The 45,937-nt window shown below is 67.7% G+C and carries 38 protein-coding genes, 3 tRNA genes and 3 pseudogenes; 22 read left to right on the forward strand and 22 right to left on the reverse strand.

All coding sequences use genetic code 11. From position 1 onward, the window contains the following. Nucleotides 1–134, forward strand: a pseudogene (locus EV683_RS11650) (IS5/IS1182 family transposase); the annotation flags it as partial. Between the two features lie 6 nt (nt 135–140). On the opposite strand, the gene EV683_RS11655 reads toward EV683_RS11650, so the two are convergent. Both EV683_RS11655 and EV683_RS11660 read right to left on the reverse strand, forming a co-directional pair. After that, complete coding sequence (locus EV683_RS11655) at nt 141–923, reverse strand: dioxygenase family protein (RefSeq protein ID WP_066613077.1); 783 nt, start codon at nt 921–923, stop codon at nt 141–143. Nucleotides 924–1,034: 111 nt separating this feature from the next. Further along, nucleotides 1,035–1,937 carry a recombination-associated protein RdgC gene (locus EV683_RS11660; protein WP_066613084.1) on the reverse strand — a complete coding sequence of 301 codons (903 nt, stop codon included), beginning with the start codon at nt 1,935–1,937 and terminating at the stop codon, nt 1,035–1,037. A gap of 93 nt (nt 1,938–2,030) precedes the next feature. Here EV683_RS11660 and EV683_RS11665 point away from each other — a divergent pair. The 3 genes from EV683_RS11665 to EV683_RS11675 all read left to right on the forward strand — a co-directional run bounded on the left by EV683_RS11665 (nt 2,031) and on the right by EV683_RS11675 (nt 2,391). After that, nucleotides 2,031–2,107, forward strand: a tRNA-Pro gene (locus EV683_RS11665). A 73-nt stretch (nt 2,108–2,180) separates the two neighbouring features. Then, nucleotides 2,181–2,257: transfer RNA gene (locus EV683_RS11670), tRNA-Pro, on the forward strand. A 58-nt stretch (nt 2,258–2,315) separates the two neighbouring features. Further along, nucleotides 2,316–2,391: transfer RNA gene (locus tag EV683_RS11675), tRNA-Thr, on the forward strand. Nucleotides 2,392–2,614: 223 nt separating this feature from the next. Here the strand turns inward: EV683_RS11675 and EV683_RS11680 are convergent. The 12 genes from EV683_RS11680 to EV683_RS11735 form a co-directional block, all read right to left on the reverse strand. Continuing rightward, complete coding sequence (locus EV683_RS11680; protein WP_131862884.1) at nt 2,615–3,124, reverse strand: type II secretion system protein; 510 nt, start codon at nt 3,122–3,124, stop codon at nt 2,615–2,617. Nucleotide 3,125: 1 nt separating this feature from the next. Then, nucleotides 3,126–3,533: a type II secretion system protein gene (locus tag EV683_RS11685; RefSeq protein WP_243694755.1), complete on the reverse strand. Its 408-nt coding sequence runs from the start codon at nt 3,531–3,533 to the stop codon at nt 3,126–3,128. 2 nt (nt 3,534–3,535) lie between these two features. Continuing rightward, nucleotides 3,536–4,057 carry a type II secretion system protein gene (locus EV683_RS11690; RefSeq protein WP_131862885.1) on the reverse strand — a complete coding sequence of 174 codons (522 nt, stop codon included), beginning with the start codon at nt 4,055–4,057 and terminating at the stop codon, nt 3,536–3,538. Then, complete coding sequence (locus EV683_RS11695) at nt 4,032–6,314, reverse strand: cohesin domain-containing protein (RefSeq protein ID WP_207910453.1); 2,283 nt, start codon at nt 6,312–6,314, stop codon at nt 4,032–4,034. The genes EV683_RS11690 and EV683_RS11695 overlap by 26 nt, the downstream gene beginning before the upstream one ends. Before the next feature lie 41 nt (nt 6,315–6,355). Beyond that, nucleotides 6,356–6,877, reverse strand: coding sequence for a hypothetical protein (locus EV683_RS11700; RefSeq protein ID WP_131862886.1), 522 nt, complete (start codon nt 6,875–6,877; stop codon nt 6,356–6,358). After that, on the reverse strand, nt 6,874–7,485 hold the full coding sequence (locus EV683_RS11705; protein WP_131862887.1) for a hypothetical protein: 612 nt from the start codon (nt 7,483–7,485) through the stop codon (nt 6,874–6,876). The genes EV683_RS11700 and EV683_RS11705 overlap by 4 nt, the downstream gene beginning before the upstream one ends. Next, nucleotides 7,482–8,021, reverse strand: a complete 540-nt coding sequence (locus EV683_RS11710; protein WP_131862888.1) for a PilN domain-containing protein — start codon at nt 8,019–8,021, stop codon at nt 7,482–7,484. The genes EV683_RS11705 and EV683_RS11710 overlap by 4 nt, the downstream gene beginning before the upstream one ends. Next, nucleotides 8,018–8,833: a hypothetical protein gene (locus tag EV683_RS11715; RefSeq protein WP_131862889.1), complete on the reverse strand. Its 816-nt coding sequence runs from the start codon at nt 8,831–8,833 to the stop codon at nt 8,018–8,020. The genes EV683_RS11710 and EV683_RS11715 overlap by 4 nt, the downstream gene beginning before the upstream one ends. Further along, complete coding sequence (locus EV683_RS11720; protein ID WP_131862890.1) at nt 8,826–10,514, reverse strand: GspE/PulE family protein; 1,689 nt, start codon at nt 10,512–10,514, stop codon at nt 8,826–8,828. Before EV683_RS11720 ends, EV683_RS11715 begins: the two co-directional genes overlap by 8 nt. Then, a complete protein-coding gene (locus tag EV683_RS11725; RefSeq protein WP_131862891.1) occupies nt 10,511–11,713 on the reverse strand; it encodes a type II secretion system F family protein in 1,203 nt (400 codons plus the stop codon). The genes EV683_RS11720 and EV683_RS11725 overlap by 4 nt, the downstream gene beginning before the upstream one ends. Nucleotides 11,714–11,790: 77 nt before the next feature. Further along, nucleotides 11,791–12,246, reverse strand: a complete 456-nt coding sequence (gene gspG, locus EV683_RS11730; protein ID WP_082824198.1) for a type II secretion system major pseudopilin GspG — start codon at nt 12,244–12,246, stop codon at nt 11,791–11,793. A 15-nt stretch (nt 12,247–12,261) separates the two neighbouring features. Then, the gene (locus tag EV683_RS11735; protein WP_165916826.1) at nt 12,262–12,885 is read right to left on the reverse strand and encodes a lytic transglycosylase domain-containing protein; all 624 of its coding nucleotides are present in this window, start codon (nt 12,883–12,885) and stop codon (nt 12,262–12,264) included. Between the two features lie 554 nt (nt 12,886–13,439). Here EV683_RS11735 and EV683_RS11740 point away from each other — a divergent pair. Further along, nucleotides 13,440–15,437 carry a cytochrome-c peroxidase gene (locus tag EV683_RS11740; protein ID WP_165916827.1) on the forward strand — a complete coding sequence of 666 codons (1,998 nt, stop codon included), beginning with the start codon at nt 13,440–13,442 and terminating at the stop codon, nt 15,435–15,437. A gap of 88 nt (nt 15,438–15,525) precedes the next feature. Here EV683_RS11740 and EV683_RS14620 read toward each other — a convergent pair. Then, nucleotides 15,526–15,783 (reverse strand): annotated as a pseudogene (locus tag EV683_RS14620) (integrase core domain-containing protein); the annotation flags it as partial. Between the two features lie 78 nt (nt 15,784–15,861). Here EV683_RS14620 and EV683_RS11745 point away from each other — a divergent pair. Further along, nucleotides 15,862–16,676 (forward strand): annotated as a pseudogene (locus tag EV683_RS11745) (IS5 family transposase). On the opposite strand, the gene bcsG reads toward EV683_RS11745, so the two are convergent. From bcsG to bcsE, 3 genes are read right to left on the reverse strand one after another with little or no spacing between them, the layout of a single operon-like run. Then, entirely contained in the window at nt 16,673–18,286 is a 1,614-nt protein-coding gene (bcsG, locus tag EV683_RS11750) for a cellulose biosynthesis protein BcsG (protein ID WP_131862894.1), read from the reverse strand. The pseudogene EV683_RS11745 and the gene bcsG overlap by 4 nt on opposite strands. Next, nucleotides 18,283–18,504: a hypothetical protein gene (locus EV683_RS11755; protein WP_131862895.1), complete on the reverse strand. Its 222-nt coding sequence runs from the start codon at nt 18,502–18,504 to the stop codon at nt 18,283–18,285. Before EV683_RS11755 ends, bcsG begins: the two co-directional genes overlap by 4 nt. Then, nucleotides 18,498–20,261 (reverse strand): cellulose biosynthesis protein BcsE, encoded by a 1,764-nt coding sequence (bcsE, locus tag EV683_RS11760; RefSeq protein WP_165916828.1) that lies wholly within the window; start codon nt 20,259–20,261, stop codon nt 18,498–18,500. Before bcsE ends, EV683_RS11755 begins: the two co-directional genes overlap by 7 nt. Before the next feature lie 216 nt (nt 20,262–20,477). Here bcsE and bcsR point away from each other — a divergent pair, with 216 nt between their 5' ends. The 7 genes from bcsR to EV683_RS11800 are packed head-to-tail and all read left to right on the forward strand — an operon-like array spanning nt 20,478 to nt 31,652. Next, complete coding sequence (gene bcsR / locus EV683_RS11765; RefSeq protein ID WP_131862897.1) at nt 20,478–20,657, forward strand: BcsR/BcsP family cellulose biosynthesis protein; 180 nt, start codon at nt 20,478–20,480, stop codon at nt 20,655–20,657. Nucleotides 20,658–20,667: 10 nt separating this feature from the next. Then, the gene (gene bcsQ / locus EV683_RS11770) at nt 20,668–21,423 is read left to right on the forward strand and encodes a cellulose biosynthesis protein BcsQ (RefSeq protein ID WP_131862898.1); all 756 of its coding nucleotides are present in this window, start codon (nt 20,668–20,670) and stop codon (nt 21,421–21,423) included. Beyond that, on the forward strand, nt 21,420–23,990 hold the full coding sequence (bcsA, locus tag EV683_RS11775; protein ID WP_131862899.1) for a UDP-forming cellulose synthase catalytic subunit: 2,571 nt from the start codon (nt 21,420–21,422) through the stop codon (nt 23,988–23,990). The genes bcsQ and bcsA overlap by 4 nt, the downstream gene beginning before the upstream one ends. After that, nucleotides 23,987–26,254 carry a cellulose biosynthesis cyclic di-GMP-binding regulatory protein BcsB gene (bcsB, locus tag EV683_RS11780; RefSeq protein WP_131862900.1) on the forward strand — a complete coding sequence of 756 codons (2,268 nt, stop codon included), beginning with the start codon at nt 23,987–23,989 and terminating at the stop codon, nt 26,252–26,254. Before bcsA ends, bcsB begins: the two co-directional genes overlap by 4 nt. Nucleotides 26,255–26,257: 3 nt before the next feature. Continuing rightward, nucleotides 26,258–27,403, forward strand: coding sequence for a cellulose synthase complex periplasmic endoglucanase BcsZ (gene bcsZ, locus EV683_RS11785; RefSeq protein WP_131862901.1), 1,146 nt, complete (start codon nt 26,258–26,260; stop codon nt 27,401–27,403). Beyond that, the gene (locus EV683_RS11795; protein WP_165916829.1) at nt 27,379–31,266 is read left to right on the forward strand and encodes a cellulose synthase subunit BcsC-related outer membrane protein; all 3,888 of its coding nucleotides are present in this window, start codon (nt 27,379–27,381) and stop codon (nt 31,264–31,266) included. The genes bcsZ and EV683_RS11795 overlap by 25 nt, the downstream gene beginning before the upstream one ends. Before the next feature lie 11 nt (nt 31,267–31,277). Continuing rightward, on the forward strand, nt 31,278–31,652 hold the full coding sequence (locus tag EV683_RS11800; protein ID WP_131862904.1) for a hypothetical protein: 375 nt from the start codon (nt 31,278–31,280) through the stop codon (nt 31,650–31,652). 28 nt (nt 31,653–31,680) lie between these two features. Here the strand turns inward: EV683_RS11800 and hexR are convergent, their stop codons facing one another. The 4 genes from hexR to zwf are packed head-to-tail and all read right to left on the reverse strand — an operon-like array spanning nt 31,681 to nt 35,621. After that, a complete protein-coding gene (gene hexR / locus EV683_RS11805; protein WP_066613118.1) occupies nt 31,681–32,523 on the reverse strand; it encodes a transcriptional regulator HexR in 843 nt (280 codons plus the stop codon). 3 nt (nt 32,524–32,526) lie between these two features. Next, the gene (locus EV683_RS11810) at nt 32,527–33,504 is read right to left on the reverse strand and encodes a glucokinase (protein ID WP_131862905.1); all 978 of its coding nucleotides are present in this window, start codon (nt 33,502–33,504) and stop codon (nt 32,527–32,529) included. Next, complete coding sequence (pgl, locus tag EV683_RS11815) at nt 33,485–34,159, reverse strand: 6-phosphogluconolactonase (protein WP_131862906.1); 675 nt, start codon at nt 34,157–34,159, stop codon at nt 33,485–33,487. The genes EV683_RS11810 and pgl overlap by 20 nt, the downstream gene beginning before the upstream one ends. A 1-nt stretch (nt 34,160) precedes the next feature. Next, nucleotides 34,161–35,621: a glucose-6-phosphate dehydrogenase gene (gene zwf, locus EV683_RS11820; protein ID WP_131862907.1), complete on the reverse strand. Its 1,461-nt coding sequence runs from the start codon at nt 35,619–35,621 to the stop codon at nt 34,161–34,163. 269 nt (nt 35,622–35,890) lie between these two features. Here zwf and edd point away from each other — a divergent pair, with 269 nt between their 5' ends. From edd to EV683_RS11865, 9 genes are all read left to right on the forward strand, one after another. After that, complete coding sequence (gene edd, locus EV683_RS11825) at nt 35,891–37,732, forward strand: phosphogluconate dehydratase (protein ID WP_424948509.1); 1,842 nt, start codon at nt 35,891–35,893, stop codon at nt 37,730–37,732. A 7-nt stretch (nt 37,733–37,739) separates the two neighbouring features. Then, a complete protein-coding gene (locus tag EV683_RS11830) occupies nt 37,740–38,363 on the forward strand; it encodes a bifunctional 4-hydroxy-2-oxoglutarate aldolase/2-dehydro-3-deoxy-phosphogluconate aldolase (protein ID WP_131862909.1) in 624 nt (207 codons plus the stop codon). 38 nt (nt 38,364–38,401) lie between these two features. Then, on the forward strand, nt 38,402–38,752 hold the full coding sequence (locus EV683_RS11835; protein ID WP_131862910.1) for a pyruvate kinase: 351 nt from the start codon (nt 38,402–38,404) through the stop codon (nt 38,750–38,752). A gap of 52 nt (nt 38,753–38,804) precedes the next feature. Then, entirely contained in the window at nt 38,805–40,433 is a 1,629-nt protein-coding gene (locus EV683_RS11840) for an NADP-dependent glyceraldehyde-3-phosphate dehydrogenase (RefSeq protein ID WP_131862911.1), read from the forward strand. Between the two features lie 114 nt (nt 40,434–40,547). Next, nucleotides 40,548–41,294, forward strand: a complete 747-nt coding sequence (gpmA, locus tag EV683_RS11845; RefSeq protein ID WP_131862912.1) for a 2,3-diphosphoglycerate-dependent phosphoglycerate mutase — start codon at nt 40,548–40,550, stop codon at nt 41,292–41,294. Nucleotides 41,295–41,391: 97 nt separating this feature from the next. Then, entirely contained in the window at nt 41,392–42,702 is a 1,311-nt protein-coding gene (gene fucP, locus EV683_RS11850; RefSeq protein ID WP_131862913.1) for an L-fucose:H+ symporter permease, read from the forward strand. A 58-nt stretch (nt 42,703–42,760) separates the two neighbouring features. Beyond that, entirely contained in the window at nt 42,761–43,861 is a 1,101-nt protein-coding gene (locus tag EV683_RS11855) for an oxidoreductase (RefSeq protein ID WP_131862914.1), read from the forward strand. A gap of 239 nt (nt 43,862–44,100) precedes the next feature. After that, complete coding sequence (locus tag EV683_RS11860; protein ID WP_131862915.1) at nt 44,101–44,310, forward strand: hypothetical protein; 210 nt, start codon at nt 44,101–44,103, stop codon at nt 44,308–44,310. A gap of 269 nt (nt 44,311–44,579) precedes the next feature. After that, nucleotides 44,580–45,937, forward strand: a 1,358-nt coding sequence (locus EV683_RS11865) for a phosphoenolpyruvate carboxylase (RefSeq protein ID WP_243694756.1), incomplete at its 3' end; no start/stop codon positions are given.

Consider the following 45,937-nt stretch of genomic DNA (forward strand, 5'->3'; position numbering starts at 1 on the left):
AACGTACCCACGCCTGGTTTGCCGCGCTCGGCAAGCTGCGCATTCGCTTCGAGCGGCGGCTGGACACGCATTACGCCTTGCTCAAGCTGGCTTGTGCCTTGATCTGCTTACGCTTTGTCGAGCGGTTTTGTTAGCGGCTCTTAGTCGAACCGCCAGCATGCCATCGACAGCGATCCGTAGCGCCAGTTGTCGTACAGCTTCACCGGCGTGCTGCCCTTGCTCGCCGCACCGAGCGCGACGAACAACGGCAGAAAGTGTTCGGGCGTCGGATGATTCTGCTTGGCGTGCGGCGCGTTCTGCTGCCAGTCGGCGAGGACGTCGTCCTCGCGCGCATGCAGCCGCGCGTCGGCCCAGCGGGCGAAGGCGTCGGCCCACTCGGCCGGCTGGGCGCCATCGCTTTCCATTGCCCACAGATTATGGATATACCCTCCCGATCCGATGATCAGGACCCCTTGTTGTCGCAGGAAGGACAGCGCCGCGCCAAGCCGCAGCAAGCCCTTGGCGCCGAGCGACAGCGGTAGCGACAAGGCGACCAGCGGTACGTCGGCGTCCGGATACATCAGCGACAGCGGCACCCATGCGCCGTGGTCCAGCGGCCTGTCGTGGCTGACCTGGCATTCGAAGCCCGCCTCGGACAGCAGGGCAGGCAACCGGCTGGCAAGGGCGAGGTCGCTCCTGGCCGGATAGCGAATGTCGTAGAGCGCCGGGGGAAAGCCCGAGAAATCATGCCAGGTCGCCGGTTGCGGCGTCTGGTTGATCACCAGGCTGCGCGTCGCCCAGTGGGCGGACACGATCAGGATCGCGGTGGGTTTCGGCAGCGAGCACCCGAGGGTGCGCAGGTGTTCGGCGTCGGGGCCGGTTTCGAGCGCCAAGAGCGGGGCGCCGTGCGAGATGAACAGGGCGGGTTGGGTTTGCGTCTTCATCACACACCTCCTTTCTAGCACGCGGGGCCCGGCCACAGGTTGGCCGAGCCCCATATCGTGCTGATTTGATTGTAGAACTTATTAGGAGTCTGTGCGGCGCCGCGGCTTTGCTTATGTCTCGATCAGCCCGCCCAATTGCTCGACCAGCGCGTCGACCAGCTCGCCGAGCTCGGCGCTCATCAGCATGAAGGTCGCCTCGAGCAGCGTCGCCATGTCGTCGCCGGCCTGGCTGGCCTCCTCCTGCAGCACGTCGAGGAACTGGAGGCGCTTCAGTTGCAGCGTGTCGGTCAGCACGAAACTGATCTTGTCGTTCCAGGTCAGCCCCAGCCGCGTCACCTGCTTGCCGCTCTCGATGTGCTGGCGAATTTCGTCGCAGGTCAAGTCCATGCGCGTCACGCGCACCACCGCGCCGTTGTCGCCCGGCGCCTTCAGCTCGCACTCGCTGTCGAGCGTGAAACCGCTGCCGACCGCGCCGTCGGCCAGCCACGCGGTCATCGCGGTCGCCGGCGACAACTGCGTCTTGGGCAGGCGGGCCGGGAAACCGGCGATTCCCTCGCGGATTTCCGCGATCAGCGTCTCGGCGCGGCTGGCGGTGCCGGTGTCGACCATCAGCCAGCCGCGCGCGTGGTCGAAGTAGGCGGTGGTGCGGCCGGTCTTGGTGAAGGCGCGCGGCAGCAGCTCGTCGGTGACCTGTTCCTTGAGCGCCTGCTTTTCCTTGCGGCCGACCTTGCGCAGCTCCTTGTCTTCGATCTCGGCGACGCGGGCGTCGACGAAGTCGCGTACCACCGCGCCCGGCAGCACTTTCTCCTCGCGCTTGAGCGCGATCAGCCACGCGTCGCGCGCGGCGAACACCAGCTCCTCGCCGCTCTGCACCGGCGGAACCCAGCCGACGCTCGACCAGTCGAGCCCGCCGCAGCGGTGGAAGGGCCGTTTGGCGAGTGCCTCGGCCAAGGTTTGGGTGTCGGCGACGGCGCCGGGATCGATGCGATAAAAAGATAGTTGCTTAAACCACATATTTGGTAGATAATGCCCGTCCTCTGAAACGCAGATTGTACCGCATAAGCAGAGTACGGCACGACATGTCGTTTTGGTGAATTTTGAAAGAATCGGAGTGTAGCTTAGCCTGGTAGAGCGCTACGTTCGGGACGTAGAGGCCGGAGGTTCGAATCCTCTCACTCCGACCAGTCTTTCAAATTAAAGCTTGCAAAATGACAGAAAATAAATTAAATTTTCCGGAATTCGCAGCGAATAAAAATTCGGGGTGTAGCTTAGCCTGGTAGAGCGCTACGTTCGGGACGTAGAGGCCGGAGGTTCGAATCCTCTCACCCCGACCAGATTCAGAAAAGCCTTGATGAGGATGAATTCGTCAGGGCTTTTTTACCAAGTTGGACTGCCGTTGTAGCTCAGTTGGTAGAGCAACTGATTCGTAATCAGTAGGTCGAGTGTTCGATTCACTTCAACGGCACCAGTAATAAATGGAAAAAGGGGGTCAGCTTTAGCCGACCCCTTTTCCATTTTCGTTACCAGAGTATCTGTCCAGTCCCGGACGTTGGCCGAACGGCCGAATGCAGTACACGGGGCATTTTCGCGCACGGACGCGCTTTCCCCGCTTCCCTGTCCCCCCTTCTCCCCGGCCTTGATCCGCCACGAGCCTGCAGTACGCACTTGATCGGACTCGAGTCAGCGTTGGGCTATTCCTGTCTTGCGGCAAGAGGGCCGGCGGGCGTGAGTGCGTCTGCCGGTAGCGTGAATTTCCAGTCACGGTAAGAGGTCTTGCCGACGAGATCCAGATCGTGGGACTTGAAGTTTGCGGTCTTGATCGGTCGTCCTTCTGCGAGGCTGTAGACCCCGATAATGCCGTTCCCGCCCGGGGCTTCGACGACGCCCCATTCTTCCTTGCCGCTGACAGGGTCGACGTAGATTCTGCGTAGATGCCGTACCGGCCTGGGGAAGCGGGTGTCCTTGAGCAGTTCCTCCAGGCGTGCCGGGTAACGCGTCTGCCCGGCCGGCGTTGCGTTCGCATAGCTAAGAAAAGCCGCGCGGAATTCCTCGCCTATCGCCAGCAGTTCGGCCTCGGCATCGCGGCGTGCAACGACGGCGCCCAGTTGCAGGGTGGCGGTCGCCGTCATGCCGATCAGTGCGACCAGGATGAGCAGGCCGAGGTAGGTGAAGCCGCGCTGCGGGTATTGCGGTGTGGGCATATCAGCGTTCCGCGAACGGGATGCCGCTGCGGCCGTTGCCCGATGCGCCGCTGTGCAGGTCGTAGACGCGACCCTTGTCAACGTCATCGGGCGGGACAAGGGTCCAGGTGCGGGTGCTCTCGGTCACCGGGTCGTAGGGCAGGGTGCGCAGGTATCTGCGCTCGACCAGTTCTTCCAGCGAGTCCGGATAGCGTCCTGTGTCACCGTAGAACTTGTCTATCGAATCGCGGGTCGTGCGCAGGTTTTCGACGAGGACGTTTTCGCGCGCGACGTCCACGCTCTGGAAGTAGCGCGGGACCGCCAGCGTCAGCAGCAAGGCGACGATGGCGAGAACGACCAGCAGCTCGATCAGCGTGAAGCCACGGCGGGGGGGCGGGAGATGACTGGGCGGGGGGAAGGTTGCCATCATGGTCACCATTTGTTGTAGGGCACGCCGTTCAGGCCGACGCGGCTCGAGCGCGAGTACACGTCGAAGACATCGTCGCCTTCCATCGGTGCGGCGGCGTCGCTCGCGTAGCTGCGTTTGCCCCAGGTCGCCGCTTCGTCACGGTGTGTCGCGTCCGACATCGGGTCGCGGGGCAGGCGGCGCAGGAAGTAGAGCTTGGCGCGGCTGGGGCTGCGTTGGTCGGGTACGCCCTCGACCAGCAGTTCCAAGCTGCGCGGGTAGCCGGAGCTGCCGCCGTCCTTGGCGATGCGACCTTCGTCGCTGGCGAGCTTGTAGGCGTCGAGGGCGCTGCGGATTTCGCGCAGCGCACGTCTGAGCTCCTGTTCCTGCTGGCGCTGCACGGCGATCTGGGCAACGGGCAGGGCCAAGCTGGCGAGGACGCCGAGGATCGCGAGGGTCACCAGCAGCTCGATCAGGGTGAAGCCCCGATGCGCCCCGGTCGCGCGCGGCGATGTCCTGGCGTCATCGTTCGCTCGGCGCTTCTTCATCTTCGGCTCCGCTCTGGCCTTGGCTGTGCCCGATCCGCAGCTGATGCGGGCCAGGATTCTGTGGAGCGAGGCTGCGTCCGCCAACGCCCACCGGCGCGATGGTCAACAGCGAGACGGATGTCGACTCGGTCGGCGCCAGCGCGCGGAAGCTGACGCTGGCGATGTTGCCGCTGCCCGTTGCGCCGCCATCCCCTTGCCGTGTACCGGTAATCAGGATCTGTCCGCCCGGATCGACCTTGCTGGTGAAACGGGTCGCCGCGCCGCCTTTGGCGAGAAAGTCCCCCTCGGCGACGCCGCTGGCCTGCAGCACCTTGGGGTCGTAAGAGATCGCCAGCGGCAGACTGGTCACCGGCTGCGCCGATTCCATGCGCAATTGCAGCGTGAACCGCTCGCCGACCGCGAGCTTGTCCGCACCCTCCCAGCTAAGCCGGACGTCGCTTGCTTGTTCCGCAGCAGGCGCCGGGAGCGGGGTCGAGGGAGGGGGCGAGGCCGGCGTCTCGTCCGCAGTCATGGCACCGTCGGGGCGCAGCCGCAGGCTGCTTTCGGTACCGGACTGGAACTCGGACAGCGAGGACTCCGGACGTTCGATATTGCGGATCAGGTGCGGCGTGATCGACAGTACGATTTCGGTCTTCTGGCTGTCGTCGGCGGTACTGCCGAACAGTCGGCCGAGCAGTGGCAGTTCGCCGAGTCCCGGAATCTTGTTGGCGTTGCGCCGGTCCTCGTTGTTGATCAGGCCGGCGAGCACCTGGTTCTCGCCGTTCCGCATCCGCAGCACGGTGCTCGCGTTACGCGTGCCGATCTGGTACGCCACTGTGCCGGCCTTGGTCTGCAGTTGGCCGACGATGTTGCTGACTTCGAGCGCGATCTTGATTTCCACGTCGTCGTCGAGACGGACCATTGGTTCGACGTCGAGCTTCAGGCCGACGTCGATGTAGTTGATCGACTCGGACGCGAAGCCGGTGGCGGTCGAGGTCGTGGTGATGTTCGGCACGCGCTCGCCGATCAGGATCTTCGCTTTTTCCCGGTTGCGCGCGCGGATGCGCGGGTTGGCGAGGATCTTGGCGTCGGTGTCGAACTTGCGGGCGTTGACGGTGACGGGGCCGACACTGGCGCCGATGCCGCCGCTGTTGAGGTTGCGCAGGTCGCGCAGGGTCAGCGCGCCGCCGGCGCTGGATGCCAGGGGAGACAGGCTGATGCTGTCGGGCCAGTCTATGCCCAGCTCCAGCAGCCGGCTACGCTTGATCTCGAGGATTTCGACCTCCAGCATGACCTCCGGCTCCGGCGCGTCGTGCAGCGCGACCAGCTTGGACGCGAGCCTGATCGCGTCGGGGCTGTCGCGCATGATCAGCATGTTGAGCTTCTCGTCGACCACGACGTCGCGCGCCTTGACGATGGTTTTGAGCGTATTGGCGACGATCCGGGCGTCGGCATTGGTCAGGAAAAAGGACCGCACCGTCATGTCCTGGTAGACCTTGGATTTGTTTTCGTTGTTCGGGTAGATGAGGATGGTGTTCGGGTTCAGCACTTGCTGTTCGAGCTGGTTGGTCAGCAGTACGAAGTACACAACCGATTCGATGGTGCTGTTCTTCAAATACACCGTCGTGCGCTGGTCGGTCTTCACGTCCTTGTCGAAAATGAAGTTCAGGCCGGAGCTGCGCGAGAGCACCTCGAAGATCTGCTTGATCGGCACGTCGCGAAACTCGATCGAGATCGGCCTTTTGTACGCGGCGGACAGGCCCGACTCGGGCAGCAGGCGCTGCTTGCGCTCGGCGATCTGGCGCTGCAGCGCGAGCGCCCCGGGATGCGCGGGCGCCTCGGACAGGACGGTGTTGAGTTTGAACTGCGCTCCGTCGATATCCTTTTTCCGGAGCGCCGTTTCGGCCTCGGACACGAGGCGTGTGTGGCGTTGGCCGACGTCGATCGCGCGCAGACCGGCCAGGGCACGGGCATTGGAGGCGTCGATGGCGAGGGTGCGCTTGTACAGCGTTTCGGCCGACTCGACTCGTCCGGCGGACAGCTCGCGGTCGGCCTGTTCGAGATAGTTCCTGACCGCCGTTTCGCGCGTCTGTATATAGGCCGCCTTGTATTCCGGCTTGCGCGGCTCGTGGGACAGCGCCTCCTGGAATTTGGCGATGCCTTCCTCGACCCGTCCCTTCGCGACCAATTGCTTGCCTTCCCGGTAGGCCATCTGTGCGGCGCAACCGCTCAGCAGCAGGCAAAGAAAGGCAAGGAGGCCGATGGCGAGCGTGTGCATCGTCCGTTGCCGTACGTGTGGGAATTCCCCTTGATCAAACATCAGTCCGCTCCTCCCAGAATGAGCTTGTGCTCTTGTTGTAGCGGTAGGTAGGTCAGGGTCAGGACCTGGGGGGTCAACGACGTGACCAGATACTGGCCGTCGATGACGGTCTGTTCCCTGACGACGAACACGTCGTCGCCCCGGGCCAGGAAGGCCTCCCATTGCCCGTTCTCCTCCTTCTTGCCCAGGTAGGTGAACGGCAATGGTGGTGCCGTCGGCCTGGGTGGCGGCCCCGGCTTGATTTTTGGCGGCGGCGGTGGCGGCGGCGTCCAGTCGTGGGCGCGGAACAGCGGCGTCTTGTCCTCTGTGTCCGCCAGACTGATCAGGCGCTCGCGCGGTTGTAGCGCCATGATGAAGGGCTCGCCGGGGCCGGTGCTGCGCGGCGCGGGCGTCGGCAGCGCGGAGGCGTGGGCGCTGCCCTGCTGTGGCGTGTCGTCCGATACGGGCGTCTTGTCCCCGAACAGGGCCAGCCAGATGCTGGTCAGCAACAGCGAGCCGAACAGGAGGCGGCGCGGTCTCATGATGTGCTGTCCCGATGGGGGGCCGGCCCGCCGACGTTGGCCGAAGCCTGCTTCAGGTGCAGGGTGAAGCGCAGGCGGGCTTCGAGCACTGGGCTGCCGACGGTGGAGCGCTTGAAACTGATTTCGTCGAGCGAGGCGAAGGGGATGGCCAGCAGGGTCGTTTCGCAGAAGCGGCGGATGGCCGCGTAGCTGCCGACGACCGGCAGCACGACCCGGTAGGCGTCGGTTCTGCTGTTGCGGTTGGACTGACTGTTGTAGTCGCCTTGCGACAATGTCAGCCCGCTTTCGCGCGCGAGTTCGAACATGGTGCGCAGCGACGCCCCGTTTTGCCCGTGTTCGCCCAACGTGGCATGAAACGCGGCGAGCCGGGCCTGGGCGGGCGAGGGCTCGGGTGCCGGCGCGGGCTTGGCTGGCGTTTTGAGCGCCCGTTCGAGTCGGGCGATCGTTGCGCTCTGTTCCGTTGCCCGCGCCTGTTGCGCCGGCAGCCACCATAGCCAGCAAGCGGCGCCGGCCAGGCAGGCCAGGCCGGCAAGCGGGGCGCTCCAGCCTAGTCGAGCCACAGCGAGCCTTGCCTGCAGTAGCCGTATGCGGAGAGACGGCAGCTTCATGGTTGGCTCCTTTCCCAGGTGGCGAGAAACTGGAAGCGCAGCGGCCGGTTCGGGTCCTGTTCGTTGACTTCGTGTTTGCTGAGCACGACGGAGTCGAAGAAAGATTCGCGCCCCATCCGCTCGATGTAGTCCAGCATGTCGACGCTGTTCTTTGCCTCGGCCAAGCCCTTGACCGCATGCTGCGCGGCGTCAGGTTCGAGCGACAGCAAGGCGATGCTGTCCGGCGTCGCCGACTCGACGGCGCGGAACACGTCGCTCCACGGCAGATTCAGCCGCGCGACGACGTCGTTGATCGCCCGGGCCTGTTCTGCCGCAATGGCGGGGGCGCGTTGCGGCGGGGCCGGGTGCTCGCGCGCGGCGAGCCGTTCGTGCAGGGCCTGCAGTTTGGCCGACTGGCTGTTAAGCCGCTGCTGAGCGTCGAAGGCGGCGAGGCCCGCGCCAAGACACAGCGCCGCGCCGACAAGGCCGAACAGCCGGCTCGTTCCGGACGGGCGGGGTGGGCCGTCGTGGGCGAAGTCGATGCACAGTGCCTTCATGACCTGACTCCTTCGCGGGCCAGCGCGCCGGCCGCCGCCTCGTCGGCCGGCGTGTCGGCTGCCGGCGGGACCGGGTCGAGCCAGTCGCGGGTCACGCCGTCCGGACTGTTTTCCAGCCAGGTCATGGGTATCGTGCCGCACAGCTGGATGCGGGGCGGCGCCGTCAGCGCCGAGCGCAGCGCGACGCGGGCGAGTTGCTTGTCGAGCCATTGCGCGTCGTGTGCCGCCTCGGCCGGGATATGCAGGCTGCGGACTTCCAGCAGCCGGCCTTTTGCGACGAGGCCTAGCGTCAGCACCCCGGCGTGGGCGCAGCCGAACCAGGCGTCGCCTTTCAGCCGGCGTCGCCAGCGGTTCCATTGCGCGACGAAATGCGGTTGTACGCGCGTCAGCGCGAGTTTGTGTGCGGACGCGGCTTGTCGCAGCCCGTCGAGCAGCTCGCACGGCAGGGCGCCGGCGAGGAACGGGTGGCGCGCATCCCAGTCGGCGCGCAGGACCCACGCCGCCGCGTTGTCGCCGTAGAGCGCGTGAAAGCGCAGCTCGGCGGCCGCCTTGCAGTCGCCCGGCCGCGCGGCGTTGCGCGGCGGTTCGACCATGAACAGCCTTGCCAGCGTGTCGGAGACGACGACGGCGGTACGCCGGCGCACACAACGGTGTTCGTCGAGCAAGCCGCCCAGCGCGTCGGCCAGGCCCTGTTGGCCGAGGGGGCCGAGTGCGGTCTCGCCCAGGGCGGTGACGCGCTGTCGCCACCAGCCTTCGAGGCGGCTCAGGCGGATCGTGTCGGGCGTGAGCTCGATCAGGAGCGAGTCAGGCATGGAGGGTCACCCGTTTGATTTCTTCGATGGTGGTCTCGCCGCGCCGCACCAGTTCGAGCGCAGCCTCGCGCAGGCTGCGGGTGCCGTTGCGCCGCGCGGCTTCCTTGATCAGGCGGATGGGCCGTTTGTCGACGATCAGCTCCCTGAGCTCGTCGTTGAGGATCAGGATTTCGGCGACCGCACGGCGCCGGCTGTAGCCGGTGCCGCGACAATCGCCGCAGCCCTTTCCGGCCATGAAGCGGTAGTCGGCGACGTCCGCGCGCGACAGCTGGACGCGAGCCAGTTCCGCATCGTCCGGGGTATAGGGGGCGGCGCAGCGCGGGCAGTTGAGTCGCACGAGGCGCTGGGCCCAGATGCCGTTGAGTGCCGAAACGAAGGCGTAGGGGTCGATGCCCATGTGGGTGAAGCGGCCGAACACGTCGAACACGTTGTTGGCGTGCACCGTGGTCAGCACGAGGTGGCCGGTCAGCGCCGATTGCACGGCGATTTCGGCCGTTTCGCGGTCGCGGATCTCGCCGACCATGATCTTGTCCGGGTCGTGGCGCAGGATGGAGCGCAGGCCCTTGGCGAAGCTCAGGCCTTTCTTCTCGTTGACCGGGATCTGCAGGATGCCGGGCAACTGGTATTCGACCGGGTCCTCGATGGTGATGATCTTGTCGCGGCCGTTGTGGATTTCGGTCAGCGCGGCGTAGAGCGTGGTGGTCTTGCCCGAACCGGTCGGTCCGGTGACCAGCAGCATGCCGTAGGCCTCTTCGGCCAAGGCGCGCAGACTGCCGAGCGAAGCGGGATCGAAGCCGAGCGATTCCAGGTTCAGTTCGCCGTAGGCTTCAATCATCGCCTGCTTGTCGAGCACGCGGATGACCGCGTCCTCGCCATGGATGCTCGGCATGATGGACAGACGCAGGTCGATCTCTCTGCCGTTGGCCTCGACGCGGAAGCTGCCGTCCTGCGGCACACGACGCTCGGCGATGTCGAGCTCGGCCAACACCTTGAGCCGCGAGATCGCCTGTTGCGCGAGCTCGACGCCGTTGGCCGAGGTCGCGTGGTCGAGCACGCCGTCGATCCGGTACTTGACCGCCAGGCCTTGCGGCGTGCTTTCCAGGTGAACGTCGGAAGCGCCGACCTTGAGCGCGTCGTAGAGCGTCGAGTTGACCAGTTTCACCGCCGGGCTGGCGGCTTCGGATACCGAGGCGAACGACAGCACCGCTGCGGTGCGGCCGGTGTGGGAGCCTTCGTCGAGATGACCGATCAGCGTGTCGACCGTGCGGGCCGACGACTCCTGCTTTGCCAGATAAGCCTGGATGTCGGCCAGCAGCGCGAGCACGTACTGCACCGGCGCGCGTGCGCGGGCGTCGAGCCAGGTCTGCAGGTCGGCGTCGAAGGGGTCGACGATCACGCCGAACAAAAGGCCGTTCGCGTCGCGCAGCAGCACGCAATGCCGTTGCATCGCCTGCGGCAGCGGTAACAGATCGAAGGCCGGTTGCAGGCTGAGCATCTGGGCGGTCTCGAAGATCGGCAGTTCGAACGACGCCGCCATCGCCGTGACCAGCTCGCGTGCATCGAGTCCTGCCAGCGTTTCCAGCTCGGTGATCACCTGACGGCGCGACACGACCGCAGCCTCGCGAGCGCGCCGCAGCAGCTCCGCGTCGATGATCGCCGGGGCGGTGAGTGGTGGGTTCATGACAGTCCTCCCGCCAGGTCGAAGATCGGCATATAGAGCAGCACGACGATGGCACCGACGATCACGCCGATGATCGCCATCAGCACGGGCTCGAAGGTGCGCATGAAACGGTCGATCCAGCGGCCGATTTCGCCGTCGTAGAACGCTGCCGATTGCGTCAGCATCCGCCCCAGCTCGCCGGTGTGCTCGCCGACGCGCAGCATTCGCAGCGAGATCGGCGTGCAAAGCCCGTGTTCGTCGAAGGCCTGCGACAGTGGCAGGCCCGATTCGATCAGACGCCGGGCGGCTTTCAGCCGTTCGCGCAGCCTGGCCGAGACGATGCCCTCTACCGTGTCGATCGCTGCGACGACGCTGATGCCGCCCTCGAGCAGCATGCCCAGGGTCAGGTACAGGCGAGACAACTCGACGATGCGGATCCGCGCAGCCAGGCCCGGTACGCGAACCAGCAGCGCCGCCCAGCCTTCTTGTGCGACCAGACGGTGCAGGCCCCACGCGGCCAGCAGCAGGCCGAGCGCTGCGAGCGGAAAGACGGTGCCGCCATTGGCCGAGAGGAAGCGTCCCCAACCGAGCAGCATCTCCGACAGCCACGGCATGTCGCGCCCCGAGCCTTGGTAGACTTCCGCAAAGCGCGGCACGACGTAGGCGATCAGGAAGGTGCAGACGCCGGTGCCGACGGCGAACAGGATCAGCGGATAGATCGAGGCGCTGACGAGCTTGCCGCGCACGCTCTCTAGGCGCTGGCGGTACTCGATGTAGCGGCCGAGCGAGCGGGGCAGGTCGCTCGTGCCTTCGGCCGCCGTGACGATGCCGATGTAGAGCGGGGGGAACAGGGCCGGTTGTTCGGCCAGTACAGCCGAGAAGCGCCGGCCTTCGCGCAGCCCGGTCAGCAGGCGAGCGAGAACGGCGCGCGTACCGGCGTTGCTTTCCTTTTCCAGCAGTGCTTGCAGGCTTTCAACCAGACTGAGCCCGGCGTCGAGCAGGGCGAGAAGCTCCTGGCTGAACAGCGTCAGGGAAAGGCGTCCTTGCCGTCCCTCCGGGTGTCGGGAGCGTGTGGCGAAGGCCGGGGCCGCCTGTGCGATCACGGTCGGGTAGAGTCCCTGCGCAGCGATCTGGCTGCGGGCATCGACTTCGTCGCAGGCGTCGATGGTCAGCTCCACCATCAGGTGGTCGGGCGACAGTGCGCGCACCTCGTACCGCATGGCGAGCCTCCCTTGATGTCGATGAGCGTGGGGCGGCTTGTTGTCTTGCTCGTCGCCGCTCGGTACGCCGATACCAGCTAGTTGCCTATATCGGCATTGTCTTCCGTGCCTCCGGGCTTGCCGTCCTTGCCGTAGGACATCAGGCGGATCTCTCCTGCGCTGTCGGGGCCGGCGTATTGGTACGGATGTCCCCATGGGTCGAGGGGAATGGTTTTCTTCAAATAAGGCCCGCGCCATTCCTGGGTGTCGGCCGGCCTGACCAGCAGGGCGCCCAGCCCTTCCTCCGTGCTCGGATAACGACCCACATCGAGCCGATAGCTATCCAGCGCCTTGCCGAAGGCTTCTATCTGGGCCTGGGCTACGGTGCGCTCCGACTTCCCGAGTTGCGAGAAATATTTCGGGCCCACGTAGGCGGCGAGCATCCCGATGATCACGATCACGATAAGCAGCTCCAGCAGCGTAAACCCGCCACGCCGATGACGCTGCGCCGTTGCCGGAAAGTCCCGGCTGCGCATGTCATTTATATAGTTCATGATCGATCTATTTATTCACTCAAGATTATTGGATTGCAAGCGCGCCAAAACCGCCGCTACATAGAGCATGGTTTCCCGGTATGGAGGTATTCGTTTCGAATACCTGGAAACGGTCCCTTCTCCCGCGTTGTAGGCGGCCAGCGTCAGGGGCAGGTTGCCCTTGTGCAACGACAGCAAGTATTTCAGGTGCAGTATTCCCGCCTCGATGTTCTGGGCCGGATCCGTCGCATCCGTGACGCCGTACATCGCCGCCGTCGCCGGCATCAGCTGCATCGCACCGATGGCTCCCTTGGGCGAGACGGCCCGGATGTTGCCTTTGGATTCGACCTCGACGACCGCGCGCACGAGCGCTGAATCTACCGCGTGCTTGCGCGAAAACTTCTCGATCAGGGCGTGAACCTCATGTTTGCGACCGGAAGGTGCGTCGCCGATTTTCCCGCGTTTCGCAACGCGGGATGGCTGAGCGGGAGGCGCGTCGCGCAGGTAAAGCTGGTAGCTCGAGTCGTGTGCCTGACTCGTGAACTCCAGCAGTCCATCCGGCCGTTCCGAGCGATAGACGTCGGCCACGGCCGGGGCAACGCACGACAAGGCGAGCGTTGTCGCCATGCCGGCTTGCCAGGCAGCCATCCTTGCTTTCATGACTCTGCTCCCGTGCAATCCTAATCGCAACTTAGCAGCCATCGGTTTAAAGTCAAAATAGAAATTGTTTATTGTGTTATGTTTTTGTCATGTGTTTGGGGTTGGTCTTGCTCTGCTCTTGAATTTGAATATTTTCTGTCCATAGTTGAGTTTGTATGGCTTTCAAAAGGCATAAGGAAGCTTGTCGGTGCTGCATGGTATGCGAAAAAAATATAACGATCTGTTTTTGTTGCTGGGGGTTTTGATAAGCGGCGGCTTGCATAAAAACGCAGTCAAATCTGAATTTTGATTCAAATTTTCATTTGCACGCGAAATGGGTATTGATTTTTGCCCCGGATTGAAAAGGCACTGAATCCGCTCCCCCGGCTCTCCGGTGCCTACAGCAAGTCTCTAAAAAAATGGCATCGCGTTTGGCGGCACACCGAGCCGTTCAGTGCAGGGAGGGTGGGAAGATGGAAAAGTATCGACATGGAATGACTGACGGCGCGAAAGCGGTCGGAGGTCGGGGCGAGGAGCGGCGGCCATCGGGTCGCCGGCGTCCTCTCGCAAGCGGGTTGCGCGGGCAGTCTGGCTGGAGCAAGGTCGCGCTGCTCGGGGTGGCGACGGGGCTGGTCACGGTGCTCGTCCAGAAGCTGTACGCCGAGGATGTGCCGCCCAACGAACCCCCGCGTCCAATCGGTTCGCTGAAAGGGGTGACCGTGCCGGGGCCGAATAATCAGCAACTGGCGGCGCTGATCCAGGATAAGCAAGCCGCGATCGAACTGGGCAAGGCGCTGTTCTGGGACGTGAGGGTGGGGAGCGACAGCAAGACCGCCTGTGCCAGCTGTCACTTCCAGGCGGGGGCGGACAATCGCATTACCAACCAGATCAACCCCGGTCTCTTGGCCGGCGACAAGACCTTCCAGGTCGGTGGCGCGCTGGCCGGCCCGAACTACACGCTCACGCCCGGCGACTTTCCGTTGACCAAGTTTGCCGACGTCAACGACGTCGATACGAAGATCGCCGACGCCAACGACGTGGTGTCCTCGCAGGGCGTGTTCGGCACCTCGTTCAACGGCATCATCAGCTCCAACGGCATGCCCGATAGTTGCGGCAACGTCAACGACGCCGTGTTCCACGGTGGCCTGGGCTTCAACATCAACGGCGTAAACACCCGGCGCGTCGAGCCGCGCAACGCGCCGACCGTCATCAACGCCGTGTTCAACTTCCGCAATTTCTGGGACGGCCGGGCCAACAACGTCTTCAACGGCGGCGACCCCTTCGGTCTGCGCAACCCCGCCGCGATGGTCTGGCGGGTCGAGGGCGGCGTGCCCAAAAAGGTGAAGCTCGCGCTGCCGTCGTCGTCGCTGGCGTCGCAGGCCGATGGCCCGCCTTTGAGCGGCTTCGAGATGAGCTGCGAGGCTCGCGCCTTCGTGCATCTTGGCAAACGGCTGCTGCCGCAGAATATCCTCAACAGCCAGACGATTTCGTCCAGCGACAGCGTGCTGGGCGGTTACGCGCTGATGAGGCCGACGTATTCGGCGCTGATCCGCAAGGCCTTCCGCTCGGAGTACTGGTCGTCGACCTTGCCGCTCAGCATTTCCGGCCAGAGCCTGCTCGACGCCAAGAGCATGGACGTGGTCAAGGGCACCGGCGTGCAGAAGCTGATGCCCAACCTGATCGCCACGCAGATGGAAGCCAACTTTGCGTTGTTCTTCGGCCTGGCGGTGCAATTGTACGAAGCCACGCTGGTGTCGGACGACTCGCCGTTCGACCGTTACGCCGACGGCGACACAACCGCGCTGACCGACCAGCAGTTGCGCGGGATGGCGCTGTTCCAGGGCAAGGGCCGTTGCATCAACTGCCACAGCGGGCCGGAGTTCACCAACGCGTCGTTCGCCAACGTGATCAATCAGCGGATCGAACGGATGGTGATGGGCAATGGGGGCGTCGCTGTCTACGACAACGGCTTCTACAATATCGGCGTGCGGCCGACCCAGGAAGACCTCGGCGTGGGTGGAACCGACCCGTTCGGCAACCCGCTGTCCGAAACCCTGATGGCGCAGCAGGGCAAGTTCGACCTGCTCGGCAATGGTTTCGACCCGCAGAAGGAGCCGGTGCCGCAGCCGGGCGAGCGCACCGCCGTCAACGGCGCGTTCAAGACGCCGACCCTGCGCAACGTCGAGTTCACCGGGCCGTTCTTCCACAACGGGGGTATGGCGACGCTGATGCAGGTCGTCGACTTCTATAACCGCGGCGGCGACTTCGCCAACGCCAACAAGGACGATCTCGATCCGGACATCCAGCGGCTCGGCCTCTCCGAGTACGAGAAGCAGGATCTGGTCGCCTTCCTGCTGGCGCTGTCGGACGACCGGGTGCGCTACCGCAAGGCGCCGTTCGATCACCCGTCGCTGTGCGTGCCGGACGGCCACAAAGGCGGCTCGACCGCAGTGGCGCAGAACGGCACGACGGGCCAGGCGATCGACCTGATGACGTGTCTGCCTGCGGTTGGCGCCAAGGGCGACAAGGTCGGTTTGCAGCCTTTCCTCGGTTTGAGCCAGTTCAGCCGCTGACCGTGTAGCAGGAAGAGGACGAGGCGACGCGCCGTCGGGCGCGTCGCCTTGGATCATCCTGAGTTTTGCGGAGACAGGCTTGTGTGGGTCAAGCCAGTACGGCCTGCTCGCTCATGCTGCGGTAGTAGTTTGCTTCGGCCTCCCCGCCGGTGGAGTGTAATCGATCGACGCCAGCACACGCTGGTGATTGAACCACGCGCCACCCATGACAGCGTCGCCCGCTCCCGCACCGCCAGATTTTCCGCGGCCCGCGCCGGTGAATGGCCTCCGCCTTGTACAAGCCATTGATCGCCTCGGCCAACGCGTTGTCGTAACTGTCCCCCGTTGTTGCCGAGCTTGCCGCGATCGGTGGAGTTGCCCGAGGCTGGCCTCATCGATCTAGAGCATGTTCTGAACGATGCCATAGCCGTAAGATTCAACAACCATGGCCAATCGCAAACCGTATCCGACTGATGTCAGCGATGAAGAATGGGCCTTCGTCGCTCCTTACCTGATCCTGTTCCCGCTCGATGCCGGCCAGCGCCGCCACGATCTGCGCGAAGTCTTCAATGCACTGCGCTACGTGGTGCGTACTGGTTGCCCGTGGCGGATGTTGCCCAACGATCTGCCGCCGTGGTCGCGGGTGCATCAGCAGATGCAGCGCTGGTTCAAGGCCGGCTGTTTCGAGGCCATCGTGCACGATCTGCGTATGCTGCTGTGGCTGACGGGCGGCCGCCGCATCCATCTGCCGCCATCCTGGATAGCCGCACGCTGCAATCGACGCCCAGCAGTGGCAGCCGGGCGGGGTACGACGGTGCCAAGCGCAAGAAGGGTTCGAAAGTCCACCTGGCCGTCGATACGCTCGGCCATCTGCTGGCCCTGCATGTCACCCCGGCCAATGCCCAGGATCGCGATCAGGTCGGCCGTTTGGCCGAAGCTATCCAGGACGTGAGCGATCAAACCGTCACCCTGGTCTATATCGACCAAGGCTATACCGGAGCGCATCCCGCCGCTGCCGCCCGTGAACACGGCATCGAACTCGAGGTGGTCAAGCTGCCCGAAGCCAAGCGCGGCTTTGTGCTGCTGCCGCGACGCTGGGTCGTAGAGCGTAGCTTCGGCTGGGCGGCCCGCTTTCGGCGCCTGGCGCGTGATTACGAGCGCTTGCCGGAAACGCTGGCGGGACTTCACTTTCTGGCCTTTGCCTGCCTCATGCTGACCCACCTGAACGATGCCATGAACATCGTTCAGAACATGCTCTAGAGACCGTACTTGCCTGAGTCGACCGGATAGTCCATCCAGTCCGCACCCTGCTGGCGCAGCATGAAGCGCGTGCCGTTCTGCATCACGACGGTACTCGCCGTTTCGGCCACGTAAGGGGTGGATGGCAGTCCGTCCAGATAGGCTGCCGGCTGATAGTCGCTGCCGAAGGGACTCTGACGGGCCATCTTCGCGAGGATGGCCGACACCGCGGTATAGCTGGCCGGTTGCTCGACCCTGACCTGGCTTACCGCTCTACCCGCACCGACGACCTTGATCGCTGCCGGCACCATGGTGATGGCCGGGGTCGGAATCTCGCGTAGCCCGGAGAATTGGAGCTTTTCGCCCCGCAGGGCGGCACCGTGTTCGGGCACCATCACGAGGATCACTTTCCGCTGCTCTTGTTCCAGCCGGTCGATGAAGCGGTCGAGGTCGTCGAACAGCTGCTTGGCACGCATGCGGTAGCTGTCCTGGCTGTTCAAGTGGCTCGCGCCGACCACGCGGTTGCCGTCATGCAGGCTGATGGTGTTGTAGAAGGCGGCCACGTGCGGGGCGCCGCCGGCTTGTCGCTGTTCCAGCCAGCGTTCGAGCACCGCTTGGTCATCGTAAATCGGCGAATTGTCGAATGAAGTCATCGCGACCTTCAGTCCCTTGAGCGGCATCATCGGCAAGTTCAGGCGCCCCTCTTGGCGGATCAATTTCAGGAAGCCGTCGAAGTGGCCGTCGTGGTTGAGCGCCAGTTCGGTCTTGAAGCCTATCCTGGCCAGCTCTTCGAACAGGAAGCACTGTGGTGGGGCAGGTTCGTAAAGCCCCTTGTGGCTCGGCTGACCGCAGTTGGCGCGCAGCACACGCAGCGCGGCCGGGCCGCTGTAGGCCGTAGCCGTGTTGAAGCGGGTGAACAGGATATCGAAGCGCGACAGCAGTGGATGGTGGTCGAGTTCGACCGTGCGCAGGTCGTCCCACGCGAGCGAGCAGACGTGGATCAGCAGGATGTCGAAGCCTGGGTCGGCCAGCGGCCCGCCGAAGGCCACACGGCGTTGTCCTTCGTCCTTGTAGAACGCTTCGAGCTTGTCGTCGAGCGACTGGACCGCCCGGCCTTCGCCCGGAGCAGCCTGCCCTGCGGGGGCGGTAGCGGGTGGCGGACGGTAGGCGGACCACAGCTGCGAGCCGCAGACCCACAGCATGGCCATCATCACCAGGGTTCCCACGCGCAGGTAGCGGGAAACTAGCGCGTAGCCCGCCGCAAGCGCGATCAGGAAGGCGATCGCGCCAGGCTTGACCACGCGACCGGCCAGTTCGAGCAGATAGCCGGCGCTGAATCCCTGCATCACCTTGAGCTGCTCGAGCAGCTGCATGAAAGGCGGCAGGAATGCATCGTGGTAAAGGAGCGCGATGGCCGCCGCCGCCGCCAGCCCGTGGCGCAGCCGCCGCCGGAGTCGTCCCGCGACGGGCAGGAGCAGTAGCAGCGCGAAGGCGAGGTTGGGCAGAGGATGGAAGGCGATCAGGCCCTGCCAGAACAGCAGCAATTTGATGACGAAATAGAGGCTCCAGACGCCGAGTCCGCCAGAGCGGGGCGCCGGGGTGCCGGGAAGGTCGAGCGAGGGCGTGGTCATGGTTTGCGTTGTGGGGCGCCTGAGCACTTGTCGTGTCGTGCCGTCGCCCGGTTCTGATAAGGGTGGATTTCGAAGTGGCGCAGCCTGCCGTGCTTCGCCCTCAGCAGGGAGCGCAGCCAGGGTAGTAGCCGGGCGTGTAGCAGATAGCCAGCGATCAGGCTGGCGACGGCGGTGAACAGCAGCAGGAACTGCTGGGCGCTCAGTTCTGGGTTCAGCATGGCGAGGTATCCGCGATAGAGCCGGGGCGACGCGGTAGCGAAATGCGTTCGGGCAGCTGCTGTGGCGTTTCGCGCCGTGGGGCAAGGCGCGCTGGCTGCGGCGTCGTTTGTTGTTCGTGGATGGCACCGCTCAGGTCGTCCAGTCGGGCGAAGCCGTCCTGGAGACGGAAGCGTTTGAGGGCTTGCCGGATACTGTCCGGATCAAGGCTGCGCACCTCGTCCACGAACAGTTCCCCGAGCGGGAGCCGGAACAAGTGGTGCAGAGCCGTGTCGACGTCGCTGTTGCGGCAGGCGAACAGGAAGAGGTAGACATGCTCCCCGTCGGCGCAGCATAGGTCGCCGGCACGCTTGAAGCGGCACAGTCGCAGCGCGTCGAGCGGGCGGATGCCTGGGGCGGGCTTCAGGCGGATCCACGCGTTGTGGATGCCGATGGTGCGACTGCGCTCGACGACGGCGCTGACCGCGGCGGCGAAGCGCGCGGGAGGCAGGTAGCCGCGGTCGCTTTCGGGGAGGCTTGCCGCGAACAAGGCGTTGTGCTCCCCGTCGAGCGGTCCGTGGAAGACGGCCTGCTGCAGCGAGTCGGTCAGGCTGAGCACGCTGTTGAATCCCAGTTCGGCGGGCAGGACCGCGTTGGCCCCCAGGTTGAGCAGAAGTTGCTCGTCGCTGTGACGCAGCCGGCTGTTGCCGATCTCCCGGACTAGGATCTTCAGTTGTCTGCCGCAGCGCAGGCGTAACCTGTGCACCATCTCAGGCAGCCCGGTGTTGTCGGCCGAGTCAAACAGCACGGTGGCCGCGACGGCGTCGGCGGCAGCGTCCAGCAGGGCGGCGCGGTTGTCGAACAGTTGCCAGTTGGGCGGCGGCGCCAGGCTGTCGGGCAGGCTGGCGCGCGTCGCCAGAACCCTAAGCCGGTCGTGGGCGACGGAGGGAGGCGGGGCGACGTCGGCCGAGGGTGACGCCGCGACGTGCAGCCGGCCGTCTGGTGCCTGCGTCAGCGGGAAGAGGTCGGCTGCCTCGCCGGTCCACCCTTTCCAGTGCCGGATCTGCCAGGTGTAGTGGCCCCGCCGTACGGCCTGGCCGATGGCTAAGCCGGCGCAGTCGCCGCCGAGCCGTTCGAGCAGCGTCAGTTGCAGCAGGTCGAGGCGTTGCGCGGCGAATAGCAGCAACAGGGTGTGGCCGGTCGTCGCGGTCCAGCGCAGCAGGTGCTGTAGCCGGTGTTGGGCCGCGATGCCGTCGTCCAGCGGCAGGTAGGACTCGGCATCGTCGAGCGCAAGCAGCATCGGGCCGTCTGCCGGTTTTAGCCGGCGCCGGTAGGTGGCGAGCTCGGCCAACTGCCGCACCAGGCGGCCGGGGGGGGCGGCGCGCGACTCACGCGGCGCGAGCAGTGCCGCGCTGCCGGCTTCGAGGCGGGCGTCCAGCCCTGCCGTGTCGGGCAGCATCGCCGGGTCTGCCCGGCTGACGAGCAGCAAGGGGCGTCCGACGCCAGCCGGAAGGTTGCCGAATAGCAGGGCGCGTACCAGCGGCGGCGATTCGCTCGCCAGCAGGTAGACGGCGCCGTCCTCGAGGCCGGAAGCGGTTGTGTCGAGTCCGGCAATCCCAAGCGTTTGTGGAGTTTGCATATCGGGAGCGCCGTGCTGGAAGCAGGGCGCTGGGTCCTTCGCGTGTGCGGTGTTGTCAGGATGGGATTTTGAAGGGAAGGTTTCTATGCTTTTTAACTTAACATTGGGCAAAAAATATTCTTTTGTACTATTCCATTTCACGAAATTTTGGTACGATTTGCAAGTGCTTTTTAATTTTGGTTAAACGAATTGCTTCTGGGGGCTGGGTGGGCGGGCAGTCGAGCCGGCCTTGGGTGTTCACACAACAGATTATCCCGGAAATTCGCGTTTTGTCGCGGGGCGTGTGCTCACGAGTCCGCGCCCCTGAGGCTGTCGCCGCCCAGCTTCGCGGGCCCTTGGCCAAACAAGAACAACATCATGCAAGAAGACATCGAGCGCTTGTGCGTTCATTTGTATCAGCCCGACTTTCGTTTCCACGAACTGCGCCTGAGCGAGGCCGCCGAGGCGGCCTGCCAGCGCTGGCCATTGCTGCGCTCGATCAGCGCCGGGGCGCCGTCCGAGCCCGAGCGGCAGGAAGCCGGCGCGCTGCCGGCCTGAAAGGGGCGATGTGTCGATACTCGCAATAACGGGAATCAAGGGCGGCGTTGGCTGCACGACGGTGGCAGCCGGGCTTGCGGCGGTTTGGGCGAGGCAGGCGCAGCCGGTGCTGGCGCTCGACCTGTGTCGCCGCAATCTGCTGCGTCTGCACTTCGGCCAGGACTGGAGCGAGCGGGACGGTTGGTTCGGTCGCCTCGCCGCGGGCGACGATTGGAGCGAGGCCGCGTGGCGGACGCCGGGCGGCATCCTGTTCGTTCCCCACGGTGCCTCGGCGCCGGACGAGGTCCCGGCTGCGCTCTACGATGCCCGCTGGCTGGCCGGCGAGCTGGAGCGGCTGGCGCTGCCTGCCGCCTGCCGCCTGCTGCTGGACACGCCGGGCGTACCAGGTCCCGCGCGCAGCCAGGCGATGGCCGCCGCCGACCGGGTGCTGGTCGTGCTGGCACCGGAGCCTGTCTCGTGCGGTCTGCTGCGCCCGCTCGAGGTCGAGCTGCGCCGCCACGGGATCGGGCCGGACAGGTTACTCTTCGTGCTAAACGGCTTCGATCCTAGTCGACAGCTCGACCGCGACGTCGAACTGCTGCTGCGTGAAACCTTGGCCGAGCGCTTGGCGCCGCTGCCGGTCTGCCGCGATGAGGCGGTGCGCGAGGCGCTGGCCATGCAGCAGCTGCTGCCCGACTACGCGCCCTACAGCCAGGCGGTGGACGACTTCCTGCAACTGGCGGCTTGGCTGGCCGTGCGACTGGCGGCTGGGACGGAGGGGAGATGAGCGCGCGCCTGACCCGTTGCCTGCTGGCCTGCGGCTGGGTGCGTCACCCCGACGACGCCCGCTCCCTCGTCGCGCTGCTGCTCAGCTTGTTCTTCGTGCCGCCCGCCGATGGCTGGCGCGCATGGGCAAGGCGGAGCCGCTGCTATTTCCCGCACGTGAATTTCGACCGCCCCGGCCCCGCCGACTTGGTGCGCGTTGCGCTGCAGTGCCTGTGGCTGCTGACGGTGCGCTCGCCGCAAGGCCGGAGCAAGGCTGGCTCGACGTGGCTGGACTGGTCGCGCGCAGCGGCGCAACGGGCGCGTGACCGCGCCGGCCGGGTTGCGCTGACGGTGCAGCGGCGCTTTCCCGGGCTCTTCGGGCCAGACCGTCTGCGGGCTGGGGTCGAGCACGCTGCGTTGCATCCTCTGTGGGACCACCGCTTGGTGCGCTACGCCAGCTACGCGCTGGCGCTGCTACTGGCGGTGGTGTGCATCAGCACCCCGTTTGGCGTCGCGTCGCAGGCGTTGTTCGTTCTGCTGCTGTTCGCCGTCGCGCTCTGGGTGAATCGCTTGCCCGGCCCGGTGCCGACGCTGATCCTGATCGTGTTCTCGATCACTGTGTCCACCCGCTATATGTGGTGGCGGGTGAGCGCGACGATCAACGACGATACGATGGCGAACCTGATCGCGAGCCTCATCCTGCTCGGCGCCGAGCTCTACGCGTGGCTGGTGCTACTGCTCGGGTTCTTCCAGGCCTCGTGGATGCTGCGCCGCCGGGTCGTCGCACTGCCGGCTGACAGCTCGCGTTGGCCGAGCGTCGACGTGTTCATCCCGACCTACAACGAACCGCTGCGCGTGCTGAAGCCGACCGTGCTCGCCGCCCGCGCGATCGACTGGCCCCGCGACAGGCTCGGGGTTTACATCCTCGACGACGGCGGTCGCGAAGAAGTGCGGCGTTTCGCCGCCGAGGCCGGCGTCGGCTACATCGCCCGCGAGCGGCACGACCATGCGAAGGCGGGCAATATCAACCATGCGCTGACGCTGACCGACGGCGAGTACGTCGCGATCTTCGACTGCGACCACATCCCGGCGCGATCTTTCCTGCAGGTGGCGATGGGCGGTTTTTTGAAGGACGAGCGACTGGCGCTGGTGCAGACACCGCACCATTTCTTCTCGCCCGACCCGTTCGAGCGCAACTTGCAGACCTTCCGCAAGGTGCCGAACGAGGGCGAGCTGTTCTACGGTCGGGTGCAGGACGGCAACGACCTGTGGAACGCCACCTTTTTCTGCGGCTCGTGCGCGGTGCTGCGCCGCGGGCCGCTGGAGGAGATCGGCGGCATCGCGGTCGAGACGGTCACCGAGGACGCGCACACCTCGCTAAAACTGCACCGGCGCGGCTACCACTCGGCCTACCTCAATGTCGTGCAGGCCGCCGGCCTTGCGACCGAGAGCCTGTCGGCGCACATCGGCCAGCGCATCCGCTGGGCGCGCGGCATGACGCAGATCTTCCGCACCGACAACCCGCTGTTCGGCCGCGGGCTGTCGCTGGCGCAGCGGCTCTGCTACAGCAACGCCATGCTGCACTTCCTGTACGGCGTGCCGCGCGTCGTCTTCCTGACCGCGCCGCTGGCCTTCCTGCTGCTGCATGCCTACACCATCTATGCGCCGGCGCTGGCGATCCTGCTCTACGTGCTGCCGCACATGGTGTTTGCGACCCTGACCAACTCGCGGATGCACGGCCGCTTCCGCCGCTCGTTCTGGGGCGAGATTTACGAGACGGTGCTGGCCTGGTACATCACGCTGCCGACCACGATCGCGCTGCTGTTTCCGAAGCTGGGCAAGTTCAACGTCACCGCCAAGGGCGGGCTGGTCGAACAGAGCTATTTCGACTGGGGCATCACCAAGCCCTACCTGGTGCTGATGCTGCTGAACGTCGTCGGCGTGCTGGCGGGCGTCTATCGCCTGGCGACCGGGCCGGCCGATGAGGTCGGCACCGTGCTGGTGAACATGGCCTGGACCGGCTACAACCTGTTCCTGCTCGGCGCCGCGCTGGCGGTGGCCAAGGAGGCTCGCCAGGTCCGGGTAGCGCATCGCATCCCAGCGCGGCTGCCGCTGACTCTGCACCTGCCCGACGGCAAGTGTCTGCCTTGCCATACGATCGATTACTCAGAGGGCGGCATGGCTATCGAACTCCCGCAGCCCTTGAAGCTGGCGCCGGACTCCCCGCTCTCCGTGTCGATGCGCCGCAGCGGCCGCAGCTTCGCCTTTCCGTGCCGAACCGTCTTCGTCCGCGGCACGCGTCTGAGCCTGCGCTTCGCCGGCCTCACGCTCGAGCAGGAAATGGACCTCGTGCAATGCACGTTCGCGCGCGCCGACGCCTGGCTGCGCGACGAAGAACGCCAGCCCGAGCGAAGCGCCGTCGATGGCCTGCGCGACATCTTCCGTCTCGGCTGGACGGGCTACCGCCTGCTCCTCGCGCAGGGGCTCGAGTCGACGAGCCCGCGGCGCGCCCGCTGGAGCCGGGCCGCGCGCCGCGTCGCCAGCCTGCTTCCCCGCCAGCCGGTTTTCCCCCTAGAAGGACATTCATGAAGCGCCCCGTGCTACTTTCCTTGCTGGCCATGGCGTTGGCCGCTCCGCTGGCCGCCGCCCCGTTGTCCGGCGCCTCCCCCGTCCCCGGCGCCGCGGCGGAGCGTGCGCCGGCCTCGGCCCAGCCGCCGGTCGCCGAGCGGACGCTGAGCTTCCGCCAGCTCGGCGCGTCGTCGCCGCTCAGCCTCAGGGGCGGAAACGGCGTCGCCGGGGTCAACTTCGGCAGTCGCGCCGACGAGGTGATCACGCAGGCCCGGCTCAAGCTGCGCTACACCTATTCGCCGTCGATGTTGGCCGAGCTCTCGCACGTCAAGGTGCTGCTCAACGACGAGGTGGTCGCGGTGCTGCCGCTGCCCAAGGAGCGCGGCGGCGTGCAGCAGGAGGCCGAGCTGCCGCTGGATGCGCGTCTGCTGGCCGACTTCAACCGGCTGCAGTTCCAGCTGGTCGGCCACTACACCCAGCAGTGCGAGGATCCGGCGCACAGCAGCCTGTGGGCGCAGATCAGCAACGCCAGCGAGCTGACGCTCGTCGCGCAGTCGTTGCCGCTGGTCGACGACCTGTCTCGCTTCCCTGAGCCATTCTTCGACCGTCGCGACTTCGGCCGGCTGACGCTGCCCTTCGTGTTTGGCGAGCGGCCGTCGTTCGGCACCCTGCGGGCGGCCGGCGTGCTGTCGTCGTGGTTCGGTGCGGCGGCGCAGTGGCGCGGCGCGCGCTTCCCCGCCTACTTGGGTGGCCTGCCCGACCGCCAGCACGCGGTGGTGTTCGCCACCAACGGCGAGCGTCCGGCCTTTCTCGCCAGCTATCCGCCGGTCGGCGCGCCGACGGTCGCCGTCGTTTCCCACCCGGCGCAGCCGGAGCGCAAGCTGCTGCTGGTGCTGGGGCGCGATGACAAGGACCTGAAGCAGGCCGCCGACGCGCTGGTGCTCGGCCAGGCCGCGATGACCGGCCAGAAGGTGACGATCGGACGGGTCAGCCTCGACGCGCCGCGCCAGCCCTATGACGCGCCCAACTGGGTGCGGCTCGACCGGCCGACCAAGTTCGGCGAGTTGGTGACCGCTCCGCAGGAGCTGGAGGTCGCCGGCCAGCTACCCGACCCGATCCGCGTCAACCTGCGTGTGCCGGCCGATCTCTTCACCTGGCGCAGCCGCGGCATCCCGATCGGACTGAAATTCCGCTACACCGCGCCGGCAAAGTCCGACGGCTCGCAGCTGTCGGTGGGAGTCAACGGCAACTTCGTGCAGAGCTTCGGCCTGCGCCCGGCGGGGCAGGGCGGCGAGCAGTCGTCGCTGCGCCTGCCGCTGCTAGGGGACGGGCTGTTCGGCGCTGCCAACGAGGTGCTGCTGCCTGCCTTCCGCGTCGGCAGCCGCAACCAGCTTCAGTTCCAGTACGCGTTCGAGCTGCAGAAAGAGGGCAACTGCAACGGTACCGTCAACGACAACTTCCGCGCGGCGATCGATCCGGACTCGGAGATCGACTTCAGCGGCTACCCGCACTTCGCGACGATGCCCAACCTCGGCTTCTTCGCCAATTCCGGTTACCCGTTCACCCGGTATGCCGACCTCTCGGACAGTGTGCTGGTGCTGCCGGCGACGCCGTCGGCGCAGGACGTCGAAACGCTGTTGACCCTGCTGGGCCGGATGGGCGAATCGACCGGCTATCCGGCGCTGCGCTACCGGCTGATCGCTCCGGCGCAGATCGGCTCGGCCAAGGACGCCGACCTGCTGGTGATCGGCGCTGCCGCGCAGCAGCCGCTGCTGGCGGGCTGGCGCGACCGCCTGCCGACCGTGATCGACGGCGCGGCGCGGCGCGTCGCCGACGGCGACCGTTTCTTCCGGCAGACTGCCGGCTGGCACGGGCCCGATACGCCCGCCGATACCGCCGTGCGCGGCCAGGCCGAGATCCGCGCTCAGGGCCGGCTCGCTGCGCTGCTCGGCTTCGAGTCGCCGTACAGCCCGGGGCGCAGCGTCGTCGTCGTGACCGGCTCGGAGCCGGCCGCGCTCGGCGAGGCGCTCGACGCGCTTGGGGACGACGCCAGGATCGCCCGCATGTACGGCAGCGCCGTGCTGATCCGCGCCGGCCAGGTCGACAGCCAGCTCGTCGGCCCCACCTACCAGGTCGGCAAGCTGCCCTTGTGGACCTGGGTGTGGTTCTACCTGTCGGAGCGGCCCATCCTGCTGGCGCTGATGGCCATCCTGGCGGTTTGCACCTTCGCCTTCGCGATCCTGCGCCTGCTCAAGGCGGTTGCCGCGCGCCGCCTAGAGGACTGAGTCATGACACGCCTGAACAAGCTTGCGCTGGCCGCGCTGGCGCTATCGCTGGCCGGCGCGGTTCGGGCTGCGCCCTGCGGCGACTGGCCCGACTGGAACGTCTTCAAGCAGCGCTTCCTGTCCGATGGCGGCCGGGTGATAGACCGCAGCATGGAGAATATGCAGACGACCTCAGAAGGGCAGTCGTACGGACTGTTCTTTGCGCTGGTCGGTAACGACCGGGAGGCGTTCGCGCGCATCCTGGACTGGACCCGCGACAATCTGGCCGGTGGCGACCTGACCGTGCGCCTGCCCGCCTGGCAGTGGGGGCGGCACGCCGACGGTAGCTGGGGGGTGATAGACGGCAACAGCGCCTCCGATGCCGACCTGTGGATCGCCTACAGCCTGATCGAGGCCGGCCGCCTGTGGCAGGAGCCGCGTTACGCCGCGCTGGGCAAGCTCCTCGGCCAGCGTATCCTGCGCGAGGAGAGTGCCGAGTTGCCGGGGCTTGGGCCGACGCTGCTGCCGGCGCCGATGGGCTTTCACCCCGAGCCGACGCTGTGGCGCCTTAATCCGAGCTACGTGCCCCTGCAACTGGTCGACCGGATGGGCCGCGCGCTGCCCGCATCGAAGTGGAGCCGGCTCGCGGCCAGTTCCGAGGCGCTGATCGTCGGCAGCGCGCCCAAGGGCTTCGCGCCCGACTGGGCCGGCTACCGGGCGGGAAAAGGTTTTGTCCCCGACACCAAAACCCGGGCGGTCGGCAGCTTCGACGCCATCCGCGTCTACCTGTGGGCCGGGATGCTGGCGCCTGACCATCCGGCGCGCGCGCGCCTGCTCGGCCGGCTGGCGCCGATGGCGGACCTGGTCGACAGGCGGGGCGCGCCGCCGGTCGAGGTCGACACCGTCGGCGGCCACGCCGGTGAAGCCGGGCCGGTGGGCTTTTCGGTGGCGCTACTGCCTTTCCTTTCCGCGTTGGGGCGCAAGAACGCCGTCGACGAACAGTTGACCCGCCTGGCGGCCAAGCCGCTGTCGGAGCGCCCGCGCAACTACTACGAGCATGTGCTGTCGTTGTTCGGCCTAGGCTGGCAGCAGCAGCGCTACGCCTTCAACCGGTACGGTGAAGTCCGGCCGCGCTGGGAGAGTGCATGTCCCGCCTTGCCCCGTTCCTGATCCTCGGCGCGCTGGCGGCGCCGGCCGTCCACGCCGCGGTCGATCCGGCCGAAGCGCTGCTGTCGCAGGCGCGGCGGTGGCAGAGCCTGGACCGCCACGACTTGGCACAGCAGGCGCTAGACAAGCTGCTGCGCATCGCACCCGACCACCCGGATGGTCTGGCCCAGCTCGCGCTTTTGCAGTTGCGGACCATGCGGCGTGCGGAGGCAGCAGCGACGCTTGCCCGGCTCAAGCGGCTTCACCCCGGCCACCAGGGCATCGCGCGCGTCGAGCAGCAGCATCGCCTGCTGGCCGGCGCCGACCAGTCCCGCCTGTTGGCCGCACGCGCACTGGCGCGCAGCGGCAAGGTCGACGCGGCGATCGCGGCCTTCGACGCGCTCTACCGCGGCCGGCCGCCCGAGGGCGAGATGGCGCTCGAGTACTGGCGTCTGGTTGCGCGCAGCGAGCGGAACGGCTGGGCGCGCGCGCACGCCGGCCTGTCCGCGCTGGTGCGCGACTTTCCGGATAACCGACGCTACCGGCTCGCGCTGGCCGAGCTGTACCTGGACAAGCCGCCGGCTCCGGCGAAGCTCTTCGCCGAACTCAAGACCCTTAGCGTCCATCCCGACAGCCGCAGCCAGGCGCTGGGTGTCTGGCGCCGGGCGTTGCTGCAGGAAAGGCTGGACTCGATGCAGCGTGGCGCTTTCGTCGCCTATCTGCGCGAGGTGCCGGACGACGACGCGGTCAAAGACCATCTGGCTGCCCTCGAAGGAGAGGCGGCGAAGCTGCGCGCGCTGCTGGCCGATCCTGCCTACCGAGCCCGGCTCGACGCCGCAGCCCTGCTCGACCAGAACCGCCTGGCCGAGGCGGAGGCCAAGCTCGATCGGGCGCGCACGCGCTACGGCGGCGAGCCTGATGTTCTCGGCGGCTACGGCCGGCTGCGCGAGAAGCAGGGGCGCTACGACGAGGCGATCGACCTTTACCGTCAGGCCGCAGCAAAGGACTCCGACAAGGCCGCGTGGCAGGCGCGCATCGCTAATGCGCGCCTTGCGCGGCAGCTCCAGCTCGCCGAGCGCGCCGAGGCGGCCGGCGAACTCGACAAGGCTTGGGCGATGTTGGCCGAGGCCGCCCGCATCAAACCGCGCTCGGTCGACCTGAAGGTCGCCGAGGGCCGGCTGCTGGCCCGGCGCGGCGAGCGCTCGGGAGCGAGCGCTGCCTACCGGACCGCGCTGAAGATGGATCCCGGCAGCGGCGCTGCGCTCGCGGGTCTGGTCGAGCTGTCGCTGGCGGCTGGTGGAGCGGAGGAGGCGGAGCGCCTGCTCTCGTCCCTCGCGCCCGCGCGGCGCAAGGCTTTCGGCCGCGCCTACGCCGCCGCGCAGGCGCGCGTCGAGCGCGAGCGCGCCGAGCGGCTGCTCGCCGCCGGGCGTCACGAAGAGGCGATCGCCGCGCTGCAGCGCGCGGTCGCGGCAGAGCCGCAAGACCCATGGCACCGCTTTGCGCTGGCCAACGCCCACGTCGCTGCCGGGGAGGCGGTGCGCGGCGAGCGCCTGCTGCGCGAACTGGCCGACGCACCCGGTGCCGATGGCGAGGCGCTCTACGCCTACGCGCTGTTCGGTGCCCGGATTGGGCAGGACAGGGCGGCGCTGGACGCGCTGCAGCGCGTCGCACCCGTACAGCGAAGCGACGGCATGCAGGCCCTGCAGCGCCGTCTCTGGCTGCGCGAAACGCTGCGTCTGGCCAGCGCCGAGCTCGCCGCTGGCCGGCCGGCGCGGGCCGGGCAGCGTCTCGACGAGGCCGAGCGACAACTGGCCGGCGACGCGGAAGCGATGGCCGGGTTGGCACGCGGCTGGCTCGCGCTCGGCCGTCCCGAGCGTGCGCTTGCGCTGTCGGCCCGGCTGAGCACGAGCCAGCCGACGCCGGCGTCTACGCTGCGCCACGCCGACCTGCTGCTCGACATGGACCGCGACGACGAGGTGCGCGCACTGCTGGCGCGGCTGCCGGCCGAGGGGCTGGCCCGGGAGGACGCCGAGGCGCGGGCCGGCCTGCTGGCGGCGCTGGCCGCGCGCAAGGCTGAGCGGTTGTACCGCGACGGCGACCAGGACGGCGCGCGCGTCGTGCTGGAGACGGCGTTGGCCGAGGCGCCGAACGACGCGCGCCTGCTGCGCGAGCTTGCCGCGATCGATATCGCCCAGGCGCGCTGGCCCGACGCGGCGAGCAGGCTGGACGCGGCGCAACGTCGCGCGCCGGGTGACGATGAGGTTCGACTGCTGCGGGTCGACCTTGATCGCCTGAGCGGTCGGCTCGAGGCCGCGCGCTCCGGCATCGAGCAGTTGCTGGCCGAGGCGCCGGGGCGTTCGGTTGACTTCCGGCTGCGCGTCATCGACAGGCTGGAGGCGATGGGTGAGGCTGACGCGGCGCGGGCCGCACTCGTCCGACTGGCCGGGGCCGCCGCGCCGACGCCGCGCCTGTGGGCCTACGCGGCACGGCAGGCGCGCCGCGATAACCTGCCCGACCTCGCGCTGCGCCGCTACCGCAACGGTCTGGCGTCCGCGCCGGCTGCGACGCCGTTCGGCGAGGTGCCGCTGGCGAGTCGGCCGTGGTCCATGCTGCCGGGTGGGGCGGCGGTGGCGGCCGACGCGGGAGACGCGCTGCCCTCGCTCGGAGCAGGGCCGCTGCTTCCCGTCGCCTCCGAGACGGCCGACCGCGTCGCGCTGCACGAGGCCTACGCCGAGCTGCTCGACCGCCGTACCGGCGGCGTCCAGACCGGGATCGAGCTGACGGGACGCAAGTCGGGTACCGCCGGTCAGTCCTCGCTGCGGATGGCGCAGGCACCGCTCGTGGTGACCATCCCGGCGCGCGACGAGGGGCGAGTCTTCCTGAGGGCCGAGCCGGTGACGATGTCGGTCGGCACGCTGTCGCCCGACGACGGCTACAGCCGCGACCGCTTCGGCTCCATCCTGCTGTGCGGCGACGAGGCCGCCCGCCGCGCCTGCGCGGCGCGGGCCGGCGAGCAGCGCGCCACCGGCGTCGCCTTCGGCGTCGGCTACGAAAACGTCCGCTGGCGTGCCGACGTCGGCACCACGCCGATCGGCTTCGCGGTCGAGGACGTGGTCGGCGGTGTCCGCTACTCGGGCGATCTCGGACAACTCTATTACAGCGTCGACGCGTCGCGCCGCCCGCTGACCAGCTCGGTGCTGACCTACGCCGGCACGACCGATCCGGCCAGCGGCCAGACCTGGGGCGGGGTGCGCGCGACCGGCGCCGCCTTCGGCCTGGGTTACGACCGTGGCGGCGCGTTCGGGGTCTGGTCCAACTTCGGCTATCACTGGCTGGACGGCCGGAACGTGAAGGACAACGACCGGCTGACGGCGATGGCGGGGATCTACTGGCGTGTCGTCGACGCCCCCACCGCAAGGATGACGGTCGGCCTGAACAGCATCAACTTCTGGTTCCGGGAGAACCTGTCCGAATTCACCCTCGGTCACGGCGGTTACTACAGCCCGCAGCGCTACAATTCGCTGTCGCTGCCGGTCAGCTACGCCGGCCGCGGCGAGCGCCTGAGCTATGTGCTGCGCGGCTCGGTGTCGGTGTCGAATTCGCGTGAGAAGGATGCGCCCTTCTTCCCGAACGATCCGGAGCGACAGCGCGCGGCCGGCAACCCGGTCTACGCCGGCAGCTCCGGCTGGGGCAGCGGTGCCTCGCTCGGCGGCCTCTTCGAGTACCAGTTGGCGCCCAAGTGGGTGCTGGGTGGCCGCGTCGAGCTCGACTATTCCGAGTTCTACCAGCCCGGCCGCGTCGGCCTCTACCTGCGCTACAGCTTTGCGCCGCCGGCCAGCCCGCTGCCCTTCCCGCCGGAGCCGCTGCAACCGTATTCGAGCTTTTGAGGTCGCGCATCATGAAAACCTTCCCTCCCTGCTGCGTGCTCGGCTCGCTGCTGGCCGCGCTGGCGGCCTTGCCCACCGCCGCGGCCGAGCCGGCGTCGCTGGAAGAGGCCCGGGCGCAGTACTGGAAGACGCCTCACGACCCGGCGGCCATCAACGCGCTGGCCTTGCGGCTACTCGAGGCCGGCGACGCCGCAGGCGCGCGGCTGTTGCTCTACCGCGCGGTCCGGATCGCGCCGGACAGGGTGGACATCCTGGCCAATCTGGCGCGGCTCGAGGCCGGCTCACGCGCCGTCGGGGCGATGCCGGGCGACGCAGCCGGGCTGCCGGACGGCGCGCAGCCCGATCCGGCGCTCGATCCACCGCCCCTGTGGCCGGCGCGGCGCTAGTCTTTTTCCGACGGGGAAGGCGGGCGCCTCAGGCGTCGAGGCTGCGCCGGCGGCCCTTGAGGCTGCGCTTGGTCTTTTCCAGCGTGCGCGCGAGCCCGGGGCCGCGCTTGAGCGCGACGCCGACGGCGAGTACGTCGATCAGTACCAGGTGGACGATGCGCGAGATCATCGGGCTGTAGGTTTCGCTGTCCTCCTGCGTGTCGGCCAACAGCGTGACGGTGGCGAGCTTGGACAGCGGCGAATTCGACGAGGTGATCGCGACCACCTTGCAGCCGCCGGCCAGCGCGATCTCGACCGCGTCCAGGAGTTCTATCGTGCGGCCGGAGTTCGAGATCGCGACCAGCACGTCGTCGGGGCCGAGCAAGGAGGCGGCCATCGCCTGGACGTGGTTGTCGGCGTAGGCGACGGTGGGGATGTCGAAGCGGAAGAACTTGTGCTGCGCGTCGGCGGCGATGATGCCGGAGTTGCCGAGCCCGTAGAATTCGATGCGGCGCGCGTGGGCGAGCAGGGCTATCGCGTCGTCGAGCGCGGCCGAGTTGACCTCGTTGCGGCACTTGATCAGCGCCGAGACGGTGTTGTCGAACACCTTGGCGGCCAGTTCCGAGGTCGGGTCCTCGGGGCCGACGCTCGAATGCACGTAGGGCACGCCGTTGACGAGGCTGCCGGCAAGCTTGAGCTTGAAGTCGGACAGGCCCGCGCAGCCGAGCGAGCGGCAGAAGCGGATCACCGTCGGCTGGCTGACGCCGGCGTCGCGCGCGATGTCGGCGACCGCCGCCTGGATGAAGGCGTTCGGTTGCGAGAGCACCAGCTCGGCCACCTTCCGTTCCGCCGAGGAGAAGAGGTCGAGCTGGCTTTTGATGCGATCAAGCATGGATTACCCGTCCAGGTGTGCGGCCAGCGCGGCCGCCGCTCCTGTCAGGGCCGGCCATGGGCTGGTGATGACGTAAACCGGGATCGCCGCGAGGTAGGCCGAGAAGCGGCCCTTGTCCTCGAAGCGGGCGCGGAACGGCGAACGGGCGAAATAGTCGCCGAGCTTGGGCACGATGCCGCCGCCGATGTACACGCCGCCGCGCGCGCCCAGCGTCAGCGCCAGGTTGGCCGCGGCGGTGCCGAGTATAGCGGTAAACGTGTCGATCGCCTCGCGGCAGCGCACGCATTCGCCGCCGACGCCTTCGGCGCTGATCTGCGACGCGGTCTTCGGCTCCCAGCTTTCGCCGGCGATGTGGCTCAGCGCCTCGTAGATCAGCTTCAGGCCCGGGCCGGACAGCATGCGCTCCATCGACACGTGGCCGAAGCGCGCGCGCGCGAAGCGCCAGATCTCCAGCTCGCGCTCGTCGAAGGGCGCGAAGCTGGCGTGGCCGCCTTCGCCGGCCAGCGCGACCGGCGCGCCGCCCGGCGTCGGCACGAGGCCGGAAACGCCCAGCCCGGTGCCGGCGCCGAGCAGGGCCAGCGGCGCGCCCGCCAGCGCCTCGCCGCCGCCGACGCGCACCAGTTCGTGCCCGGGCAGGTGCGGCAGCGACAGCGCCAGCGCGGTGAAGTCGTTGATGACGAGCAGGGTGTCGAGGCCGAGCGCGAGGCGGGTCGCCTCGATCGAGTAGGCCCAGTGGTGGTTGGTCATCTGCACCCAGTCGCCGGTGACCGGGTTGGCGATGCCGATAGACGCGTGGCGCACCGCCGCTTCGCCGGCGTCGGCGAGGTAGGTGCGGATGGCCATTTCCATCGTCGGGTAGTCGGCGCAGGCGAGCACCTCGATCCTGTCCAGCACGCCGGGCGCGGTCTCGAGCGCGAAGCGGGCGTTGGTGCCGCCGATGTCGGCGATCAGGCGCGGGAAGTCAGCGGGTCCAGTAAGCATCGAAGGGCACTTTCGTCTGGTGGATGAGCGCGCTGATCGGCAGCGCGGCCGAAAGGTTGGCCGAGGCGGCCTCGAACACCTGTTTCTTGGTCTCGCCGGCGATCGCGAGGATCAGCCGTCCCGCCGACAACAGCGCCGCCAGCGTCAGGCTGATGCGCGCGTGCGGCGCCGCGGGCGGCGTCACCGCGAGGTAGGCGTTGGGGTTGGCCGGGTCGAGCCCGGCCGCCAGTTCCGGCGCGGCGGGGAACAGCGAGGCGGTGTGACCGTCCTCGCCCATGCCGAGCACGACGACGTCGATCGCCTGGTACGACCGGTTCGCGGCGGCGACCGAGGCTTCGAGGTCGGCCGGGTCGGCGACGAGGCCGGCGAAGCGCGCGGCGGCGGCACGGCCGGTCAAGAGGTGCTCGCGCACCAGACGCTCGTTGCTGTCCGGGTGGTCGGCCGGCACGAAGCGCTCGTCGACCAGTGTGACGGTCACGCGCGACCAGTCAAGGTCGGCCTCGGCCAAGGTTTTAAAGAGCGGCACCGGCGACTTGCCGCCCGACACCGCGAGGCGCGCCCGGCCCTTCTCGGCCAGCGCCTGGCCCAGGCCGGCGACGATGGCCTCGGCCAGCCGGGCGACGTGCTCGTCGCCGTTCTTGCAGGCAATCCACATTTCACACTTCCTCGTGCCAGGCGGCGCCGTCGCGCGAGAGCAGGGCGCTGGAGGCCGCCGGGCCCCAGGTGCCGGCGGTGTAGCTCTTGGGCGGCACCGGGCTCGTCGCCCAGGTTTCCAGGATAGGTTCGACCCAGCGCCAGGCCTCGGCCAACTCGTCGCGGCGCATGAACAGCGACAGGTCGCCGCGGATCACGTCGAGCAGCAGGCGTTCGTAGGCGTCGGCGCGGCGCACCTTGAACATCGACTGGAAGTCGAGGTTCAAATAGGTCGGCTGCAGGCGCATGCCGTCGCCCGGTTCCTTGGCGAGGAAGTAGAGGCGGATGCTCTCGTCCGGCTGCAGGCGGATCACCAGCCGGTTGGCGAAGGACTGGCCGCTCGGGTTCGGGAACAGCGTGTGCGGCACGTCGCGGAAGTTGATCACGATCTCGGCGACGCGCTCGGCCATGCGCTTGCCGGTGCGCAGGAAGAAGGGCACGCCGGCCCAGCGCCAGTTGGAGATCTCGGCCTTGAGCGCGACGAAGGTTTCGGTGCGGCTGTCGGCCGGGATGTTCGCCTCCTCGTGGTAGCCGACCACCGGGCGGCCGCCGGCCGCGCCGGCCTTGTACTGCGCGCGCACCGTCTTGTTGGCGACGTCCTCGGCGCTGAACGGCTTGAGCGCCTTGAGCACTTTCAGTTTCTCGTCGCGGATCTCGTTGGCGGTCAGGCTGGCCGGCGGCTCCATCGCGACGATGCACAACAGTTGCAGCAGGTGGTTTTGCACCATGTCGCGCAAGGCGCCGGTCTTGTCGTAGAAGTCGCCGCGCGCCTCGACGCCGAGGTCCTCGGCGATCGAGATCTGCACGTTGTCGACCCATTCGCGCCGCCACAGCGGCTCGAACAGCGCGTTGCCGAAGCGGATCGCCATCAGGTTCTGCACCGATTCCTTGCCGAGGTAGTGGTCGATCCGGTACAGCTGGTCTTCATTGAAGAAGCGCGCGACGGCGGCGTTGATGTCGTTCGACGACGCCAGGTCGTGGCCGAGCGGCTTTTCGAGCACCACGCGCACCTGCGGGTGGTTGAGGCCGACCGCGGCCAGCTGCTCGCAGAGGGTCGAGAACAGCTGCGGCGCGGTCGCCAGATAACAGACGGTGACGCGACCGGAGCGTTGGCCGAGGTGCGCGGCCAGCGCCGCGAAGTCGGCGGCGTCGGCGGCGTCGAGCTTCAGGAAGTCGATGCGTGCGACGAAGGAGGCCCAGGCGGCCGCGTCGAAATCGTTCTTCACGTGCGGCCGGGCCTGCGCGTCCATCTGCGCGAGGTAGGCGTCGCGGCCGATGTCGCTGCGGCCGAGCGCGACGATGCGCCCTTCGGGGTGAAGCAGCTCGGCCTTGTGCGCCTGATAGAGCGAGGGCAGCAGCTTGCGCATCACCAGGTCGCCGGTGCCGCCGAACAGCACCATGTCGAAAGCCGGCGTGGTCGCCATGGGACTCCTCCAAATCTTCCAGTGTTGTGTGGGGTGTGAGCGGATTGTAGTTATATTACGCAATACGAACCAGCGCCTAATCGTGATGGAGCCACCGTTTTTTATGAGGGATTACCAGTACTATCGCGTGGACAAAATAAGCAAATAACTGATAAATAAATAAAAAATATCTTTTCGAGATGGTGTGGCGCGGCGAGATCCGGTTTTCGTGTTGCGTTTTGATTGTAGTAAAACTACTATTCGACGCAACGACGAACCCGACCCACAGGATGACCGCCATGGCGCTTCACCCCGTTCTGGCCGAAGTGACGGCCCGCATCATCGAGCGCAGCCGCCCGACCCGCGACGCCTACCTCGCCCGCACCCGCCAGGCTTACCGCCAGAAGGTGGAGCGCAGCCAGCTCGGCTGTACCAATCTTGCGCACGCCATCGCCGCGATGCCGGCCGGCGACAAGATTCTCTTGAAGGAGGTGGCCAAGCCCAACCTCGCGATCGTGTCGGCCTACAACGACATGCTGTCGGCCCACCAGCCGCTCGAGGCCTATCCGGCGTGGATCAAGCAGGCGGCGCACGACGCCGGCGCCACCGCGCAGTTCGCCGGCGGTGTGCCGGCGATGTGCGACGGCGTGACCCAGGGCCAGGCCGGCATGGAACTCTCGCTGTTCAGCCGCGACGTGATCGCGATGTCGACCGCGGTCGCGCTCTCGCACCAGATGTTCGACGCCGCGCTCTACCTAGGCGTGTGCGACAAGATCGTGCCGGGCCTGATGATCGGCGCGCTGACCTTCGGCCACCTGCCGGCGGTGTTCGTGCCGGCCGGCCCGATGACCACCGGCATGTCCAACGACGAGAAGGCCAAGACCCGCCAGCTGTTCGCGCAGGGCAAGATCGGCCGCGAGGAACTGCTCGAAGCCGAGTCGAAGTCCTACCACGGCCCGGGCACCTGCACCTTCTACGGCACCGCCAACTCGAACCAGATGCTGATGGAGATCATGGGCCTGCACCTGCCGGGCTCCGCCTTCGTCCATCCGAACACGCCGCTGCGCGAGGCGCTGACGCGCGAGGCCGCGCGTCGCGCCGCCGCGATCTCGGCGCAGGGCCAGGCGTTCACGCCGGTCGCCGAAGTGATTTCCGAAAAGGCGATCGTCAACGCCATCGTCGGCCTGCACGCCACCGGCGGCTCGACCAACCACACGCTGCACCTGGTCGCCATCGCGCGCTCGGCCGGCATCCAGATCAACTGGGACGACTTCTCCGACTTGTCGGCCGTCGTACCGCTGCTGGCGCGCGTCTACCCGAACGGCAAGGCCGACGTGAACCACTTCCACGCCGCCGGCGGCATGGGCTTCGTGATCCGCGAGCTGCTGGACGCCGGCCTCTTGCACGAGGACGTCAAGACCGCCGCCGGCGACGGCCTGCGCCACTACACCCGCGAGCCCTTCCTCGACGACGGCGTGCTCGCCTGGCGCGAGGCGAGCGCGACCTCGCTCGACGAGGACGTGCTGCGCCCGGCCTCGCGCCCGTTCAGCGCCGACGGCGGCCTGAAGCTCCTGACCGGCAACGTTGGCCGAGCCGTGATCAAGGTCTCGGCGGTCAAGCCCGAGCACCGCGTCGTCGAGGCGCCGGCGCTGGTGTTCGACCACCAGGACGATCTCTTGGCCGCCTTCAAGCGCGGCGAGCTCGAACGCGACTTCGTCGCGGTGATCCGCTTCCAGGGCCCGCGCGCCAACGGCATGCCCGAATTGCACAAGCTGACGCCGGCGCTGTCGGTGCTGCAGGAGCAGGGCTTCAAGGTCGCGCTGGTGACCGACGGCCGCATGTCCGGCGCGTCCGGCAAGGTGCCGGCGGCGATCCACGTCAGCCCCGAGGCCGCCGCAGGCGGCGATATCGCCCGCGTGCGCGACGGCGACCTCGTGCGCGTGAACGCCGAGACCGGCGAGCTGGCCGTGCTCGTGCCGGAGGCCGACTGGGCGGCGCGCGAGGTGGCGGTGGCCGACCTCTCGGCCAACCAGCACGGCGTGGGCCGCGAGCTCTTCTCGGTTTTCCGCCTCAACGCCGACGCCGCCGAGGCTGGCGCCGGTTCGTTCCGACTTCCCGATTGGCAGGAGTAAGACACAGATGGACGCACTGACCTTGTTGCAGCAAAGCCCGGTGATGCCGGTAATCGTGATCAAGGAACTGGACACGGCGGTCGATCTGGCGCGCGCGCTGGTCGAGGGCGGCATCCGCTCGCTCGAGGTGACGCTGCGCTCGGACGCCGCGCTCGACGCGATCCGCGCGATCGGCGCCGAGGTGCCCGACGCCATCGTCGGCGTCGGCACGGTGCTGACGCCGGCCCAGCTCGAGGCTTCGCTTGCGGCCGGCGCGCGCTTCGCGATCAGCCCGGGGCTGACGCCCGACCTCGCCGCCGCCGCGCGCGATATCGACGTGCCCTTCCTGCCCGGCGTGGCGACGCCGAGCGAGGCGATGTGGGCGGCCGAGCAGGGCTTTTCGGTGCAGAAGCTGTTCCCGGCCGAGGCGGTCGGTGGCCGCGCGCTTCTGAAGGCGCTGGCCGGCCCGCTGCCGCAGCTGAAATTCTGCCCGACCGGCGGCATCAACCTGGCCAACGCGCCCGAGTATCTCGCGCTGCCGAACGTGATGTGCGTCGGCGGCTCGTGGCTGACGCCCGAGGCGGCCGTCGACGCGCGCGACTGGGCGACCATCACCCGTCTGGCCCGCGAGGCGAGCGCGCTGGCGCGCTGAGCACCGCCGCGGGTCACGAAGAAATAGAGGACACCCCCATGCTCAAACACTGCGCTTCCCCGTCCGCCGCCTTCGACCGCCGCGAGCCGGCCCCGGCGCCGCGCGTCTGGAAGTTCGGCGACGGTTTCGCCGACCTCGTCGCCGGCGCGCGCTTCCGTTTCGACCGCAACCCTGCCCAGGGCGACGCGACCCGCGTCGCGTTGCCGCACCCCGAACTGTTCGAGGCGGCGCGTCCGGGCGATGCGCTGCTGGTCGACGGCGGCCGGCTGCGTTTCCGCGTCCTTAGCGCGACGCGGGATGTAATCGATACCGAAGTCACCCGGGGCGGCGAGATCCTCGACCGCGAGGGCGTCCGGCTCGAGGCCGGCCCGCTCTCGGCCGCCCACTGATAGCAACCAGAACAGTCATCGCAATGACGGGATCACACAAAGGACTGCAAGGATGAAAACCAACGACGCGCTCAAGGCGCTGTTTCCGCGCTACAGCGACATTCCCGGCGAACGCCAGATTCTCGCGCCGCTGCACCAGAAAAGCCTGCTGGTGAACGGCCAGCTCAAGATCTGGAACGGCGAGACCCGCCCGGTCTACTCGCCGATGCTCACCCAGGGTGGCGACGGCGCACTCGAGCGCGTCGAGATCGGCAGCCTGCCGGTGACCGGCAAGGCCGAGGCCGACGAGGCGCTCGACGCCGCGGTGGCCGCCTACGACAACGGTCGCGGCGAATGGCCGACCATGTCGGTCGCCCAGCGCATCGCCTGCGTCGAGGATTTCACCCGCCAGATCCTCGCCAAGCGCAGCGAGATCGTGAACCTCCTGATGTGGGAGATCGGCAAGAGCCTGCCGGATTCCGAGAAGGAATTCGACCGCACCATCGTCTACATCAAGGACACCATCGACGCGCTCAAGAAGCTCGACAACGACAACTCGCGCTTCCAGATCGTCGACGGCACCATCGGCCAGATCCGCCGCTCGCCGCTGGGCGTCACGCTGTGCCTGGGCCCGTACAACTACCCGCTGAACGAAACCTTCACCACGCTGATCCCGGCCCTGATCATGGGCAACGTGGTGGTGATCAAGCCGCCGAAGTTCGGCGCGCTCTTGTACTACCCGATGCTCGAAGCCTTCCGCAGCGCCTTCCCGGCCGGCGTGGTCAACACGATCTACGGCAAGGGCTCGGAGCTGGTGCCCTACCTGATGGGCAGCGGCAAGATCAACGTGCTGGCGCTGATCGGCTCCAGCCGCGTCGCCGACCAGCTGAAAAAGGCGCACCCGAAGTCCAACCGCCTGCGCGCGGTGCTCGGCCTCGACGCCAAGAACGCCGCGATCATCCTGCCGGACGCCGACCTCGACCTGGCCGTGAAGGAATGCATCGCAGGCAGCCTGTCGTTCAACGGCCAGCGCTGCACCGCGATCAAGATGATCCTGGTGCACCAGTCGATCGCCGAAGCATTCCTGCGCCGTTTCTCCGAGGCGGTCAACGCGCTGAAGATCGGCATGCCGTGGGAGAAGGGCGTGATGATCACGCCGCTCCCGGACACCGAAAAGTGCGCGTATCTGACCGAATGCATCGAAGACGCCAAGGCCCGTGGCGCGCGCGTGATCAACGAGGGCGGCGGCGAGGTGGCCCAGACGCTGTTCAAGCCCGCCGTGGTGTTCCCGGTCAGCGAAGGCATGAAGCTCTACCGCGAGGAGCAGTTCGGCCCGGTGGTGCCGGTCGCGCCGTTCGAGGACATCGAGGACGCGCTCGACTACGTGATCAGCTCCGACTACGGCCAGCAGGTCAGCCTGTTCGGCTCCGACCCGCACCAGATCGCCGCGCTGGTCGACCCGCTCGTCAACCAGGTGTGCCGCGTCAACCTCAACTGCCAGTGCCAGCGCGGTCCGGACGTGTTCCCGTTCGCCGGCCGCAAGGACTCGGCCGAGGGCACGCTGTCGGTGCACGACGCGCTGCGCGCCTTCTCGATCCGCTCGATGGTGGCGACCAAGGAAACCGACGCGAGCAAGAAGCTCCTGGACGCGATCGTGCAGTCGAACGAGAGCAACTTCATCAACACCCGTTTCATTCTGTGAGCACCTGAGTTGGGCCGCCCGTTCGCGGGCGGCCGCTTTTTTCATCGGGAACACGCACGATCATCACGCCGCGGCCGATCGACCCGATCCGCGCCGGGGCAGGGGCTTTGCATCATGTACAAACTCGTTTTGCTGCGTCACGGCGAATCGGTCTGGAACCTCGAGAACCGCTTCACCGGCTGGACCGACGTCGCCTTGACCGAACGCGGCCGCGCCGAGGCGCGCCGCGCCGGCCGCCAGTTGCGCGAGGCCGGCTTCGCCTTCGACATCGCCTACACCTCGATGCTCAAGCGCGCCATCCACACGCTGTGGCTGGTGCAGGAGGAGCTCGAGCGCGAGTGGATTCCGGTCGAGCACAGCTGGCGTCTGAACGAACGCCACTACGGCGCGCTGCAGGGGCTGAACAAGGCCGAAACCGCCGCCGAATTCGGCGAGGAACAGGTCACCGCCTGGCGCCGCTCCTACGACGTGCCGCCGCCGCCGCTCGAGGACGGCGACGCGCGCCTCGGGCTCGACGATCCGCGCTACGCCGATCTGGCGCCGGCCGAGTTCCCGCGCGCCGAATGCCTGAAGGACACCGTCGAGCGCTTCCTGCCGTACTGGCACGAGGCCATCGTGCCGACGATCCGCGCCGGCAAGAGCACGCTGATCGTCGCGCACGGCAACAGCCTGCGCGCGCTGGTCAAGTACCTCGACGGGCTGTCCGACGAGGCCATCGTCGACGTCAACATCCCGACCGGTGTGCCGCTGGTGTACGAGCTCGACACCGATCTGAAACCGACCGCGCGCTACTACCTGGGCGACGCGGCCGAAGTCGCGGCGGCGATGGAAGGCGTCGCCAGACAGGGCCGCGCCGCCTGAGGCGGGCGGCGCCGAAACCGGGGCGCGCGTCGCGCGCCGATCACCGCGGCGGCCGCATTACAAAACCACAGGCCGTTCCGATTGCACGGAGAGAAACATGTCCAAGCAGATGGCAAGTCAAAACTATACCCAGCCCCTGGCGGTGCTGACCTCGCTGTTCTTCATGTGGGGGCTGATCACCTCGCTGAACGACATCCTGATCCCGCACATGAAGGCGATCTTCGACCTCAGCTTCGTCCAGGCGGCGCTGATCCAGTTCAGCTTCTTCACCGCCTACTTCGTGATGTCCTTCCCGTCGGGCTACCTGGTCGAGAAGGTCGGCTACAAGCAGGGCATCGTGATCGGCCTCGTCGTCGCCGGCGTCGGCTGCCTGTTGTTCTACCCGGCGGCGAGCGTGCGCTCCTATCCCTTCTTCCTGGCCGCGCTGTTCATCCTCGCCTCGGGCATCACGCTGCTGCAGGTCGCGGCCAACCCCTACGTGACGCTGCTCGGCCAACCCGAGACCGCGTCGAGCCGCCTGAACCTGACGCAGGCGTTCAACTCGCTGGGCACCGCGGTCGGCCCCTTGCTCGGCTCGGTGCTGATCCTGTCGGTGGCGATCAAGTCGGCCGACGAGATGAAGGCGCTGTCGCCCGAGCAGCTGGCCGCCTACACCGCGAACGAGGCCGCGTCGGTGCAGACGCCTTACCTGATCCTCGCCGGTGTGTTGTTCACGATCGCCGTCGTGTTCGCGCTGCTCAAGCTGCCGGCGATCAGGGATTCGGCCGCTGGCGCCGCCGAGGCGCAGCCCGAGCGGCCGCTCGCGCAGCCGCACGACAGCGTGTGGGGCTACCGCCACCTGGTGCTCGGCGCGCTCGGTATCTTCGTCTACGTCGGCGCCGAGGTGTCGATCGGCAGCTTCCTCGTCAGCCTGATGGAGCAGCCCGAGATCGCCGGCCTCACGTCCGAGGCCGCCGGCAAGTACCTGGCGATCTACTGGACCGGCGCGATGATCGGCCGCTTCATCGGCGGCGTGCTGATGCGCTGGATCCGGCCGGGCCACATGCTCGCCTTCAACGCGCTGATGAACGCCGCGCTGATCGCGCTGGCGATGGGCGCCGGCGGCAAGGCGGCGATGTGGGCGCTGATCGCGATCGGCCTCTTTAACTCGATCATGTTCCCGACCATCTTCTCGCTGGCGCTCGAGGGCCTGGGCAAATTCACCAGCGAAGGCTCGGGTGTCTTGTGCATGGCGATCGTCGGCGGCGCGCTGGTGCCCTTGGTGCAGGCCTTCTTCGCCGACCGCATCGGCCTCCTGTACTCGTTCGCCGTCCCGCTGCTCTGCTACCTGTACATCGTCTACTACGGTGCCCGTGGCCATAACCCGGACTACGGCGCCGCGCCGGCGCCGGCCGCGGCCAAGCGCTGAAACCGCTCCGTATCAACGGCCCCGCTTAGCGGGGCTTTTTCGTCCTGAAAGGAAGACCATGCAGGAACCCGTCCGCGTCGGCCTCGTCGGCTACGGCGCCTCGGCCAAGACCTTCCACGCGCCCTTGATCGCCGCGACCGAGGGGCTCGAACTCGTCGCCGCCAGCAGTCGCGACGCCGCGAAGGTGCACGCCGACTTTCCCGGCCTCGCCGTCGAGTCCTCGGCCGAGGCGCTGATGGCGCGCGACGACGTCGAGCTCGTCGTGATCCCGACGCCGAACGACAGCCACTTTCCGCTCGCGCTGGCGGCGCTGGCAGCCGGCAAGCACGTCGTCGTCGACAAGCCGTTCACCGTCACCGTCGCCGAGGCCGAAACCTTGGCCGAGGCCGCGCGACAAGCCGGCCGGGTGCTGTCGGTGTTCCACAACCGCCGCTGGGACGCCGACTTCCTGACGGTGAAGGCGCTGATCGACGCCGGCCGGCTCGGCCGCGTCGTCGCCTTCGAATCGCGCTTCGACCGCTATCGCCCGCAGGTGCCGGTGCGCTGGCGCGAGAGCGCCGACAGCGCCGGCACCGGGCTGTGGTACGACCTCGGCCCGCACCTCATCGACCAGGCGCTGCAGCTCTTCGGCCCGCCCGACGGCGTGTTCCTGTCGCGCGAGACGGTGCGCGACGGCGCAAAGGTCGACGACGCCTTTCGCGCGCTGTTGCGCTACCCGCGGCTGCAGGTGGTGCTGTCGGCCAGCGCCTTGATGGCCGAGCCGGGCGCGCGCTTCGCGGTGCACGGCAGCGACGCGAGCTTCGTCAAGCACGGGCTCGACGGGCAGGAGGCCGCGCTCAAGGCCGGCCGCGCGCCCGGCGGCGCCGACTGGGGCCGCGACGCGCGCCACGGCACGCTGACCCGCTGGCGGGACGGCGCGCCGGTCTACGAAACGGTGCCGACCCGTCGCGGCGACTATCCGGCCTATTACGCGGCGCTGCGCGACGCGATCCGCGCCGGCTCGGCCAACCCGGTGAGCGCCGACGAGGCGATCGCGGTGATGCGCGTGATCGAGGCCGGCTGCGTCAGCGCCGCCGAGGGCCGCGAGGTGACGTTCGCGAAGAGGGGGCATGAGCGCGCCGATTTCGTCGGCACCGTACGGCAGCGGCGCGCGCTTTGACGCGGCGAGCGCGCGGGGCCATCCGCCGCCCCGTCTTTTCGCGTCGCCCTGCGCGGCCGCGCGGCGTTCTCTATAGTGGGCCAATAGGGTTGACCCGCCCCGTCCGGGCGGAGCCCGTTGCCAAGGAGGATGCCTATGTCGCAAGCGAGAGCGACGGTTACGTCGCCGCGTGTCGCGGGGTCGCGGGCCGGTCTGCCGGCCGCGACGGTCGGAATCAGCGTGAAACGGAAGGAGTCGCCATGGGTCGTTCGTCGTGGTGGCTGGTCGTCGGCATGGCGCTGGCGGCGGGCGCGTTCGCCGGCGGGGAGCCGCGCGCCAGTTCGGCGGCCGAGCGGTATGTCGCCGCCAAGCTCGACTGCAACAATATGAGCCGCTACCAGCGCGAGCTTTGCCTGCGCGAGGCCGAGGACGCCTACCGGCGCGACAGCGCGCAGGAGCTGCGCCGCTGAGTCGTGGCGCCGGCAAGGCCCGCCGACAAGCCGCCCCGCGTGGGCGGCTTGGTTTTTTATCGCGGTATGTTGTAGTAAAACTACTAAATTTATGGTGTCTTTGTGACGGCTTTTGTCATGGTTTTTCGGCGTTTTTTTGATAAAAGCGCGATGTGTCCTTGTTTTGACGATTGAGTTGGTAGTAAAACTACTTTTTGCGGCGCGTGACGCCGCCGCCCGTGCGTGGGCCGGGCGAACGACAACAATCACATCGACGAAGGGAAAGCCCAATGATGCCGGAAGCCGAAGAACACGATCGCGACGCGCCGTTCAGGAGCGACGTCGCCCGTCTGGACGCCTTGCTCGAGGAGGTGCTTAGCGAGGAGGAGGGCGAGTCGCTGTGCCGCCGTCTGCGCGAGATTCCCATCGCGTCCGACGGCGCCGACGCGGCGCCGGCCGGGTTCGAGCCGGAGACGGTCGGCACGCTGGTGCGCGCCTGCGGCTTTTACAGCCAGCTGTTCAATATCGCCGAAGACCTGCACGCCACGCGGCTGGCGCGCGCCGGGCGTCGCGCCGGCGCGGCGCCCGGCCGCGGGAGCGTCGAGCGGGTGCTGATCCGGCTCCGGCAGGACGGCGTCGGCCTGGACCGCCTGAAGTCGGCCTTCGCCGGGTTCGAGGTCGCGCCGGTGCTGACCGCGCACCCGACCGAGGTGCAGCGCCAGAGCGTGCTCGACGCGCAGCGCGCGGTGCGCCGCGCGTTGTCGCACCTGCAGCGCGCCGACCTGACGCGCGACGAGGAGGCCGAGCTGTCCGACCGCCTCAAGCGCGTGCTGCTGCGGCTGTGGCAGACCTCCGAGATCCGCCATTTCAAGCTGACGGTGCGCGACGAGATCGAGAACGGCGTCGCCTACCACGGCCTGACCTTCTTCACCGCGCTGCCGCGCCTCTACCAGCAGCTCGAGCGGCGCATCGAGGCGGTCTACGGCGAGAAGGTCGCGCTGCCGTCCTTCCTGCGCGTCGGCAGCTGGATCGGCGGCGACCGCGACGGCAACCCCAACGTCGACGCCACGGTGCTGCGCGCCGCGTTCACGCGCCAGGCCGAGGTGGCGTTCGGCCACTACTTCGGCGAGCTGGCCGGGCTGTACCGCGAGCTGTCGCTGTCGGCGCGCCGCGTCGCGGTCAGCGACGGCGTGCAAAGGTTGGCCGAGGCGTCGCCGGACGTGGCCGAGAGCCGCCGCGAGGAGCCGTACCGGCTGGCGCTGGCGACCATCGAGGCGCGGCTGGCCGGCAGCGCGCGCGCGCTCGGCCTGCCGCTGTCCGGCCGCTACCCGGCCGCCGAGCCGTACGCCGACCAGCGCGCCTTCCTCGCCGACCTGTCGCTGCTGGCGGCGTCGCTGGCCGCGCACGGCAGCGGCCTGCTGGCCGAGGGCCGGCTCGGCCGGCTGATGCGCGCGGTCGACGTGTTCGGCTTCTACCTGATGCCGGTCGATTTGCGCCAGCACGCGGCGATCCACGCCGGGGTGGTGGCCGAGCTGTTCGCGCGCGCCGGTCTCGAGGAATACGGCGCGCTCGACGAGGCGGCGCGCGTGCGCGTGCTCAGTCGCGAGCTGGCGACGCCGCGGCTGCTGTACTCGCCGTACGTGCAGTA

The organism is Crenobacter luteus (genome assembly GCF_004345725.1).
Classification (GTDB): Bacteria; Pseudomonadota; Gammaproteobacteria; order Burkholderiales; family Chromobacteriaceae; genus Crenobacter; species Crenobacter luteus.

Coding starts and splice junctions, on each gene's coding strand:
- EV683_RS11830 (WP_131862909.1), top strand. CDS start 37,740: ATGGACGCACTGACCTTGTTGCAGCAAAGCCCGGTGATGCCGGTAATC.
- EV683_RS11705 (WP_131862887.1), bottom strand. CDS start 7,485: ATGAAGCTGCCGTCTCTCCGCATACGGCTACTGCAGGCAAGGCTCGCT.
- fucP (WP_131862913.1), top strand. CDS start 41,392: ATGTCCAAGCAGATGGCAAGTCAAAACTATACCCAGCCCCTGGCGGTG.
- EV683_RS11795 (WP_165916829.1), top strand. CDS start 27,379: ATGTCCCGCCTTGCCCCGTTCCTGATCCTCGGCGCGCTGGCGGCGCCG.
- pgl (WP_131862906.1), bottom strand. CDS start 34,159: ATGTGGATTGCCTGCAAGAACGGCGACGAGCACGTCGCCCGGCTGGCC.
- EV683_RS11855 (WP_131862914.1), top strand. CDS start 42,761: ATGCAGGAACCCGTCCGCGTCGGCCTCGTCGGCTACGGCGCCTCGGCC.
- EV683_RS11690 (WP_131862885.1), bottom strand. CDS start 4,057: ATGAAGAAGCGCCGAGCGAACGATGACGCCAGGACATCGCCGCGCGCG.
- zwf (WP_131862907.1), bottom strand. CDS start 35,621: ATGGCGACCACGCCGGCTTTCGACATGGTGCTGTTCGGCGGCACCGGC.
- hexR (WP_066613118.1), bottom strand. CDS start 32,523: ATGCTTGATCGCATCAAAAGCCAGCTCGACCTCTTCTCCTCGGCGGAA.
- bcsZ (WP_131862901.1), top strand. CDS start 26,258: ATGACACGCCTGAACAAGCTTGCGCTGGCCGCGCTGGCGCTATCGCTG.
- EV683_RS11840 (WP_131862911.1), top strand. CDS start 38,805: ATGAAAACCAACGACGCGCTCAAGGCGCTGTTTCCGCGCTACAGCGAC.
- EV683_RS11700 (WP_131862886.1), bottom strand. CDS start 6,877: ATGAGACCGCGCCGCCTCCTGTTCGGCTCGCTGTTGCTGACCAGCATC.
- EV683_RS11810 (WP_131862905.1), bottom strand. CDS start 33,504: ATGCTTACTGGACCCGCTGACTTCCCGCGCCTGATCGCCGACATCGGC.
- EV683_RS11655 (WP_066613077.1), bottom strand. CDS start 923: ATGAAGACGCAAACCCAACCCGCCCTGTTCATCTCGCACGGCGCCCCG.
- bcsR (WP_131862897.1), top strand. CDS start 20,478: ATGCAAGAAGACATCGAGCGCTTGTGCGTTCATTTGTATCAGCCCGAC.
- EV683_RS11660 (WP_066613084.1), bottom strand. CDS start 1,937: ATGTGGTTTAAGCAACTATCTTTTTATCGCATCGATCCCGGCGCCGTC.
- EV683_RS11835 (WP_131862910.1), top strand. CDS start 38,402: ATGCTCAAACACTGCGCTTCCCCGTCCGCCGCCTTCGACCGCCGCGAG.
- EV683_RS11680 (WP_131862884.1), bottom strand. CDS start 3,124: ATGCCCACACCGCAATACCCGCAGCGCGGCTTCACCTACCTCGGCCTG.
- EV683_RS11720 (WP_131862890.1), bottom strand. CDS start 10,514: ATGAACCCACCACTCACCGCCCCGGCGATCATCGACGCGGAGCTGCTG.
- gspG (WP_082824198.1), bottom strand. CDS start 12,246: ATGAACTATATAAATGACATGCGCAGCCGGGACTTTCCGGCAACGGCG.
- EV683_RS11725 (WP_131862891.1), bottom strand. CDS start 11,713: ATGCGGTACGAGGTGCGCGCACTGTCGCCCGACCACCTGATGGTGGAG.
- EV683_RS11860 (WP_131862915.1), top strand. CDS start 44,101: ATGGGTCGTTCGTCGTGGTGGCTGGTCGTCGGCATGGCGCTGGCGGCG.
- bcsA (WP_131862899.1), top strand. CDS start 21,420: ATGAGCGCGCGCCTGACCCGTTGCCTGCTGGCCTGCGGCTGGGTGCGT.
- gpmA (WP_131862912.1), top strand. CDS start 40,548: ATGTACAAACTCGTTTTGCTGCGTCACGGCGAATCGGTCTGGAACCTC.
- EV683_RS11710 (WP_131862888.1), bottom strand. CDS start 8,021: ATGAAGGCACTGTGCATCGACTTCGCCCACGACGGCCCACCCCGCCCG.
- bcsB (WP_131862900.1), top strand. CDS start 23,987: ATGAAGCGCCCCGTGCTACTTTCCTTGCTGGCCATGGCGTTGGCCGCT.
- EV683_RS11735 (WP_165916826.1), bottom strand. CDS start 12,885: ATGAAAGCAAGGATGGCTGCCTGGCAAGCCGGCATGGCGACAACGCTC.
- bcsG (WP_131862894.1), bottom strand. CDS start 18,286: ATGACCACGCCCTCGCTCGACCTTCCCGGCACCCCGGCGCCCCGCTCT.
- EV683_RS11695 (WP_207910453.1), bottom strand. CDS start 6,314: ATGCACACGCTCGCCATCGGCCTCCTTGCCTTTCTTTGCCTGCTGCTG.
- edd (WP_424948509.1), top strand. CDS start 35,891: ATGACCGCCATGGCGCTTCACCCCGTTCTGGCCGAAGTGACGGCCCGC.
- EV683_RS11755 (WP_131862895.1), bottom strand. CDS start 18,504: ATGCTGAACCCAGAACTGAGCGCCCAGCAGTTCCTGCTGCTGTTCACC.
- EV683_RS11715 (WP_131862889.1), bottom strand. CDS start 8,833: ATGCCTGACTCGCTCCTGATCGAGCTCACGCCCGACACGATCCGCCTG.
- EV683_RS11685 (WP_243694755.1), bottom strand. CDS start 3,533: ATGATGGCAACCTTCCCCCCGCCCAGTCATCTCCCGCCCCCCCGCCGT.
- EV683_RS11800 (WP_131862904.1), top strand. CDS start 31,278: ATGAAAACCTTCCCTCCCTGCTGCGTGCTCGGCTCGCTGCTGGCCGCG.